We start from the raw sequence: 55,468 nt of genomic DNA on the forward strand, positions 1-55,468 counted from the left end.
GGGATCTACCGCCTGTTGCGGCTGGTGTTCGGCTGGCAGCGCTGGCGGCTGGTGGGCACCACGGTCAGCAACGCCGCCGCGGCGCCGATCCGCCGCGTGGCCGGGCCGGAGATCCCGGTGCGGGTGGTCTCCAACGGCCTCGACCTGTCGGGCTGGGCGCCGCCTCCCGGCACGCCCGACCGGCGCGCCGAGGTGCACATCGTGGCCGTGGGCCGGCTGGCCCCGCGCAAGCAGCCGCTGCGGCTGTTGAAGCTGCTCCAGGCGGTCCGCGCCCGCGTGCCCGCCGAGATCCCCGTCCGGGCCACGATCGTCGGCGACGGGCCGGCTCGGGGGCAGATGGCGCGGTTCCTGGCCCGGCACGGCATGGCCGGCTGGGTCTCGCTGCCCGGCCGCTACACCCGCGAGCAGATCGCCAAGGTGCTGGAGTCGGCCGACGTGTTCGTGGCGCCCGCGCCGCGCGAGTCGTTCGGCATCGCGGCGCTCGAAGCGCGGGCCGCGGGCCTGCCGGTGGTGGCCAGGACGCAGAGCGGGGTCGCCGACTTCGTCAAGGACGGCACCGAGGGCCTGCTCGGCCGCACGCTCGGCGACCTGGCGCGGGCGGTGGCGCGGTTGTGCGTGGAGACGGAGCTGCGCGAGTCGATCGCCGCGCACAACAGGAGCACACCGCCGGGCGCGGGCTCGTGGCCCACGGTGCTGGACGGGTTCGACCGGGCGTACGCGCAGGCCCGCGAGGGTCAGCCGCGGCGCAGCACCACATAGCCGTCGCGCTCGAACACCGTCACATATCCCCGCAGCCGCAGCTCCGCCACCTTGGCGAGCTGATCGGCGGGGGAGCCGAACGGGAACTCCACGCGCGCGACGTCCGCCACCACCCACGGCGAGCCGTGTGACTGACCGGTCCACAGCAGGACGGTGGCCTTGCCGGTGAGCGCGGGCCCGAGGGAGTTGGCGGCCTCGACGGTCACCCCGGCGGGCACCTTCGCGACCGCCTCGGCCGCGGCGGCGGCCTTGGGCTCCCGGTAGAAGGCCGGATGGTAGAGCTGGTCGAGCGCGAACCTCGGCATCAGCGTGATCGCGATCGCGAGCGCCGCCGCCGACCAGGCCAGCTTGAGCGAGGCGTCGTCCGGCCGCCTGATCCGGCGCAGCAGCCGGGCCAGCCCGTCCACGCCCGCGCAGAAGAGGATGATCACCGTGAAGGCGCTGTACTGGAAGTCGGACTGCCACCACTGGGCGCGGTCGGACAACATGCGCTCCAGCACGTGCGGCAGCGCCATCAGCGACAGCGGCGAGAGCAGGCACAGCAGCAGCGTCGGCCACACCAGCAGGAACAGCGTGTCGACCTTGGCCTCCTCGCCGAACGGCAGCAGCACGGCGGCGACCGGGTCGCGCAGCATCGCCAGGATCGCCCCCGGCACGTCGGGACCGAGGTGGCCGTAGGCCCAGAAGTCCTTCGGATCGCCGCCGAAGGCGGAGACCAGCAGCCCGCGCACGAGCAGGACGGTGCCGAGTCCGAACGTCACGGTGATCAGGCCGCGCAGGCGGTCGCCGATGACGATCAGGCACAACCCGGCCCCGATCACCATCAGCCCCATGTCCTCCTTGACCAGCAGGAGCACCAGCATCGCGAGGAACGCCGCCCGGACGCGGCCCGCGTGGTAGCGCTCGATCATGATCGCGGTGAGCAGGGGGACGAACATGACCTCGTGCGCGTCGAACGCGGCCGCCTGCGCGATCGGCCACGACAGCGCGTACGCCACGGAGACGAGATAGGCGGGCACGACCCCCAGCACGCGCCGGGTGAACCGCCACAGGAACGGGATCGCGGCGGCGAACAACACCGCCTGCGCGACGATCAGCGAGGCGGGCCCGTCGTGGATCCAGTAGAGCGGGGCCAGCAGCGCGTAGACGGGGGAGAAGTGGTCGGCGAGCTGAAGGTAGTCCATGCCGCGCCCGTGGAACATGCCCAGCACGGGGACGTGCGGCGGGCGGAGGCTCGCGTAGTTGCGCACGGCCTGGTCGAGGATCACCAGGTCGAAGGAGGTGGCCCGGAAGGTGCCCAGCCTGACCAGGCCCAGCACGGCGTAGGCCACCGCGGCGAGGAGCGCGATCGCTCCCACGCGTACGCGGTGGCCGGAGAGGATCCGCCATGGAGAGGCGCCGGCGCCCACCCCCGCGCGCGCCACAATCGTCTCACCCGTCACGGGCAGCAAGACTAGAACGACTCCGCCCGGACGTGACGCGGCCGCCGCCCCAGCCTGCCCCCCACAGGTGGCGACGGCGACCGCGGGCTCACTAGGAGCAGGCGGAAGTGATCTTGCTGGTGAAGCCGTTCACCTTGCCGCTGAACTCGCTCACGCTGCTGAGGTCCCCACCCTCCATGGACGCGAAGCCGTCGGCGAGGTCGTTCAGCGCGGCGGCGACTTCGCCGTCGTACTTGCCCGCGAGCTCCTTCGTCTTGTCGGCCGCCGTCTTCGACGCCGTCTGCACGGCCTTGGTGTCGCCGGCGTCCTTGGTGACCGCGGTGCTCCAATCGGTCGCGATCTTGCTCGCCTCGGTTGCGGCGGTGTTGCAGTCAACGGCCTGGCCGATCGCACCACAGGCGGTGGTGAGGACGGCAAGAGTCAGCGTCGCGGCCGCGACGGCCAGGCGACGACGAGGGGGTGTCATGTTCCGTGCCCTTCGTAGGTTTAGCGAACGAAGGGAACATTATGGGCCTCAACTTGACCGTCGCTTGCACCCCAGTAACACCACGGGTATCAAGCCGGCGTAAAGCCGTGCAGCAGGACCTGCACAATCTCTTCCGGTTCCGGCAGCGGAAGATCCAGGAGCCCCCGGTAGGCAACGAAACCGGCGAACATATCCGTGAGTAGCCATAGGTCTGCATTAGGGGGCAATTCGCCGCGCTCGATCGCGCGCTCGTAGACGACCCACGACCGTTCCATCCGGGTGCGCATGCTGGTGCGGATGATCTCGGCGACCGCGGGGTCCCGGCCGGCCTCGGCGTACACCTGTTTGGCCATGCGGGACACCCCCGGGACGTGCCAGAGGGCGAGCGTGTCGGCGACCACCACGCGCAGGTCGCCCTCCAGCGAGCCGGTGTCGGGGATGGCGACGTGCGTGTTCATGATGCCACCGAGGGTTTCCAGCAGCATGTCGCGTTTGCTGCCGTATCGGCGGAACACGCTCGCCCGGCCCACGCCCGCGGCTGCGGCGACGTCGTCCATGGTGAAGTCGAGGCCGTGGGACAGCACCAGCCCGGCCGCGGCCTGCCTGATGCGGTGGTCCACCGTGGGGTCGGGCTTGCGGCCGCGCGCAGACATTGTGATACTCCTAGTATCTGATATCCCGAGTCTCAATATCAGGGGTCGTAATGAGAGTAATCGTCGTCGGCGCGGGCGTCGCGGGGCTCGCCCTGGCGCGCGGCCTGCTCAACGCGGGCCACGAGGCCGAGGTGTACGAGGAGGCACCCGAGCTGCGTACGGCCGGTGGCTCCGTCACGCTCTGGCCCGGCAGCACGGGCATCCTGGAGGACCTCAAGGCCGACTACACCGGCGTCGGGCGCCGGCTGGAGACCCTGGAGTCGTGGGCCGCCGACGGGCGGCGGCTGCTCACCCTGGACCTGACCGTGGCCGAGCGCCGCTACGGCCACCCGGTCGTGCACGTGGCCCGGCACGAGCTGGTCGAGCTGCTCGCCGACGGCGTGCCGGTGACGTACGGGGCGCGGGTCGAGCACGTGGTGCCCGAGCGGGCCGAGGTGCGCCTGGCCGACGGCCGTACGGTGCGGGGCGACGTGCTCGTGGGCGCCGACGGCCGCCGCTCCGTGGTGCGCGCGGCCCTGTGGGGCGACGACCGGGCCCGGCTGAGCCCGTTCGTCACCTGGCAGGGGTTCACGACCATGCCCACCGCGCTGACCGAGGAGCGCAGGGCCGTGATGATCGCCGGCGGGAAGGGCCTGTGCGGGCTGATCCCGGCGGGCCGGGGGCGGCTGCTGTGGTGGTTCGACGTCAGGTCGGCGCCCGGCCGGCCGTTCTGGGCCGACGACCCGGACGTGGTCGACCGGCTGCGCGAGCGGTTCGGCGGCTGGGCGGAGCCGGTGCGCGGCATCCTGGACACGCTCACGGACGTCGACTTCTTCCCGCACCACCGGCAGCCGATCCCCGCCGTCTGGGGCAAGGGCCCGACCACGCTGGCCGGCGACTCCGCGCACACCATGCCGCCCACCATGGCCCAGGGCGCCAACCAGGCGCTGGAGGATGCCTGGCTGCTCTGCCGGTCGATCGGCGACCTGCGGGTTTACGAGCGCGCCCGGTCGAAGGTGGCCCGCCGGCCGTCCCGGCTGGCCGGGACCGAGCTCACCGACATGCAGCGGCCGATCGCGGGGCTGCTGCCCGACGGGCCCATGAGCAAGATGTACGCGGCCATGCTCCGCCGGTACAGCAACTACCTCTTGACAGCCCCCTGAGGCCGTCTGACGATGTCGCATATAGAGCAACTCGGTGCGTAATACGCAACAAGGGGTGTCGGTTGACCACCACGTCGAGCTTGATCTCCACCCTTCCCGGCCGCTCCTACACCGACCCGGAGATCTTCGCCGAGGAACAGGCCAAGATCTTCGAAACTCTCTGGTTCTGCGCGGTCAGGGCCGGGGACGTGCCGAAGCCGGGCGCGTTCAGGACGGTCCAGATCGGCAGGGAGAGCGTGATCGTCGTGCGCGGGCGCGACGGCCGCCTGCGGGCCTTCCTCAACGTCTGCCGGCACCGTGGCGCCCGGTTGTGCCTGGAGGAGGCGGGCGAGGTCAGGAGGACGATCAGGTGCGCGTACCACGCCTGGTCCTACGACCTCGACGGCCGGCTGGCCGCCGCGCCCAACCTTGCCAAGATGCCGGACGTCGACCGCGTGGAGCACGGGCTGGTCCCCGTGCACCTGCGCGAGTGGCTCGGCTACGCCTGGGTGTGCCTGGCCGCGGAGCCGCCCTCGTTCGAGGAGAGCGTGACGTACGCGGCCACCGAGCGCCTCGGCGACCCCGCCGCCATCGAGCACTACCACGTGGACGAGCTGGCCCTCGGCCGCCGCATCGTCTACGACGTCAAGGCCAACTGGAAGCTGCTCGTCGAGAACTTCATGGAGTGCTACCACTGCGCGACCATCCACCCGGAGCTGACCGCCGTGCTGCCGGAGTTCGCGGGCGGGTACGCGGCGCAGTACTACGTCGGCCACGGCGCCGAGTTCGCCGAGCGGGCCGAGGGGTTCACGGTGGACGGCAGCCCCGGGTTCGGCAGGCTGCCCGGCGTGTCCCAGGACCAGGACCGCCGCTATTACGCGATCACCGTCAAGCCCCAGGTGTTCGTCAACCTGGTGCCCGACCACGTGATCCTGCACCGGATGTTCCCCATGGCCGTGGACCGGACCGTGGTGGAGTGCGACTGGCTCTACCACCCCGACGTGGTCGCCTCGGGGGCCGACGTGTCGCTGTCGGTCGAGCTGTTCCACCGGGTCAACGAGCAGGACTTCGACGCCTGCGAGCGGACCCAGCCGGGCATGTCGTCACGGGCCTACCGGGAGGGCGGGGTGCTCGTGCCCAGCGAGCACCACATCTCCCTGTTCCATCAGTGGGTGAACCAGCGCTTGCGCGGGTAGCGCACGGTGAGCCCGCCGTATTTCGCCCGCCCGCTGATCACCACGTTGACGGCGCCGGGCCGCGGCCTGCTCGGCACGTCCGAGGTGGTGGTGCTGCCCCAGTCGCTCTGGAACGCGTCCACGTTCGCCACCGCGCCCTCGGGCAGGATGATCTTGGCGGAGCCGTAGGTGAGGTCGAGCTCGATGTCGACGACCGGATGGGAGACGACGGCCTCGGACAGGTCGAGCTCGACGCTGCCGTATTTCGAGCTCACCCGCAGCTTCCTGGGCACGGCCCAGTCGCCCGAGCGTTTGAGGTTGCCGTTCTTGGACTCCAGCTCGACCACGTCGTTGACCTGGGCCTGATCAACAGGCAGGTCGTCGATGAGGCCCAGCAGGTCGCCGTAGGTCTTCGCGGTCAGGGCGATCTCGAGCCGGTCCTCGAGCTCCAGCTGGTTGAGGCGGCCCTCGGCGAACGCGCGCTGCAGCTGCTGCGCGGTGCGCTCCCGGTCCTCCTCGGAGACCCGCATCTGCAATTCCGACATGTCCTGAGCATAGGTTCGTGGCGCTCAGAACGGGAGGCGGCGGCCGGAAGGCGTGCGGAGATCGAGCGGGATCTGACGGGGTCCGGGGCGGGGGCGGCGGATGACCTGGACTCTCTTCACAACATATTAGGTACCCAGAGGATTGCCTTGAAGTCATCGTCCTTGGGTAGCGTGAGGGCTGATGCTGGCAGAACCGTTCGTTCACCCGGCGCTCTTCTATCGGGGCGACCGGGAATACGTGGCTGCCACCACGGCATTCATCCGCGCGGGGCTGGCCGCGGGCGAGCCCGTCGCGGTCGCCGTCCCCGGCGCGAATCTGGCGCTGATCGCGGCCGCGCTCGGCCGGGCGGCCGGTGACGTGCTCCTGCTCGACATGACGGAGGCCGGGCGCAACCCCGGGCGGATCATCCCCGGCGTGCTGCGCGCCTTCGCCGACCGGCATCCCGACCACCACGTGCGGATCATCGGCGAGCCGATCTGGCCCGGCCGCACCGCGACCGAATATCCCGCCTGCGCCCAGCACGAGGCGCTGATCAACCTGTCGTTCACCGGCCGGAGGGTGACGATCCTGTGCCCGTACGACGCCGTGAACCTGACCGCGGAGGTCATCGGCGAGGCGGCGCGGACCCATCCCGTGCTACGCGACGTCTCGGGGGAGTGGGCGAGCGCCGACTACGCGCCCGAGCTGGTGGTCGACGGGCACAACCGGCCGCTCGACGAGCCGGAGAAGAGCGTCTCGCTGCGCTTCGACCACACCAACCTGTCGGCGGTGCGGATCCTGGCGGCCCAGGAGGCCGCCGTGATGGGGTTCGACGGTGACCGCCTCGACGACATCCGGCTGGCGGTGGCCGAGCTCGGCGCCAACAGCCTCGATCACGGCGGCGGGTCGGGCCTGCTCCGGGTGTGGGCCGAGGGCAGCCGGCTGGTCTGCGAGATCAGCGACTCCGGCCACATCACCGACCCGCTGGTGGGCCGCAGGCCGGTCGATCCGCGCGACGCGGGCTCGCGCGGCCTGCTGATCGTCAACCTCCTCAGCGATCTCGTACGCATCCACACCCGGGCCGGCACGACCTCGATCCGCGTCTACTTCGACGCCCACCGGCACGAGCGGTGAGCGGTCAGAGCTCGACCTCTCCCATGCTGGGGTAGCGGGGCCCGCGCACGGCGTCCGCGGGCACGGCGGTCACCAGCGCGTCGAGCTGTTCCGGCGTCAGTGTCACGTCGGCCGCGGCGGCGTTCTCCTCCAGATATTTCAGCCGCTTCGTGCCCGGGATCGGCACGATGTCCTCGCCCTGGGCCAGCAGCCAGGCCAGGGAGATCTGGGCCGCCGTGAGGCCGGCGTCGTCGGCGACCTTCTTCACCTCGGCCGCCAGCGCCCTGTTGTGCTCGGCGTTCTCGCCCGTGTTGCGCGGCATGTGGCGCCGGAAGTCGTCGGCGGGCAGCTCCTCGGCGCTCGGCATCGTGGCCGAGAGCAGGCCGCGGCTGATCGGCGAGTACGCGACCAGCCCGATCCCCAGCTCCCTGGCCGTCGGGAGGATCTCCGCCTCCAGGCCCCTGGTGAACAGCGAGTACTCGCTCTGCAGGGCCGCGATCGGGTGCACGGAGGAGGCCCTGCGCAGGGTGTCCGCGCTCACCTCCGACAGGCCGAGGTGGCCCACCTTGCCGGCGCGGACCAGCTCCGCCATGGCCCCGACCGACTCCTCGACGGGCACGTCGGGGTTGCGGCGGTGCATGTAGTAGAGGTCGATGTGGTCCACGCCGAGGCGCCGGAGGGAGGCGTCGCAGGCGGCCCTGATGTACTCAGGGTTGTTCTCGACCGTACGGGTGCCGCCCTCGCGCTTGATGCCGAACTTGGTGGCCAGCACCACCTCGCCGCGGCGGTCCTTGGTGGCCCGGCCGACCAGCTCCTCGTTGGCCCCCTTGCCGTACATGTCAGCGGTGTCCAGAAAATTCATGCCAAGGTCGAGGGCGCGGTGAATGACGGCGATAGATTCCTTCTCGTCGCCCTGGCCGTAGAACTCGGACATGCCCATGCAGCCGAGACCGAGAGCCGAGACCTGGAGCCCGTCCTTGCCCAGCGTGCGCCTGTTCATGAAAGCCCCCTGTACGAGTCGATCTTCGTGTCCAGCACCTTCAGGTCCTGGGTGAGCTCGGCGATCCTGGACCGGACGCGCTCCCGGTGCAGCTCCAGCATCTCCCGGCGCTCGTCCGAGGTCTCCTCGCCCTTGCGCCGCAGCTCCGCGTAGCGGCACATGTCGGCGATCGGCATGCCGGTCGTGCGCAGCTTGGTGAGGAAGTCCAGCCACCGGAGGTCGCTCTCGGCGTAGTCGCGGTGCCCGCTGCTGTTGCGGCCGACGGAGTGGATGAGCCCGATACGCTCGTAGTAGCGCAGCGTGTGAGCGCTCAGGCCCGACCGCTGCGCGGCCTCCTGGATCGTCATGCGTCCAGGTTCACCCTTCGAGTGCGCTCTAAGTCAAATCCGGGGCGGCCCACCACCCCCACCCTGAGGGGGCAGACCCTACCCAGGGTCACGAACGCGCAGGTGGGCGGCCCATCTCAGGGAAGTCCCAGACCAAGGTATTAGGGGTTCCTTCAGGGCCGGTTCGGGCCGATCTCCGATGTTCGCAAAGCTCGCGTTCCACGAGCTTTGAGGCATGAAGGAATTGCTCGTCAGTGGGTTCGCGGCCATCGGCGCCGGCACCGGCGCCATGCTCACTTTGCACGCCGGATCGGACCTGGACCCGTTGCACAGTGTGATCAGCGAGTACGTCTGGCAGTCGGCCGGCTGGCTGCTGCCCGCCTCGCTGACGTTGTTCGCCGTGGGCTCCGCGCTGATCGCCGAGGCGCTGCGCCGGGCCGGCATGAGCCGCTGGATCGTCGCGCTGCTGCTGGCGTGGGGGGTGAGCATGTTCCTGATCGGGGCCTTCCCCACCGACCGTCCCGGGGTGCCGCTGTCGATGTCGGGCGGCATCCACCGCTACGCCGCCTTCGCCGCCTTCCTGGTGATGCCGGTGGCGGGGCTGCTGCTGGCCAGGGCCCGGATCCGGTACGCGAAGGCGGTGCGGATCCTCAGCGGGCTGGCCCTGGGCGCGCTGCTGCTGGTCGTGATCCCGTACGTGGTGCGCATGTTCGGCATCCCGCTGACCAACGACGACATCCCGGCGGGCCTGACCCAGCGGGCCGTGGTCGTCACCGAGCTGGGCGTGCTGGCGCTGGCCGGGCTGTCGATGCTCAGGCCGTCGGCCCGGCGGGGCGTGGCGCCGGCCCTGGCCTGACGCGTCGCCAGGCGTGAAACCCGCTGCTCAGGAAAGAGGTAGGTCCCCTACCCCTACCTCTTGGGAGTGGCTGAGATGACGATTCTGATCGCGTACGACGGTTCCGACGACGCCAAGGCCGCGATCGCCTTCGCGGGCCGGATGTTCCGCGGCAGGCCCGCGGTCGTGCTGACGGTGTGGGAGCGGGTGGCGATGACCTCGACCAGGGCCTCGGCCGGGCTCATGGTGGCCATCGACCAGTCGGGAGTCGAGGACGAGGCGATCGGGCAGGCGATGCGGGAGCTGGCCCAGCACGGCGCGGAGCTGGCCCGGCAGGAGGGCCTGGACGCGACGCCCCGCTGCGACGTGGACTCCGTGGCCGTCTGGTCGACGATCGTGGACGTGGCCGACGAGCTGGCGGCCGAGCTCATCGTGACCGGCACCAGAGGGCTGGGCGGGGTGCGCTCGCTGCTGCTCGGCAGCACGTCGGACCGGGTGCTGCACCACGCCCACCGGCCGGTCCTGGTGGTCCCCGCCCCGGAGAAGCGCGCCGAGTAGCTCCACCCGAGCGTTCACCTGGCCGTTGGTGCGGACTGTCGGCCGCGTGCGGCAGAGTGGGTGCCTCCTGGGTGTGCGAGAGGGGGCGGAAGCGTTGCCGGAGGAGCTGGCGCGGCGGCTGGGGACCACCGACGCGGTGGTCGTGGGGCTGAGCGCGATGATCGGCGCGGGGGTGTTCGCCGCCTTCGCCCCCGCCGCCGCGGCCGCGGGCCACTGGCTGCTGCTGTCGCTCGCCCTCGCCGCGGTCGTGGCCTACTGCAACGCCACCTCCTCGGCCCGCCTGGCCGCCCTCTATCCCGAGTCGGGCGGCACATACGTCTACGGCCGGCGGCGGCTCGGCCCGCTGTGGGGCTACCTGGCGGGCTGGGGCTTCACGGTCGGCAAGACCGCCTCCTGCGCGGCCATGGCCCTCACGTTCGGCGCCTACGTCCTGCCCGGGCTGGAGCGGCCGCTGGCCGTCGCCGCGGTGGCCGCGCTGACGCTGCTCAACCTGTTCGGGGTGCAGCGCTCGGCGGGCCTGGCCCGGGTGATCGTGGCCTTCGTGCTGGCCGTGCTGGCCGTGGTGATCGTGGCCGGGTTGTTCGGCGATGACAGGGTGTCGTTCGTCACGTACGTGGCGGCCCCCGCGCAGTCGTACGACATGTGGGGGGTGTTGCAGGGAGCCGGGCTGCTGTTCTTCGCCTTCGCCGGATATGCCAGGATCGCCACCCTCGGCGAGGAGGTGCGCGACCCCGCCCGCACCATTCCCCGGGCCGTCAGCATCGCGCTCGGCATCACGCTCGTCGTCTACACGCTGGTCGCCCTGGCCGCGCTGCGCGCGCTCAAGCCCGAGCTGCTCGCCACGGCCAAGGCGCCGCTGGCCGACGTGGTCGGCGAGGCCGGGTTCGGCTGGCTGGCGCCCGTGGTGGGGGCCGGGGCCGCGGTGGCGGCGCTGGGCGCGCTGCTGGCGCTGCTGCTCGGCGTCTCCCGCACGGTGCTGGCCATGTCGCGCGAGCGGGACCTGCCCGGCGTGCTGGCCGTCGTGGACCCGGTGCGGCAGGTGCCCAGGAGGGCCGAGCTCGCGGTCGGCGGCGCCGTGATCGTCCTGCTGCTCGTGGCCGACCTGCGGGAGGCGATCGGGTTCTCCTCGTTCGGCGTGCTGGTCTACTACGCCATCGCCAATGCCAGCGCCTTCACGCTGCGCCGCGACGAGGGCGCGCCGCACCGCGCCGTCCCGGTGGTCGGGCTGGCGCTGTGCCTGCTGCTGGCGGCCACGCTGCCGGTGGCGTCGGTGGTGGCGGGGCTGGCGGTGTTCGCGGCCGGAGTGGTGATCTATCTGGTCCGGAGGCGTACGATGGGCGCATGACGACGTGCCTGGCGATGATGGCCCCCTAGGGGGTTTCACTCGGCACGTCCACGTTGAGGCCCTGCTAGCCGGGGCCTCTCGTCGTGTCCGGGGCCCCTCGGGAGGCATCCGATGTACATCACGACGACCATCCCCTACGTCAACGCCCGGCCCCATCTCGGGTTCGCGCTGGAGCTCGTCCAGGCCGACGTGCTGGCCAGGCACCACCGGCGGCGCGGCGAGCCCGTACGGTTCCAGACCGGCACCGACGACAACTCGCTGAAGAACGTGCTGGCCGCCGAGGCCGAGGGCGTGCCGGTGCGGGAGCTGGTGGACCGGAACGCGGCCGAGTTCGAGGCGCTGCGGGGGACGCTGGACCTGTCCTTCGACTCCTTCGTCAGGACCAGCGCCCATCCCGGCCACCGCGCCGGGGTCGAGCGGATCTGGCGGGAGACCGCGCACGACCTCTACCAGCGCCACTACGAGGGGCTCTACTGCGTGGGCTGCGAGCAGTTCTACCCGGAGGGCCCCTGCCCGGACGGGCACGAGGCGCCGCTGCAGCGGGTGTCGGAGGAGAACTGGTTCTTCCGGCTCTCCCGCTACCAGGAGGAGCTGCTCGACCTCATCGGGAGCGGGCGGCTGACGATCGAGCCCGCCGCGCGGCGCAACGAGGTGCTGGCCTTCGTCGGGGCGGGGCTGGACGACATCAGCGTCTCCCGGTCGGCCACGAGGGCCAGGGGGTGGGGGATCCCGGTGCCCGGCGACCCCGACCAGGTGGTCTACGTGTGGTGGGACGCGCTGGCGAACTACATCACCGCGCTCGACGGCGGCGGCTACGAGCGCTGGTGGGTCCGCGAGCCGGCCAAGGTGCACCTCATGGGCAAGGGGGTGATCCGGTTCCACGCGGTGTACTGGCCGGCGATGCTGCTGTCCGCCGGGCGGCCGCTGCCCACGTCGATCTTCGTGCACGACTACCTCACCGCCGGCGGGCGCAAGATCAGCAAGTCGTCGGGGAACAGCGCCGACCCGGCGGCGCTCGTGGCTGCGTACGGGGTCGACGCCGTGCGGTGGTGGCTGCTGCGCGAGGTGCCGCGCGTGGGCGACGCCGACTTCACCGAGGCGCGGCTGGTCGCCCGGTACGACGAGGACCTCGCCAACGGCCTGGGGAACCTGGTCAACCGGGTCGCCACCATGGTCTGCCGCTTCCTGGACGGCCACGTGCCGCCCGCCGGTGAGCCGCTGGTGGAGGTTCGGGTGGACGAGGCGCTGGCGGCCTTCGACTTCCGGCGGGCGGCGCTGGCCGTGTGGGAGATCGTCGAGGCGGCCAACAAGCACATCGAGCGGACCCGGCCGTGGCAGCAGCCGCGACGGGAGCAGGAGGCGTCGCTGGGCAGGCTGGTGCACGCCTGCCGGGCGCTGGCCGTACAGCTGGAGCCCTTCCTGCCGACAGCGGCGGCGCGCGTGGCGGCGGCGGTGGGCGGGGAGCGGTTGTCGCGGCCCGCGCCGCTGTTTCCCCGGCTCCTCCCACGGCGCGCCGGTTGACGGGGGTTCGTGCGGGCGCCTAGGTTGGCCCGACAGACCGACCGGTATGGAGGCGTGGATGCCCACCGTCGAGACCCTTCGCGGCCCCGTGGACGTCGACGAGCTCGGGCAGACGCTGATGCACGAGCACGTCTTCGTGGTGGCCACCGAGCACCTGGAGAACTACGGCAAGGGTGCCTGGTGGGACGAGGAACACCGGGTGGCGGACGCGGTCACCAAGCTCGACGCGGTGACCGCGAAGGGCGTGCGGACGATCGTCGACCCGACGGTGTGGGGGCTGGGCCGGCACATCCCGCGCGTCCAGCGGGTCGCCGAGCAGGTGCCCGGCCTCAACATCATCGTCGCCACCGGCATCTACGCCTACCTGGAGATGCCCCACACCTACAACTTCCGCGGGCCCGGGCTGATCATCGACGGCCCGGACCCGATGATCGACGACTTCGTCCGCGACCTGACCGAGGGCATCGCCGACACCGGGGTGAAGGCGGCCTTCCTCAAGTGCGCGGTCGAGACGAAGGCGCTCACGCCCGGCGTCGAGCGCATCTGCCGGTCGGTCGCGCGGGCGCACGTACGGACGGGCGCGCCGATCACCGTCCACACGAACGCCCTGGAGAACAGCGGGATCGTCGCGCTCGACCTGTTCGCCAAGGAGGGGGTCGACCTCACGAAGGTGGTCGTCGGGCACGCGGGCGACAGCAACGACCTCGACTACCTCATGCGCCTGGCCGACACCGGCGCCATCCTCGGGATGGACCGTTTCGGTCTGGACGTCTACAACCCGACCGCGCAGCGCGTGGCCACGATCGCGGCGCTCTGCCAGCGGGGATACGCCGATCGCATGGTGCTGAGCCACGACACGGCCTGCTTCATGGACTATTTCGGCGGTGCCTGGGACGAGACCCGAAGCACGCTGGCGCCGAACTGGCGCTACGATCACATTCACGACGATGTCTTGGCCGCACTGCTGGACTCGGGTGTGACCGATGACCAGATTGAGCAGATGCTGGTGTTCAACCCGAAGCGCTACTTCTCGTAAAGTAGTTGGATCGGGTGAGCAACGCGGGTAGGTGGAGCTGGGTGACTTCGGAGCAGGCCTTGTCGATAAGCCTCGGGCTCCAGGGACCCTGCGTCATCGCGCGGCTGACGGGGGACTTCGACTTCGGCTCCGCCGCGGAGGTCCGCGACCGCGTCACCAAGGCGCTCGACCTCACCCAGCCGCCGATGCTCGTCATCGACATGCAGGCGGTCAGCGTCTGCGACTCCTCCGGCCTGTCGGTGCTGGTCTACCTGCACAAGGCGGTCACCGCCTCCGGCGGGCGGCTGCTGCTGTCCGGGCTCAACGGCCGGTGCAAGCACCTGTTCGCGATCACGGCGCTGGACAAGTTCTTCGATATCCGCACCACGGCCGAGCTGGCCATCGCAGAACTCAACGAACCGGGGAATTCGCCGCCGTTTACCGGGTAGTCCCCGTGCATGTCGGCCGATGAGCCCGATCTGCTCGGTACGTACCTCGAACAGATCGGAAAGACCCCCTTGCTCTCCGCCGCGGACGAAGTGGATCTCGCCCGGCGGATCGAGGCAGGCCTGTACGCGGGCCATCTGATCGAGCGTGGTGAGGGCACGCCAGAACTCGAACGCGTCGCACTCGACGGGCGGCGCGCCAAGGACCTGCTGATCAGGTCCAACCTCCGGCTGGTGGTGGCCGCCGCCAGGCGCTACTCCTACCGGGGGCTGCCGCTGCTCGACATCATCCAGGAGGGGAATCTCGGACTGATCAGGGCGGTCGAGAAGTTCGACTACACGCGGGGATACAAGTTCTCCACGTACGGGATGTGGTGGATCCGGCAGGCCATCGAGCGCGGCATCCACGACAAGAGCCGTACCGTGCGGTTGCCGATCCACGTCGCGGAGGAGCTGTCCCGGCTCATCCGGGTCGAGCGGCAGCTCGCCGCCGAGCTGGGCCGCGAGCCGACGGACGCCGAGCTGGGCGAGGCGGCCGAGCGGTCGCCTCAGCAGGTCTCGGCGTTACGCCGGCTCGGCCAGGAGATGGTCAGCCTGGACATCCCGGTGGGGGAGCACGGCGAGGGCCGGATGGGCGACCTGATCGCCGACGAGGACGGGCTGCAGGTGCAGGAGCTCACGGAGCTCCGCGCCCTCAGCGCCGAGCTGAACCAGGTGGTCACGACGCTGCCGCCGCGGGAGGCGTTCGTGATCAGGCTCCGGTACGGCCTGGCCGGTCACCGGGCGCAGAGCTACACCGAGATCGCGGAGCAGCTCGGTCTCACCAGGGAGCGGATCCGGCAGCTGGAGAAGCAGGCGTTGAGACGGCTCAGGCAAGGGGGGCCGCTGCTGGCGTGGGCTTCGTGAACGGAAACGGCGCCGAAACAGGGGACGGGATTGGATCTCCCCGAACGGCCGGTGGCGGGAGACGCGCGACACGGGACCTGGGAGGTCCTGCCAGAGGGCCGCTACCGGCCGTTCACCATGCAGGCATTACCGGTGAGATGCGGGCAGGGGCCGTGCCGTGGCTCGGCCCCTGACGCTCACGCGGTGACGAGGAGCGCTACCCCGATCAGCACCACGACCGGGACGACCCACATCACGGCCTCGACAGCGAACTCCTTGTACATCGCGCAGGTCTCCTTCAGGTGAGGGGCACGGGAAACGTCACTGCGCAGCATAGCCGTCCCCGCGACCTGTCCGATCCAGGGCCTCAGGCCGTGACCGCGCCGTCGGCGGCGGAGCCGACCGTGGCCACGTACTTGGTCAGCACCCCCCGCTCCACCGCCCGGTCCGGGCGGCGCCACGCGGCCCGCCGGCGGGCCAGCTCCTCCTCCGGCACCAGCAGGTCGAGGGTTCCGGCCGCGCTGTCGATCACCACCGTGTCGCCGTCGTGCACCAGCGCGATCGGCCCGCCGTGGTACGCCTCCGGCGCCACGTGCCCGATCACCAGCCCGTGGGAGACCCCGCTGAAGCGGCCGTCGGTGACCAGTGCCACCGAGGAGCCGAGCCCCCGGCCGACGAGGGGGCCGGTGATCGAGAGCATCTCGCGCATGCCGGGGCCGCCCGCCGGGCCCTCGTACCGGACCACGATGACGTCGCCGGCCACGATCCGGCCCTCCTGGATGGCGACGTAGCAGTCGTTCTCCGAGTCGAACACCCTGGCTGGCCCCTCGTGGCGGAAGTCGTCCTTGCCGCCCAGTTTGAGCACGCAGCCGTCGGGCGCGAGCGAGCCGCGCAGGATGGCCAGCGCGCCGCGCCGCTTGAACGGCTCCTCCGCGCTCGCCACCACCTGCTGGCCGGGCGTCTCCCGCGCGTCCGCCGCCACGCCGGCGAGGGTGCGGCCGTCCACCAGCGTGACGTTCTCGCGCAGCAGCCCCGCTTCCAGCAGGCGGCGCACCACCAGCGAGGTGCCGCCGGCCCGCCACAGGTCGAGCGCCGTGTGGTCGCCGCCGCTGGGCTTGAGCCCGGTGATGATCGGGACCTCGCGGCAGACCTCGCCGATCCGGTCGATCTCCAGGGGCAGCCCCGCCTCGCGGGCGATGGCCAGCAGGTGCAGGACGGCGTTCGTGGAGCCGCCCATGGCCGCCACCGACACGATCGCGTTGTGCAGGGCGTCCTCGGTGAGCACGCGCGAGGGGCGGGCGTCGCGGGCCAGCGCCTCCATGGCGATCTCGCCCACGCGTCGGGCCGCGGCGTTCTTCTCCTCCGCCACCGCGGGGATGTCGCCCACGCCGAACGGCGCCAGGCCGAGGAAGTCGGCGACCGCGCCCATGGTGTTGGCGGTGTACTGGGCGGCGCAGGTGCCGGCGCCCGGGCAGGCGTGCCTGGCCAGGTCGTCCAGGTCGGCCTGGTCCATCCGGCCGACCTCGCGCTCGCCGAGCGCCTCCCACATGTCCTGGATGGTGACGTCGCGCCCGCGCCAGCGGCCGGGCATCATGCTGCCGCTGTAGAGGACCACCGACGGCACGTCCAGCCGGGCCAGCGCCATGATCGCGGCGGGCACGGTCTTGTCGCAGCCGACGATCGCCACCAGCGCGTCGAACCCGTGCGCGCGGCCCATGAGCTCGATCGAGTCGGCGATGACCTCACGGCTGATCAGTGACGTGCGCATGCCGGGCGTGTGCATGGTGAGGTTGTCGGACACCGCGATGGTGTTGAACTCCATCGGCAGGCCGCCCGCCGCCCGCACCCCCTCGGCCACGTGGGCGGCCAACTCGCGGTGGGTCAGGTTGCACGGCATGGTGCCGGTCCAGGTGGAGGCGATGCCGACCACAGGGCGGCGCATCTCCTCCTCCGACATGCCCATGGCGTACAGATGGGAGCGGGCCGGTGCGCGGTCGGGATCGTCGGCGATGCTCAAAGGGATTCCTCCGATGTACGGTTCTCGGCACCTCAATGATCCAGTGCCCGGTTTCACCGGTGGTCCCCGGCCCCCCTCACTGCTCGCGCATGCCCCACGGTGAGCCGTACTCGACCAGGAGGTCCAGGAACGGCCGCGGCTCGAACGCCTCCGGCCCCAGCACGCCCGCGCCCGTCCAGGCCCCGCTCGCCAGCAGCTCCAGGGCGATCACCGGGTTGACCGCGGTCTGCCAGACCACGGCCTGGGAGCCGTACTCGCGCATCGACCACTGGTTGTCCACCACGTGGTAGAGGTACACCTCGCGCGCCTGCCCGTCCTTGACGCCCTTCACCCAGGTGCCGGCGCAGGTCTTGCCGTGCATGCGGTCGCCGAGCTCGGCCGGGTCGGGCAGCACGGCGGCGACCACGTCACGCGGGGACACCCGGGCGGTGCCCTGGTCGGTCCTGACCGCGACCGGCTCGGTGCGGTCGACGCCCAGCGCGTGCAGGGTCTTCAGGGTGCCGATGAACTCCTCGCCGAGGCCGTACTTGAACGTCACCCGCTGCGCCGGGATCCAGCGGGGCACGAGCACGACTTCCTCGTGCTCGACGTTCACGCACTCCACGGGGCCGATCCCGTCGGGGAAGTCGAAGATCTCGGGCTCGCTGAACGGCTCCGTGGTGTACCAGCCGCGGGCCTTCTCGTAGATGAGCGGCGGGTTGAGGCACTCCTCGATGGTGGTCCAGATGGAGAAGGAGGGGGCGAAGTCGTAGCCGTCGACGGTGAGGTTCGCGCCGTCCCTGATGCCGATCTCCTCGATCTCGTCGAACAGCTCGTCGGCGGCGTAGCGGGCGAAGACGTCGGCCAGGCCGGGCTCCACGCCCATGCCGACCAGCGCCAGCCTGCCCTTCGTGGCCCACTCGGGCGCGCGGGCGAACTGCTCGTCGCCCAGCATGACGCCCACCTCCTCGTACGGGCGGTCGGGGTGCGGCTTGGACATGGACATGGCCATGTCGAGGTAGTCGGCCCCCGCCGTGAGCGCCGCGTCGAACAGCGGCAGCACGAAACGCGGGTCGGTGGCGTTGAGCAGGACGTCGCAGCGGTGCTCGGTCAGCAACTCGGCGACGGCCCCGGCGTCGGCGGCGTCGATCTTGACCGGGGTGAACCGGCCGGCGGACTCGCCCAGCGCGGCGACGGCCGCCTTGGCGCGGGGAAGGTCGTAGTCGGCGACCACCATGTGCTCGAAGAACGGGCGGCGGGCGGCGATCCGGGTGATGGCGGTTCCCACGCCGCCGGCTCCCACAAGAAGGATACGCATGACGATAAATCCCCTTTTGACAGCTTTTGGGGGGTTGTTGTCGTTCATCAAACGCCCGTAGGCTCATCAACGTCAATGGCGTTGGCATAAGGAGCGAGCTGCATGGCCAAGCGGGTGGTGGCGGAGGCGGCACGCCGGCGGCGGCGTCCCACCAAACAGGGGCAGGTCCTGACGCACCGGCTCATCGTGGAGACCGCGCTGCGGATGTTGCGCGAGCACGGGGCCGCCGGGCTGACCGCCCGCCGCCTCGGCCTCGCGCTCGGCGCCGACGCGAGCACGATCTACCGGTACTTCCGGGGCATGGACGACCTCATCCTGGCGATCGCGGACGAGCTGTTCCGGCACGCGATGGCGGACTGGCGGCCCAGCGGGGACTGGCGGGGCGACCTGCGGGATCTCGGCCTGCGCATCCACCACGCGTACCTGGCCCACCCGCAGGCCGCCGTGCTCACCGCCAGCCGGGTCACGGGGCGGCCGAACGAGGTGGCCGGCGACGAGACGATCCTCGGGATCGTGCGCGGGGCGGGGTTCGCCGACGCCGACGCCGTACGGATCTACCACGCCTTCATCGACCAGAGCCTGGCCTTCGCCATCCTCGACGCGGCCACGCTGGCCCTGCCGAAGGCGGCGCGGGAGGCCGACGAGGAGGTGTGGCGCGACACGTACGCGCGGCTGCCGGCCAGCACGCACCCCAACATCGCGGCCACGGCTCCGCTGCTGGTCGCCCGGATGAACGACAGCGCGTACCCGACGGCGCTCGACATGCTGCTGTCCAGCGTGTCGGCGCAGCTCGCCCGGGCGATCTAGGCGTCGTCGGCCGGGAGGTTCCGGGCCAGCCGCTTGCCGAGCCCGGCCAGCGAGTCGTCGGCCATGAGCGCGGGCAGGCGGGGCGCGTCCTCGTCGATCTGGCGCAGCACCGCCGGCTGGTCGCCCCGGTAGCGGCTCCAGGCCCGGACCACCTCGGGCATCGCGGCGATCGCCTCCTCCGACAGGATCGCCTCGCGGGGCAGCCACGACGTCAGGAACTGCCGCACCCTTCCCGGGCTCCACCACAGCGGCCGGTTCCCGACGAACTCGGCCAGCTTCCCGAACGCCTCCCGCGCCCCCGGCAGGTCCGGCACGTCCTCGAACTCGGTCAGCGTCTCGTCGGGGGCGCCGCGTACGAGGCCGGGGACGGTCCGGGCGCGGGCGACGGCCAGCGGGCGGATCGCGGGCAGCGTCTCCGCCACGGCCGCTCCCATGACCGTCTCGCCCAGCTCGAACGCGTCCAGGATCCGGCCCCCGACCACCCCCGGCTCCGCCTCCCGCAGGCCCAGGTCGTCGAGGAACTTCAGCTCCTCCACCAGGCCGTCGACGGCGAGGCCGCCCTGGGGCTGGTCGATGCCGATGACGAGGATGTGGGGCTCCTTGCCGTTCTCGTAACGGAAGGCCAGAACCGCCAGGACCTGCTCACCGTAGGGGTCGGCCTTGCCGTACCAGGCCCCCTCGCACACCACCCGGCCCATCCGCCGCATCCACCCGAGCACCTCCCCGGCCCCTGGGGTCGGTGGTCCAGAGTCCGGGGCCGGTGCGCCGGACTCCGGGGCCAGTTCTTCGGGCTCCCGGGCCGCTGCGTCTCGTGCGTCCAGTGCGCCGACCGCCGCCAGGGCGGTGAGGGCGAGGCGCGCTTCCTGACGCCCGTCTTCCTCCGCCCGCCGCAGGAACGCCTCCGTCTCCCCGGCCGCCTCCAGCTCCGCCGCCAGCCGGGCGGCCCAGAGCTCCGTCCGCAGCGGGGAACGCCACCTGAGCAGGTCTCGGGCCTGAGTGATCGCCGTGTCGAACGCAGTCGTACTCACCCTTAGACCGTATCGCCAGGAGGGATCAGCGCAGTGGGAGGCGCTGCATGGCGTCGGCCCTCCAGACGTGGGGCGTGGCGTGGGGCTTCGGGTCGCGCCGAGCGCTGCACGCCCGGCGTATGACGAGGGCCCGCCCGTGGCCGTCGGCGCGGCACACGTACGGGCCCGGAGCCCATGGGGGCGAGTTCTCGGCGCGCGGGGCTTCCCTGACGGAGCACCCGCCTGCCCGCCGGGCCCAGCTGGGTGGCCGTCGCGCCCGCTGCGCGCTTGTCATCTTCCTGGCGGCCCCGGCTGCGTCGCGGTCGGGGCTCGGCGCGCCGATGCACGGGCTGTTGAGGGCGGGACATGACGGCTCGGCCCGTGGATCTGGTGCACCGGCTGTTGAGGGTGGGACGTGACGGGCTCAGCCCGTGGGCTGGAGCGCCGGTTGCGGTGGGTCAGGTCCGGTGGCTCAGTCCGTGGGCTGGGGCGCTGGCTGTGGTGGGTCGGATCCGGTGGCTCGATCCGCGAGCTGGGGCGCCGGTTGCGGTGGGTCAGGTCCGGTGGGTCGGTCCCTGGGCTGGTGCGCCGCCTCCTTGGCGAGACTCGCGGGCTGGCGCGCATGGAGCGGCCCGGTCGACCGACTGGAGCGGCCCGGTCCGGCGGATGGGGCGGACCGGGCCGCGCTTTCGGTGCTATCGGTTGTCGCCGCCCAGGCCCGCCTTCCTGAGGGCCTCGGCCATCGCGCCCGTCGGAGCGGGGCGGTCCTGGCGGCGCTGGCCGCCGCGCTGCCCGTCGCCGCGGCCACGCTGGGCGGCGTCCCCGCCGCGCTGGCCGTCACCCCGGCCGCGGCCGCCGTTACCGCGGCCGCCGTCGCCCCGAGCCCCGTCGCCCCGAGCCCCGTCGCCCCGAGCCCCGTCGCCGCGCTGGCCGTCACCACGCTGGCCTTCGCCCCGGCCGCCGCCGGTGCGGCCGCCTTCGCCGCGGGCGCCCTGGCCGCGGGGCTGCTGGCCGTCGCCCCGAGGGCTGTCCCCGCGGTTGCCTGCCTGGCGGCCGGGGCCGCGGCGGGGGGACTCGCCGCCGGGCTGGGCGGTCGTCTCGTCCTCCAGGCGCAGGGTCAGGGAGATGCGCTTGCGCGGGATGTCGACGTCGAGGACCTTCACGCGGACGATGTCACCCGGCTTGACCACGTCACGCGGATCCTTGACGTAGTTGCGCGACATGGCCGAAACGTGCACCAGGCCGTCCTGGTGCACGCCGACGTCCACGAACGCGCCGAACGCGGCCACGTTCGTGACCACGCCCTCCAGGATCATGCCGGGCGTCAGGTCGGAGATCTTCTCCACGCCCTCCTTGAAGGTGGCGGTCTTGAAGGCGGGACGCGGGTCGCGGCCCGGCTTCTCCAGCTCGCGCAGGATGTCGGTGACCGTAGGCAGGCCGAACGTCTCGTCGGTGAAGTCCTGCGGCTTGAGGGAGCGCAGCGCCGCGGTGTTGCCGATCAGCGACTTGAGGTCCGTCTTGGCCGAGGTCAGGATGCGCCGGACCACCGGGTAGGACTCCGGGTGCACGCTCGACACGTCGAGCGGGTCGTCGCCGCCCGGGATGCGCAGGAAGCCCGCGCACTGCTCGAACGCCTTGGGGCCGAGCCGGGGCACGCTCTTCAGCGCGGAACGCGTGCGGAAGGGGCCGTTGGAGTCGCGGTGGCGGACGATGCTCTCCGCCAGCGTGGCGCCGATGCCCGACACGCGGGTGAGCAGGGGTGCCGAAGCCGTGTTGACGTCGACCCCCACCGCGTTGACGCAGTCTTCGACGACCGCGTCGAGCGAGCGGGAGAGCTTGGACTCGGCCAGGTCGTGCTGGTATTGGCCGACGCCGATCGACTTGGGGTCGATCTTGACCAGCTCGGCCAGCGGGTCCTGCAGCCGCCGGGCGATGGAGACCGCCCCGCGCAGCGACACGTCGAGCTCGGGCAACTCCTGGGAGGCGTAGGGAGAGGCCGAGTAGACCGAGGCGCCGGCCTCGGAAACGACGATCTTGGTGATCGACGGCATGTGCTCGACCAGCTCGCCGGCCAGCTTGTCGGTCTCGCGGGAGGCCGTGCCGTTGCCGATGGCGATCAGCTCGACGCCGTGCCGCTGCGCGAGCGCGCCCAGCACGGCCAGCGACTGGGCCCACTGCCGCTTGGGCTCGTGGGGGTAGATGGTCGCGGTCTCCACGACCTTGCCCGTGGCGTCCACCACGGCGACCTTCACACCGGTGCGCAGGCCCGGGTCGAGGCCCATCGTGGGCCGGGTGCCGGCCGGGGCGGCGAGCAGCAGGTCGCGCAGGTTGGCCGCGAACACCCGCACCGCCTCCTCCTCGGCCGCCTGCCACAGCCGCATCCGCAGGTCGATGCCGAGGTGCACGAGGATGCGGGTGCGCCAGGCCCAGCGCACGGTCTCGCCCAGCCACTTGTCGGCCGGGCGGCCCTGGTCGGAGACGCCGAACCGGGAGGCGATGCGGAACTCGTAGTCGGGGCTGTCGTCGGGCTCCAGGGTGACGGAGAGGATCTCCTCCTTCTCGCCCCTGAACATGGCCAGGATCCGATGCGAGGGCAGCTTCGTGAACGGCTCGCCGAACTCGAAGTAGTCGGAGAACTTGGCCCCCGCCTCCTCCTTGCCCTCCCGGACCTTCGACACCAGCCGCCCGCGGCTCCAGAGCTGCTCGCGCAGCCCGCCGATGAGGTCGGCGTCCTCGGCGAAGCGCTCGATCAGGATGGCCCTGGCCCCTTCGAGGGCCGCGCCCGTGTCGGCGACGCCCTCCGTGACGAAGCCCTCGGCCGTCGCCGTGGGGTCGAGCGTGGGGTCGGCGAGGAGCTGGTCGGCCAGCGGCTCCAGGCCCAGCTCGCGGGCGATCTGCGCCTTGGTGCGCCGCTTGGGCTTGTAGGGCAGGTAGATGTCCTCGAGCCTGGCCTTGGTCTCGGCCGCCATGATCTGCTCGCGCAGCTCGTCGGTGAGCTTGCCCTGGGACTCGATGGACTCCAGGATCGCCGTCCTGCGCTCCTCCAGCTCCCGCAGGTAGCGCAGCCGCTCCTCCAGCGTGCGCAGTTGCGCGTCGTCGAGGGCGCCGGTGGCCTCTTTGCGGTATCGGGCGATGAACGGCACGGTGGCGCCGCCGTCGAGCAGATCGACGGCTGCCTGCACCTGCCCGTCGCGTACGTCGAGCTCTGCCGCGATCCGCTGGTGAATAGAGAGCACTTGCCTGCCTTTCGATGGTCCCGCCGGTCAATTGTGCAGGACGACGCCGTCCTTCATGACCAGAGTGCGCGCAGGGTGAACGACCACCGCCTCCGCCGGCCCACCGGCGGGGACCACGACCAGGTCGGCCCGGTTGCCCGGGGCCAGGCCGTAGCCCTCCAGCCCCAGCGCCCGCGCCCCGCCGTGGGTGGCCGCCTCCAGCGCCAGCTCGATGTCCTCGTCCCTGCGGAAGGTGCTGCGGTAGGCGACGTGCATCGCCCGCTCCAGCATGTCGCCGCTGCCGTACGGGCCCCAGAGGTCGCGGATGCCGTCGTGCCCGCAGGCGACGGTGACCCCCGCGGCCCGCATCCGCTTGATCGGAGGCACGGGGAAGCTGTAGACGGCGGCGGTCACCACCGCCACGCCCGCCTCGGCGAAGCCCTGGATCAGCCGGTCCTGGTAGGCCTCGTCGAGCTGGCCCAGCGCGTAGGCGTGGCTGACCGCCACCCGGCCGCCCAGCCCGAGCGCCCTGGTGCGCTCGATGATCAGCTCCAGCTCCCACCCGCCCAGCGAGCCGCCGTCGTGCAGGTGGAGATCGAGATGCGTGCCGTAGCTCCCGGCCAGGCCGAAGATCAGGTCGAGATGGCGCACCGGGTCGCGGTCGATGCCCGCCGGGTCGAGGCCGCCCACCGCCTCGACCCCGCTCTTCAGCGCTGCCTCCAGCAGCTCGGCCGTGCCCGGGTTGGTGAGCACGCCGTGCTGGGGGAAGGCGACCTGGCGCACGTCGACGGGGGAGCCGGCCGCGGCCTCGCGCACGGCCTCCACCCCCCGCAGCCCGACGGCCGGGTCGATGTCGGTGTGGGTGCGGACGTGGGTCGTGCCCGCCGCGCTCATCTGCTCCAGCAGCGCGCCGATCCGCGCCACGCTCGGCACCCCCAGCTCCGCCCGGCGGCCCATGTCGTTGCCGATGCGGCCGGCGAGCGTGTCGTCGGCGGAGTGGGGCACCCACGGCCCGCCGTGGAGGGTCTTGTCGAGATGGCAGTGCGCCTCTACGAGGCCGGGCAGGACGAGCTGCCCCGCCACGTCGATGACCAGGGCGTCGGGCGGTGCCTCGATGCCCGGCGCGATCCGGTCGATGCGCCCGTCGCGGACCAGGATGTCGGCGGGCGCGCCCGGCTCCGGGGTCGCGGGCGGCCGCCGCTGCTGGGCGGCGGGTGCCGCCGGGCCCTGGGCGGCGGGTGGTCCGGGTCTCCAGGGCAGTCCGCCGCGGAGCAGCACGTCGGTCATGCCCAGCACCCTAAAGGGCGCGACCGACGATTTCCTCGCCTCCGCTGTGACGGTTCTGGAACAACAGCCGCGAGGCGGTCAAATGTCACTGAGGTGGGTGACGTTCGCGACGTCCGCGTCATCCGTGCTCGGCCGGCCCGCCAGCCAGGCGTCCAGGATCTCGTCCAGCACCACGTCCGACGTGAGGCGGAGGCTGAGGGCCAGCACGTTGGCGTCGTTCCACTTGCGGGCCCCGTCGGCGGTGTACGCGTCCACGCACAGGGCCGCGCGCACCCCGGGCACCTTGTTCGCCGCGATCGACGCGCCCGTCCCGGTCCAGCAGCAGACGACCGCCTGCTCCGCGCGCCCCTCGCTCACGTCCCTGGCGGCCAGCTCCGAGGCCCACGCCCAGTCGTCCCGCTCGTCGTCGTTGAGCGCGCCGTGGGTCACGACCTCGTGCCCCCGCCTGCGCAGCTCCGACACGACCCGCTCGGCCACCCCGTCCCTGCTGTCGGCGGCCACCGAAATCCGCATGTGCCCTCCCGGTCGATCTCCCTCACATCTACCACCTGGCCCGGCCGATCGGCCTCCCTCAAGCTTTCTCCGCGGTCGCGGTGGGGGTGGGAGGGAGGCTGGGACTGGCGTGAGGGGCTGGTATGTGCTTGGTTGTGGCGCCATATGAGTATTGACGTAAATGACATTTCGGCCCTCGCCCGGGGGTGTGCCGTTCTGGGCACCGGTGGCGGGGGCGACGTGCGTACGGGATCGCTGGCCGCCGTGCGGGCGATTCGCGAGCACGGCCCGGTGCCGCTGGTGGAGCTGGGCGATCTGCCCGGTGACGCGCTGGTCGTGCCGCTGTCCGGCATCGGGGCGCCCACCGTCAGCCACGAGATGATCCACGGCGAGGACGAGCCCGAACGCATCGCCGAGGAGGTCGAGCGGATCTTCGGCCGGCCGCCGAGCGCGATCATGTCCTCCGAGATCGGGGGCGCCAACGGGGTCGCGCCCGTCGCCTGGGCCGCCCAGCTGGGGCTGCCGCTGCTCGACGCCGACGGCATGGGACGGGCCTTCCCCGAGGTCCAGATGGTCTCGATGTACGTGGCGGGGCTCCCCGCCGACCTCGTGGTCATGTCCGACGTCGCGGGCAACGTGGTGACCATCCGCCCGATCGACGGGCTCTGGTCGGAGCGCCTGGCCCGCGCCGTCTGCGTGGCGGCCGGGTCGCACGCGCTGATGGCCGACTACGTGCTCACCGCCGAACGGGCCAGGGGCGCGGTCATCGAGGGTACGGTCACCCGCGCCCTGGAGATCGGCCGCGCCACCGAGGGCACGGCGGACCCGCTCGGCGCTCTCCAGGACCGGCTCGGCGCCGCCAGGCTGATCACCGGCAAGCTGACCGACGTGGAGCGGCGCACCACGGGCGGGTTCGTACGGGGAACGGCCACGATCGAGGGCACCGGCGCGGACCGGGGCCGCCGCCTCACGCTGGAGCTGCAGAACGAGAACCTGGTCGCCGTCGAGGAGGACCGGGTCCGCGCCATGGTCCCCGACCTCATCACCGTCGTGGACACCGAGACCGCCGCCGCGATCCAGACCGAGGCCCTCAGGTACGGCCAGCGCGTCACGGTGCTCGCCTGGCCCTGCGACGCGCTCTGGCGCACCCCCAAGGGCCTGGAGACGGCCGGGCCGAGGGCGTTCGGATACGACCTGGACTACGTACCCGTCGAGGAGCTGATGGCGCGTGGCTGACCTGCGAATCGGGATCGACGTCGGCGGCACGAACACCGACGCGGTGGTGCTCGACGCCGGCGGCCGGGTGATCGCCAAGGCCAAGCGGCCGACCACCTCCGACGTGACCGGTGGCCTGCGGGCCGCCCTGGACGCCGTACTCGCCCAGGTGGGGGACAGGACCGGCGTCGGCCGCGTCATGCTGGGCACCACGCACGCCACGAACGCGATCCTCGAGCGGCGCGGGCTCGGCCGGGTCGCCGTGCTGCGGCTGGGCGCGCCCGCCACCACCGCCGTGCCGCCGCTCTCCGACTGGCCCGCCGAGCTGCGCAAGGCCGTCTCGGCGGGCGAGGCGATCGTGCCCGGCGGCCACTACGTGGACGGCCGCGAGATCAGCCCGCTGGACCTGGGCGCCGTGCGCCGGTTCCTGGACGGCGTGCAGGCCGACGCGGTGGCCGTCACCAGCGTGTTCAGCCCGGCCGGCGGCGAGCACGAGCAGGCGGTCGAGGAGCTGGTCAGGGCCGAGTACGGCCTGCCGGTGTCGATGAGCCACGAGATCGGCTCCCTCGGCCTGCTCGAACGCGAGAACGCGACCGTGCTGAACGCCGCCCTGTACGGCGTGGCCGCCCACGTCACCGGTGCCCTGGTCACGGCGCTGGCCGAGCGGGGGCTCGGCGCGCGGCCGTACCTGGCGCAGAACGACGGCACGCTCATGACCCTGGAGCACGCCGCGCGCCTGCCGGTCTCCACGATCGGGTCCGGGCCGGCGAACTCCCTGCGCGGCGCCGCGTACCTGTCCGGCGTGGCGGACGCGGTCGTGGTGGACGTGGGCGGCACCTCCACCGATCTGGGGGTGCTGGCCGGGGGTTTCCCGAGGGAGTCGGCGGCGGCGGTCGAGATCGGCGGGGTGCTGACCAACTTCCGCATGCCCGACATCCTGGCCATCGCGCTCGGCGGCGGGACCGTGGTGCGGGGCGGCGGCGTCGGGCCCGACTCGGTCGGCTACCGGATCGCTCAGGAGGCGCTGGTCTTCGGCGGGGCGACGGCGACGATGACGGACGCGGCCGTGGCGGCCGGCCGGATCCCGCCCGGGGCCGAGGGCTGGCGCGAGAGCCTGCGGGCGGCCATCCTGGCGCTCGGGACCGGCGGGCAGGACCCCCGTGAGCACACGCCCGGGGAGGTGGGTGACATGTCGGAAAGAATCGGCGACATTCTGGAAAGCGCGGTCACCCTGGCGGACGAGATGGTCATCGACGCCGTGGACCGGATGACGCTCGGCCGGGCCGACCGTCCCCTGGTGGCGGTGGGTGGCGGGGCGTTCCTGCTGCCTGATCACATCCCCGGCGTGAGCAGGGTGATCCGGCCGGAGCACGCCGAGGTGGCCAACGCCGTGGGCGCCGCCATCGCACTCGCGAGCGGCAGAGTCGATACGATCTTGCCTGCAGGAGAAAGCCGGTCACAAGCGATCGAAAGCGCCAAGGAGGAGGCGCGGGCGCGAGCCGTGGCGGCGGGGGCGGATCCCTCCGGCGTCGAGATCGTGGACCTCCTCGAGGTGCCGCTGAGCTACCTCTCCGAGCCCGCCGTGCGGGTACACGTCAAAGCAGCCGGACCCCTCGCCCGGTGACACATCGAAAGGACCCCCCACCATGCGCTGGCACAAGCGTCTGCTCGTCGCCGGTGTCGCCGGCGCGCTGGCCCTGACCGCATCCGCGTGCGCGGGCGGACAGGTGCGCGGCGCCGGTGGCACCCCGCAGCCCCAGGCGAGCGGCGGCAGCCCGGCGAACCAGGCCACCGGGCAGGTGAACGACAGCACGTTCGTCTACGCGCCGAACCTCGACGTCGTCACCGACTGGGACCCGGCGACCTCCTACTCCAACGAGATCGTCGCCCTGTCGAACATCTACGAGGGCCTCACCAGGTACGACTCCGAGGCCAAGAAGGCCATGCCGCGCCTGGCCACCGAATGGACGTCGGCGGCGGACGGCAAGGAGTGGACGTTCAAGCTCCGGCAGGGCGTGAAGTTCCACTCGGGGGCCACGATGGACGCCGAGGCGGCCAAGAAGGCCATCGAGCGGACGATCGAGAAGAAGGGCGGCGCGGCCTACATCTGGGACCCGGTGAACTCGATCGAGGCCGTGGACGCGAGCACGCTGAAGTTCACGCTCAAGTATGCCGCCCCGCTCGACCTGGTCGCCTCCTCCGGCTACGCCGCCTGGATCTACGACGTGGACGCGGTGGACGCCGACGGCAAGAAGACCGCCGGCACCGGCCCGTACACGATCGACTCCTGGCAGAAGGGCAAGGAGACCGAGCTCACGCTGAAGGCGTACGAGGACTACTGGGGCGGCTGGAAGCCGGAGCAGTACAAGAAGGTCGCCTTCCGCGTCACACCCGAGATCACCACCGCCTGGCAGCTCCTGCAGAAGGGTGAGGTGAACTTCGTCGAGCGCCTGAACCCGCAGCTGTTCGCCCAGGCCGGGACGACGGGGACCGTGCAGACCACGCAGTCGCCGTCGTTCCAGAACCTGCTGGTGCTGTTCAACACGGCCGCGGGCCCGACCAAGGACGTCAAGGTGCGGCAGGCGCTGCAGCTCGCGATCGACTACGACGGCCTGGCGGCGGCGCTGGAGGGCTCGGGACAGAAGGCCAGCGGCCTGGTGCCGCAGGGCCTGCTCGGCCACGCCTCCGGCATGGAGCCCAAGCAGGACCTGGCCCGGGCGCAGGAGCTGCTGGCCGAGGCCGGGTACGGCCCCGACAACCCCGAGCTCAAGCTGACCCTGACCTACGGCCAGGGCGACGAGGACCAGAAGCTGCTGGTCACGCTGCTCAGCTCGGCACTGAACAAGCTCAACGTGACGTTGCAGGCCAAGCCCATGACCTGGAGCGCGCAGTGGGACCTGGGCAAGAAGCAGGGCCAGGACATCTTCGTCATGTACTGGTACCCGGACTATCCGGACGCCTACTCCTGGTTCCTCAACGTGTTCAAGAGCGCCGACAAGCCGCAGTTCAACCTGTCCTACCTCAAGAACCCCGGCGTCGACGCGGCCATCGACAAGCTGCCCGAGCTGACGGCCACGGACCAGCTCGCGGCCGACCAGCAGTACAAGGAGCTGCAGCAGAAGATCATCCAGGAGGAGGCGGCGGTGGCGGTGCCGTACGTGCAGAAGTATCAGCGCGCCCTCTCCTCGGACGTCCAGGGCTACGCGGACAACCCCGCCTATCCCAACGTGGTCTTCTTCTACGACCTCAAGCGCGCAAGCTAGCCAATGGCGCGCTATCTGGCCCGCCGGCTCGGCCAGGCCCTCCTGGTCGTGGCCGGCGTGGTCGTGCTCACGTTCGTGGTCATGCGGCTGGTGCCCGGCGATCCGGCGGTCGCGTTCGCCGGGCCGAAGGCCACGCCCGAGCAGCTCGCCGCGGCCCGCGCGCGGTTCGGGCTGGACGATCCGCTGCCGGTGCAGCTGCTCAACTACGTGCGCGACCTGGTCACCGGTGACTGGGGAGTCAGCCTGCGCACCCGGCAGCCCGTGCGCGACGACCTCTACCTCGCCTTCCCGGCCTCGCTGGAGCTGGTCGGGGCGGCGCTGGTGATCGCGGTCGTCGTGGGCATCCCGCTCGGCGTGCTCGCCGCCCGCTACAAGACGAGATTTCCGGACTTCGGGGTACGGTTCGGCAGCATGCTGGCCGTCTCCGTACCGGTCTTCTGGCTGGCCCTGGCCCTGCAGACGGTCTTCGCCAGCAACCTCGGCTGGTTCCCGATCGCCGGTGAGTACGACTCCGCCCTCGACACCACCAGCCCCCTCACCCTCTGGACGAACATCACCGTCGTCGACGCCCTCATCACCGGCAACTGGCCCATCTTCACCAGCACCCTCGAACACCTCGTCCTGCCGGCCCTCGTCGTGGCCGCCTACCCCGCCGGCGTCATCGCCCAGATGGCCAGGGCGGCGCTCATCGAGGAGTCCGGCCAGGACCACGCCCGGCTGGAGCGCGCGCTCGGCTTCGGCGAGACGGCCATCCTGACCAGGTTCGCCCTGAGGCCGGCGCTGAACCCGGTCCTGTCGCTGATCGCGCTGGTCTTCGCGTACGCGATCGTCAACGGCTTCCTCGTCGAGGCCGTCTTCAACTGGCCGGGCCTGGGCCGCTACGCCGCCGAGTCGATCCGCTCGCTGGACACCCCCGCCATCGCGGGCGTCACGCTGCTGGTCGCCCTGGTGTACGTGCTGGCGAATCTGGTCGTGGACATCCTCCAGGGTTTCGTCGACCCCCGGGCGAGGGCCCGATGACCGACGTGCGACCCGCGCCGCTGCGCCGGACCCTGCCGCGGATCCCCGACCGCTTCGCCGCCCTGGGCGCGGTGCTCATCGTGCTCATCGTGCTGGCGGCGATCCTGGCACCGTGGCTGGCGCCGTACCCGATGGACGACCCCAGGCCGCTGGAGCGGCTGCTGCCGCCGAGCGGCGCGCACTGGTTCGGCACCGACCAGGTCGGGCGGGACGTGCTCACCAGGATCCTGTACGGCGGGCGCACCTCGCTGTTCATCGCGGTGGCCGTGCTGGCCGTCTCGGCCGTGGTCGGGGTCACGCTCGGCGTGGTCGCCGGGTACGCGGGCGGCTGGGTCAGGGACGTGATCATGCGGGTGACGGACGTGTTCCTGGCCTTCCCCGCGCTGCTGCTGTCGCTGGCGCTGGCCGTCGTGCTGCAGCCCAGCGTGAACACCGTGATCCTGGCCATCGCGGTGACCTGGTGGCCCTGGTACACGCGGCTGGCCGCGTCCGTGGCCGCCTCGATCTCCACCCGCAGCTACGTGGACGCCGCCCGGTGCCTCGGCGTGCCGGCGCCGCTGATCATTCTGCGGCACGTGCTGCCCAACTCGCTCACTCCGGTCCTGGTCCAGCTCTCGCTGGACGCGGGCGGGGTGATCCTGACCTCGGCGGCGCTGTCGTACCTGGGGCTGGGCGCGCAGGAGCCGACGGCGGAATGGGGGCTGATGGTGCAGCAGGGGCAGTCGCTGTTCACCACGAACTGGTGGGTGGTGACCTTCCCCGGGCTGGCGATCCTGGTGACGGCGTTCGCGTTCAACGTGCTGGGTGAGGGGCTGCGCAGCGCGCTGGATCCCCGGAGCGAAGGAGCTCGGCGGAAGTGAGCGACGAAGGAGCCGGCGAGCGCCGAAGCGGTCGCGACCATGAGCACGAGGGCGGTCAATTGATCGAGGTACGCGATCTGCGGGTGAGCTACGGCGGGCGGCTGGTCGCGGACGTGCCGGAGCTGGACGTGGGCCCGGGGGAGTGCGTGGCGATCGTGGGGGAGAGCGGGTCGGGCAAGTCCACGACGCTGCTCTCGCTCCTGGGCCTGACCCAGGATGCCGAAATTTCGGGACACATCAGGGTGTGCGGGGTGGAGGTGCTCACGGCCTCGCCGCGCGCGCTCCGCGAGATCCGGGGCGCCAGGGTGGCGCTGGTGATGCAGTCGCCGCAGGCCGCGCTCAGCCCCGCCACCCGCCTGGGCGTCCTGATGCGCCGGGCGCTCAAGCTGCACGGCAGGCCCGGCGTGGAGCGGGCCATGGCGGAGGCCGTGGAGGCGGTCATGCTCGACCGCGAGATCCTGCGCCGCTATCCCCACGAGATCTCCGGCGGCCAGGCCCAGCGCTTCGCCATCGCGCTGGCCATCGCCCTGGGCGCCGAGGTGATCCTGGCCGACGAGCCCACCAGCGCGCTCGACGTGACCGTACAGGCCGAGGTGGTCGGCGTGCTGCGCAGGCTGCGGGAGGAGCGGGGCCTGGCGCTCCTGCTGGTCTCCCACGACCTGGCCCTGGTCTCGACGATCGCCGACCGGGTGCTCGTCATGAAGGACGGCGCGGTGGTGGAGTCGGGTCCCGCCGCCGCCGTACTGGCCGAGCCCGCCCATCCCTACACCCGTGAGCTCCTGGAGGCACTGCCGTGACCCAGCCGGAGGCGCTGCTGAGGGCCGAGCGGGTGACACTCGGGTACGCCCGCCGCCCGGTCGTCCACGACGTCAGCCTGGACATCACCGAGGGCGGCGTGGGCCTGATCGGGGAGAGCGGCTCGGGCAAGACGACGCTGGCGCGCGCGTTCCTGGGCCTCCTCACCCCCATGTCCGGAAATATCTGGTACGGCGACCAAACCCTCAAAAAGACGGACATGCGGAAGTTCCGCAAGGACGTCCAGCCCGTCTTCCAGGCCGAGGCCCTCGACCCCAGGATGCGCGTCGGCACCTCCATAGCCGAGGCCCTCCCGCGCGCCGCCCGCCCCCGCGTCAAGGAGCTGCTCGAACAGGTCGGCCTCGACCCCGACCTGGCCACCCGCCGCCCCCACCAGCTCTCGGGCGGCCAGCGCCAGCGCGTGGTGATCGCCCGCGCCCTGGCCGTGGACCCCCGCCTGCTCATCCTGGACGAGCCCACGAGCGCGCTCGACGTCACCGTCCAGGCCAGGATCCTCGACCTGCTGGCCTCGCTGGACACCGAGCGCCTGCTCATCACCCACAACCTGGCCGTCGTGGAGCGGCTCTGCCGCACCTCGCACGTGCTCTTCGCCGGCCGCGTCGTCGAGTCGGGCCCCACGTCCGGCCTCCTGGACAACCCCGCACACCCCTACACCCGGGCCCTGCGCGACGCCGTGCCGAAGCTGGGCGGCGCCCCGCCCGAGGCCAGGGGCCGGACGGAGGCCGTGCCCGCGGCGACCGGCTGCGCGTACCGGCTGCGCTGCCCGCTGGCCGTGCCGGAGTGCGAGCGGCCGCCCGCGCTGCGGGACGTGGGAGACCGTCAGGTGGCCTGCCACCGCGCGGAGGACGTCCTGCGCACGTGACGACCCCGCCCACGTGACGACGCCGCCCCCGTGACGATCCCGCTCACTTGATGACCCCGCTCACTTGATGACGAGGCGGGCCCTCATGTGCTCGCACAGGTCGTCCGAGAGCTTGCCCATCAGCCGCGACAGCTCCGCCCGGTCCGCCGCGGACCAGTCGGCCAGGGCGCCCTCGAACCACTCGGTGGTGACCCGGCGGCACCGGCTCGCCACCTCGGCCCCCTCCTCGGTGAGCACGATCTGCCAGGCCCGGCCGTCGTCGGGGTCGCGTACGCGCTCGAGCAGGCCACGCTGCTCCAGCGCGGCCACGTGCCGCGTCACGTGCGGGCTCTCCACCTGCAGGTTCTCGGCGATCACGCCGATCCTGCGCGGCTCACCGGCGTCCAGCAGGTGGACGAGGATCTGGACGTCCGGGCGGTCCAGCCGGACGCCCGCGGCCTCGGTCAGCCGCTCGTGCGTCTTGCCGCGGTTGATCGTGGTCACGAGCCTGCGAAAGGCGGCCACCGTCGAGTTGAGATCTTCGTCCATCCGTTTGCTTACCTAACTTACGTATGTATTATCGTGCCCTGTTACTTACCTAAGTTATCCAAAGGAGCCGACATGGCGACAGTCGTCGCGCCCGCGTCGCGCGAGACGTCGAGCAAGAACCCCTGGCCCGCGGTGGTCTCCCTGGCCTTCGCCGCCTCCATCGCCGCCTTGCAGAACACCGCGGTGGTCCCGTTGCTTCCGGTGCTGCAACGGGAGCTGAACACCTCCTTGACCGCCGTGTCGTGGACCCTCACGCTGAGCCTCCTGGTCGGCGCGGTGTCCACGCCGTTGTTGTCGCGTTTCGGCGACATGTACGGCAGGCGCCCCATGATCCTCGGCGCCCTGGCCCTCCTGGTGATCGGCTCCGTCATGGCCGCCCTGGCGACCTCGCTGACCTGGTTGATCGTGGCACGCGTGCTGCAGGGCTTCGTGGCCGCGCTCGTTCCCCTGTCGATCGGGGTGGTGCGCGACACTCTGCCCAGGAACCAGCTCGCCACCGGCATCGGCGTGCTGAGCGCCACGATGGGCTTCGGCAGCGGCGGCGGCATGATCCTGGCCGGGCTCGCCTCCGGCGACTTCCACCTGGTGTTCTGGATCACCGGCGGCGTCTCGCTGGTGGCCGCGATCGTCGTGGCCTTCCTCGTCCATGACGCCGCCCCGCCGGTCAAGGGCCGCCCCGACCTTCTCGGGGCCGCATTGCTGACCGCGTGGCTGGTCGCCCTCCTGCTGGCCATCAGCGAGGGCGGCTCCTGGGGCTGGGCCTCGCCGGGCGTGCTCGGGCTGCTCGGTGCGGCGGTCGTGCTGGCGGTGATCTGGGTGCTGGTCGAGCGCCGGGTGGCCGAGCCGCTGGTGGAGATGGCGATGCTGGTGCACCGGGGCACGGTCGGGGCGACGGTGTCCTCGATGCTGCTCGGTTTCACCTTCTTCACCCTGCTGACCGGCATGTCCAGCTTTGCCCAGGCGCCGGTGGGCTTCTCCGCCACCACCCTGGAGGTCGGGTTCTACCTGCTGCCGAGCACGCTGTTCATGCTGGTGATCTCGCTCTTCGCGGGCCGGATCATGCGCCGCTTCCCGGCCTCGTCCGCCGTGGCGGCGGGTTCGCTCATCACGGGTCTGGCCGCGGCGTGGCTGGTGATCGAGAACGACGCCCCCGCGCACCTGTACGTGGCGTCCTCGCTCATGGGCATCGGCCTCGGCGTCAGCTACGCGGCGCTGGGCACCATGGCCGTCGAGCACGTGGCCCCGGACAAGACGGCCCTGGCCGCGGGGGTGAACGCGCTCGTGCGCATCGTGGGCGGCAGCACGGCCGGCGCCGCGATCGCGGCCATCCTGGCGGCCGCGCCCGGCGCCGGCGGCTACCAGTGGGTCTTCGGGACAGCCGCCGGGGCGGGCGTCATCGCCGCGCTGTTCGCGGCCGTGTTCGGATATCTCAATCGCCGGGTCGTCACAGCGCCTTCAGCCCGCTGATCACTTCCAGCAGCACCTTGGCGTCCGGGGCGGGCGGCGGCAGCTCCACCTGTACGAGTTGCTGGGCGTGCAGGTCGCCGACCAGCACCCGGACCACGCCGATCGGCAGGTTCAGCTCGGCCGCGACGTCCACGAGCCGGGTGGGCTGGGTGCACTTCTGCAGGATGATCAGATGCTCGGGGTCGAGGCCGCGCGGCGGCGTCAGGCCACCGGCCGTGATGATCACCGCGATGAGGTCGATGGCCTCGCTCGCGGGCACCGTACGGCCCCTGGTCAGCAGGTAGGCGGGGACGATCGGACCGGCGTCCTCGTCCAGCCAGCGCTCTTCACTCACTTCGCACCACCCGCATGGGGCGATCGGGCTCCTTCGGAGCCGGGCTCTGAGCCTCGGCCTCGGGTGCGGCCACGTGCTCTTCCGGGATCAACACGATCGCGGTGGTCCCTCCATATGGTGAACCGCGCAACGTCACGCGGATGTCATGCCTGGCGGCCAGGCGGGAGACGACGAAAAGGCCGAGCCGGTCGCTGTCGGCCAGGTCGAACTCCGGCGGGCTGGCCAGCCGCTCGTTGTAGTCGGCCAGCTCCTCTGCGCTCATCCCGAACCCGCGGTCCTCGACCTCGAAGGCGAAGCCGCGGGCCGCCGCCTCGCCGCGCACGATGACCGAGGTGTGCGCGGGGGAGTAGACGGTGGCGTTCTCGATCAGTTCGGCGATGAGGTGGATCACGTCACCGACCACGGTCCCGGCCAGGCGCTGGCCGGACATGGGCTCGACGACGACCCGCTGGTAGTCCTCCACCTCGGCCGCGGCGCCGCGGGCCACGTCCAGCAGCGGCACCGGCCGGCTCCAGCCGCGTCCCGGCGTCGCGCCCGACAGGATGATCAGGCCCTCGGCGTGGCGGCGCATGCGGGTGGTGAGGTGGTCGAGCTTGAACAGGTCGTCCAGCGCCTCGGGGTCGGTGGCCCGGTGCTGCATGTCGGCCAGCTGGATGCGCTGGCGGTGCAGCAGGGTCTGGCTGCGCCTGGCCAGGTTGCGGAAGACGTGTCCGACGCCCTCGCTGAGCTGCGCCTGGCCGACCGCGGCCTCCACCGCCGTCTGCTGCACGGTGGAGAACGCCTGGCCCACGTCGTCGATCTCGACCGTGGTGCTGGCCACCGACAGCTCCGGCAGGTCGACCGTCTCGCCCTTGCGCAGCTTGGCGACCACGTGCGGCAGCCGTTCCTGCGCCACCTCCAGGGCGGTCAGCCGGAGCGCGCCGAGCTCCTTCGACAGCCGGCCGCCCATCCGCAGCGAGAACGCGATCGACACGATCACCAGCCCCAGGGCCGTGCCCGCCAGCAGGAACGCCCTGGACAGCACCTCGTCGGCCACCGGGTCGGCGCGCTCGTTCAGTATCGTGCTGGCCCGCATCTGGGCCTCGTTGAACGACTTGGCCAGCGCCTCGGTGGTGGTGAGCCAGCCCTGCGGCATGCCGCCGGCGATGATCTGGTCCTCCAACATCCGCATCCGCTGGTAGGCGGGGGAGGTGATGAGGGCGACCTGGGGGTCGCGCAGGACCGGGTCGAGCTCGGCCAGGCCCTGGTCGAGGAGGAAGCGCCGGTTCCCGGCCAGCCGGGTGAACAGCCTGCGCTCGGCGGCGGTCAGCGCGCCGAGCCCGATGGCCTGCTCCCTGGTCAGCAACTCCTTGGCGTAGCCCATGTCGATGACCACGCGGGACTGCTCGTAGATCGGGATGTCGTCGATCAGCGCGACCCGCCGGTGCAGGCCGAACAGGGTGTCGATGATCGAGCTGTAGGTCTCGACGGAGTGCAGACGGTCGGACAGGCCCGCGTCGATCTCACCTCGGACCGCGTCGAGCCTGTCGATTGCTGTGTACACCGCGTCCACCTGTGTGCGGATCTCTTCCGATCTGTCCTTGGAGTTGCTGGAGAGCTGCCTGAACGCGTCACTTGCGGCATCGGTGCGGGTGCGCTGCGTGGCCACCGCGGTCTTGTCCGCCGTGTTACGCAGGAGTCTGGCCGAGATTAGACGTTCACGCTGGATCTCGCTGATCAGTTTGTACGCGGGAAGACGGAGGTTCGTCCAGTCCGTCTTGTATTGACGGAGCTCCAAGCTCTCGCTTGCGGTGACGGCGGTGATGACCCCCCACAACACCACCATGGAGGCCAGCGGCACCAGTAGTAGTCCGATGATCTTCATGCGGATCGTTCGGCTACGACCCATGGCACCTCACTCCGGTCGGTCCCCTGCTGGCAACCCCGGACGGGACAAGCCCCGAGGATAGCAATTCGATCACCAAAATGCCCAATTTTTCGGGACTTTTGGACACCTGGGCGCTCCTCGGCTTGATCTTGGAGTAGGTTTCCCGGATACATCGGCGACAGAGGGAGACGCGTTGCGCCGTCGACTCGCAGCGGCCGCCGCGCTGGTACTCCTCGCGGCCTGCTCGGCGCCTGCGGAGGTACAGCAGGCTCCCTCGGGGGAGTCGCCGTTCGTCTACGTCAAGAACACCGACGTCGTCACCGAGTGGGACCCCAGCCGCTCCTACTCCAACGAGATCATCGCCTTCCAGAACGTGTACGAGACCCTCACGCTCTGGAACCCGGTCACCAAGAAGTCCGTGCCCCGGCTGGCCACGTCGTGGCGGTCGTCGGCCGACGGCCGGACCTGGACGTTCAGCCTGCGTCCCGGAGTGACGTTCCACACCGGCCGGCCGCTGGACGGCGAGGCGGTCAAGGCGTCGATCGAGCGCACCATGCAGGCCAGGACCGGCGCCTCCTACATCTGGGACGCCGTCTCCTCCATCAGGGTCGAGGGGCCGCGCACGGTGACGTTCGCGCTGAAGTACCCGGTCCCGCTGGACCTGGTGGCCTCCGCCGGGTACGCGGCCTACATCTACGACACCAAGGCGGCCCCTGACCTGGGGAAGTGGTTCCAGGAGGGCAGGGACGCGGGGTCGGGGCCGTACACGGTGGTGAAGTGGGACAAGGGCAAGGAGGACGAGCTCACGCTCAAGGCGTACGACCGGTACTGGGGTGGCTGGCGGCGGCCGCACTACAACACGATCAAGTACCGGGCCGTGCCCGACCGGGAGCGGGCGTACCGGATGTTGCAGCGCGGCGAGGCGAGCTTCGTGAACCGGCTCGACCCGAAGCTGTTCGCGCTGGCCTCGGCCGCGCCCGGCCTGCGCACGTCCGACCGGCCGTCGTTCACGACGGCGATGATGCTCTTCAACACGGCCGCCGGGCCGATGAAGGACGTACGGGTGCGCAAGGCGGTGCAGCGGGCCGTCGACTACCGGGGCCTGGTCAAGGCGCTCAAGGGCTCCGTCATGCCGGCCAGCGGCGTCATCCCGGAGGGGCTGCTCGGCCACGTGCCCGACGACGTGCCGAAGCAGGACCTGGCGGTGGCCTCCCGGCTGCTGCGGCTGGCGGGCTACGGGCCCGGCGGCCGGCCGCTGCGCCTTCGCCTGACCTACGCCGAGGGCGAGGCCGACCAGGAGGTGCTCGTCAGGCGGCTACGGGCGACGCTGCGCACGCTCAACGTCACCCTGGAGGCCAGGGCGATGCCCTGGAACGCGCAGTGGGAGCTGGGCAAGAAGCGCGGCCAGGACATCTTCGTCATGTACTGGTGGCCCGACTACGCCGACGGCTACTCCTACTTCGGCCAGGTCTTCCGCAGCGCGGACCCGCCCGTGTTCAACCTGTCGTACCTGAAGGACCAGGGCCTCGACGCGCTGCTCGACCCGGTGCCGGAGCTGACCGTGACCGACAAGCCCACGGCGCAGCAGGCCTACGAGCGGGCCACGACCCGGGTGATCGACCAGCGGGCGGCCGCCGCGCTGCCGTGGGTGGCCAAGTCGCAGCGGGCCTATCTCGGCGGCATCCAGGGCTACGACGACAACCCCGCCTACCCCGACGTGGTGTTCGTCTACGACCTGCGGCCCTCGGCGTGATCGTCCTGCTGCTCGCCGACGCGTTCGCGCAGCCGCGACCTGATCTCCTCCGGGGTGTAGGCGCGGCGGCGCCGCTCGGCGCGCGCGATCACCACCCCTGTGGCCGCCACTCCCATGATTCCCGCCAGACCGAGCATCTTCCACCAGCGCATGTTGCCTAGGCTAGCCCTGTGCTGACTCTCGACGAGGCCGTGAAGGTGACGAGGACCGGCGACCTGTGGGTCTTCCGCGGGCGTTCCGTGCCCGACCGCGCCATCCAGACGATGACCAACAGCCCGGTCAACCACGTGGGCATGGCCATCGTGATCGAGGACCTGCCACCCATGATGTGGCACGCCGAGCTGGGCAAGTCGCTGCCCGACCTGTGGGCGGGCACGCACCACCGCGGGGTGCAGCTGCACGACCTGCGCGCGGCAGTGACGACGTGGGCCGACCGCTACGACCAGCGCCCCTGGCTGCGCCAACTGGAGCCGGAGGCCACGCAGGAGATGGAGGACGCCGCCCTGCGCACGGTGGCCAGGCTCGACGGCACCCCGTTCCCCTCCACCGCCCGCCTGGCGGCCCGCTGGGCCAAGGGGCGCGTCCCGCGCAGGAACCGCAAGGAGCAGACGCTGGAGAGCGCCTACTGCGCAGAGGTCGTGGCCGTCACCTACGAGGAGATGGGGCTGCTCCCCGCCGGGCGCCGCCCCAACTGGTACGACCCGGGCAGGTTCTGGAGCGGCGACGACCTGGAGCTCCTCTTGGGTCGCCGGCTCGGCAACGAGATCACCGTGGGGGTCGAGCGCACGCGCCGGGTCTGATCCGGGGTCTAATTCGGGCATGACTTCTGTGAACGTCGCCGTGGTCGGTGTCGGCAACTGCGCGTCCTCCCTGGTGCAGGGCGTCGAGTACTACCGTGACGGCGACGCCCCCGGGCTGAGCCACCCGGTCTGCGCCGGCTACGCGATCTCCCAGGTGCGCTTCACCGCCGCCTTCGACGTCGGCGCGGGCAAGCTCGGCCGGGACCTGTCGGAGGCCATCTGGACCGCGCCCAACAACGCGCGCAGGTTCGCCGGCGTACCTCACCTGGGGGTGCCCGTCGCGGACGGCATCCTGGCCGACGGCGTGGGCCCCGGCTCGGCCGGGGCGATCGACCCGCGGGGCGATTCGACGCCCGCCGAGGTCGCCGCCCACCTGAGGGCCACGGAGAGCCACGTCGTGCTGAACTTCCTGCCGGCCGGCGCCCAGCGGGCCACCGAGCTGTACGCCGAGGCCGCCATCGAGGCCGGCTGCGCCTTCGTGAACTGCATGCCCGCCGTGCTCGCCCGCTCCCCCGAATGGCGGCGCCGCTTCGCCGAGGCCGGGCTACCGCTGGTGGGCGACGACCTGAAGAGCTCGTTCGGGGCGACGCTGGTGCAGCGTGCGCTGGTCGAGGCGCTGACCGGGAGCGGCGTCCGGCTCGCCGACGGCTACCAGCTGCTCGGCGGCGGCAACATGGACTTCGTCAACCTGGAGGACGCCGACCGGATGAAGAGCAAGAAGGCCACGAAGGCGATGGGTGGCGGGATGTCCACGCACGTCGGCGCCCAGCACATGCCCTTCATGGAGGACCGCAAGATCGCCTACATCCGGCTGGCGGGGGAGGGGTTCGGCGGCTCCCCGCTGGAGCTGGAGCTGCGCATGGTCGTGGAGGACTCGCCCAGCGCCGCCGGCAACGCCCTGGACGCCGCCCGGCAGGCCAAGGCGGCCATGGACCGGGGCGTCGGCGGGCTGCTGGAGGAGGTGTCCGGCGCGCTGATGAAGGCGGTTTGACGCCTCATGCATGCGCGGCCGCGATGGACATCCGCGCACCCGGCCCGGTCGAGGTGCGCGACGGGCGGCGCCGCGTGGACCCGGTCGCTGACCGCGCTTCCTTGCGGGATGCTGACCGCGCTTCCTCGGGATGCTGGGCGGATTTCTTGCGGGATGCTGGGCGGATGCGAAATCCGGTGAACGCGTTGACCGCCCGGTGGGCGGCGGCCTGCTCGGGCGAATCGGTCGTCATGTCGGGGGCGGGGGTGTGGCCGCTGCTGGCCTACCTCGCCTCCGCCGCCGACGGGCCCGGGCGGGCGGAGTTGCAGGAAGCCATCGGCATCGACGCCGGCCGTGCCGCCCAGGCGGCGGCGGGCGTACTGCGGAGCCTGACCGGGCCGGCCGTCAGCTCGGCCGTCGGGCTGTGGTTCGCCCGCTCGTTACGGCTGAACCCGTCCTGGCTGTCCGCCCTGCCCGACGGGCTGCGCGGCGAGCTGTCCGGTGACCCGGCCGTGGACCAGCTCCGGCTCGACGCCTGGGCGGCGGAGCGGACCGGCGGGCTCGTCCCCGCCATGCCGGTCGAGGTCACCGAGGACACGGAGCTGGTGCTGGCCGGCGCGCTCACCGTCAGGACGGCGTGGCTTCGGCCGTTCCAGGCCGGGGTCGGGACGTTCTGGAGCGGGCCCTGGGCGGGGACGGAGGTGGCGATGCTGTACCGCAGCACGTCGGTGGTCGACCGGCTGAGGGTCGTCGCCACGCCGTCGGGGCCGCTCACGATGCTGCGCGTGATGGGCACGGGCGGCATCGACATGCACCTCGTGCTCGGGGAGCGGGACGCGCCCGGCGAGGTGCTCGCCGGCGGCATCGGCGTCCTGGACGGCGGCCGGCCCGTTGTCATGCCTCCGGAGGAGGGCCCCGGGGTGACCGTCGTCCGCGAGCCTGCCTCCGAGCCCGGCGACCGGCTGAAGGTCACCGTGCCCCGCTTCACCATCTCCGCCAGGCACGACCTGCTGAGCCTGCCCGAGGTCTTCGGTCTGGCCACGGTCACCGACACGAACCGCGGCCACTTCCCGGGCATCAGCCCCGAGCCGCTGGCGATCGAAGACGCCGCGCAGGTCACCGTGGCCGACTTCAGCGCCACCGGGTTCGAGTCGGCCACCATCACGGCCTTCGGCGCCGTGGGCGGGGGGATACCGCGCCTGCCGTACCGGGCCAGGCACGTGCACGTCGTGTTCGACCGGCCGTTCGGCTTCCTCGCGGCCGAGCGGCGTACCGGCCTGATCCTGACCGCGGGCTGGGTCGCGGACCCTCAACCGGCGGAGCCGGTGGCAGGCTAGGGGAATGCGCCTGGCAACCTGGAACGTGAACTCGGTCAAGGCCCGCCTGCCCCGCCTGCTCGAATGGCTGGCCGAGATCGAGCCCGACATCGTCTGCCTGCAGGAGACGAAGTGTCCCGCGGAGGCGTTCCCCGTCGCGGAGGTGGGCGCGCTGGGCTACATGGTCGCGGCCCACGGCGACGGCCGCTGGAACGGCGTCGCGCTGCTGTCCAAGGCCGGGCTGTCGGACGTGACGCCGAGCTTCCCCGGCGAGCCCGGCTTCGGGGAGCTCGACGGGATCGGCGCGGCCCGTCCCGAGGCCCGCGCGCTCGGCGCGACCTGCGGCGGGATGCGGGTGTGGTCCCTGTACGCGCCCAACGGCCGCACGGTCGACTCGCCCCACTACGCCTACAAGCTCGACTGGTTCGCCGCGCTCCGTGACGCCCTCGCCGCCGAGCTGGCCGCCGGGCCGGTGGCGGCGTGCGGGGACTACAACGTGGCGCCCACCGACGCCGACGTCTGGGATCCCACCCTGTTCGTCGGCGCCACCCACGTCACGCCCGCCGAGCGGCAGGCGCTGGCCGACCTGCGCGCTCTCGGGCTGGTGGACGTGGTGCCGACGCCGATGAAGGGGCCGCATCCGTTCACGTACTGGGACTATCGGGCCGGGATGTTCCACCAGAACAAGGGCATGCGGATCGACCTGGTGTACGCGAGCGCGGACGTGGCGGGGCGGGTGCGGTCGGCGTACGTCGATCGCGAGGCCCGCAAAGGGAAAGGCCCGTCCGATCACGCGCCGATCGTGGTGGACCTGGAGCCATAATTACCGTCACAAACCGCTGTCGTGCGCGTATTCTGTGTTCTCAGCCATTCGGGGGGCATTGGGTAGCTTCGAGGACCACAGGGGGGATTCCCGTGGAACCTGCCGACGGCCGCGTCATCCTGTTCATCATCATCGGGCTCGCCGTGTTCGCCCTGGGGCGGCGCTTCCAGACCATGATCCTCATGCGTCAGGTGTGGAAGCAGAGCGCCAGGCAGGTCACGGCCAGGAAAGAAGTCGCCCACAACGCCGCGAAGTCGATGATCGGGATCACCCTGGTCGCGGTGTTCGTGGTCTGGCTCGTGCTCAACCTGAACCGGGTCATGTGAGGCCGGGGCGGTGAGGACGACCTTGCGAGGGAGTCCTCACTCGCGCCGCGTACGGTGACGGGGCGGCCCGCGTCAGCCGGGGGTCGGCCCATGAGCCCGAGTCAGCCGGCCGCCGCGCTCCCACGGCCTACTGCCGTCCCTTGCGACGGATCATCGGGAAGCCGCCGCCGTACCACGGAGAGCCCGGAGCGCCCAGGCGGTCGCGACGGCCGCGCCGGCCGCGGCCAGGCTCACCGCGCGGGTCAGGCGGACGGCACGTCGGATGTCCTTGACGTCCGGCCTGGGCCCGTCGCCCATCGTGGGCCGCTCCTCGGTCCGTCCGCCATAGACGTTCCGCCCACCCAGCGTCACCCCGAGCGCGCCGGCGAACGCGGACTCGCACCGGCCGGCGTTCGGGCTCGGGTGCCGGTGCCCGTCCCTGCGCAGCACGGCCCGCGCCCGCTCCGGATCCGGCCCGGTCAGGACAGTGAGCATGCCGGTCACCCGCGCCGGTACGTAGTTCGCCACGTCGTCGAGTCGCGCGGCCGCCCAGCCGAAACGCTCGTAGCGGGGGGAGCGGTGCCCGATCATCGCGTCCAGCGTGTTGATCGCCCGGTACGCCAGCAACCCCGGCACCCCCGCCACCGCACCCCAGAACAGCGGCGCCACGACGGCGTCCGAGGTGTTCTCGGCCAGCGACTCCACCGTGGCCCGTGCCAGCTCGGGCGCCTCCAGATGGCGGGGATCCCGGCCGCAGAGGTGGGGGAGGCGCGCCCTGGCGCGTTCCAGGTCGTCGTGTTCGAGGGCGTCGGCCATGTGGTCGCCCTCGCGGGCGAGCGTGGTGCCGCCGAGCACGGCCCAGGTGGCCACGGCCGTCATCGCCGTACGGGCGACGGGGTTGCCGGCCTTCCGCACGGCCAGCACGCCGAGCGCGGCCACACCGCCGACGCACACGGCCACGTGCAGCACGCCAGATGGCCTGCCGTCGGCGTACAGGGACTTCTCCAGCCTGCCCGCGGCGCGCCCGAACAGCGCGACGGGGTGGGCGGAGCTCTGCGGGTCGGCGAGGAGCCGGTCGAGGGCCACGCCGAGGGCGAGCCCCAGGGGGTCATACCAGATGGGCATGAAGCTCATCTTCGTGCACGTCCAGCCAGGCGCCGGCACGGCGGATGCGTTCGCCGGCGCCGCCCGCCCACATCTTCGCCCAGTTGCCGCCGGCCGTGGCGCGGGTGCGCATGACGGTGTAGGAGCGGTGGAAGCGCAGCCTGGCCAGCTCGAGGAGGCGGCGGCGCTCGCGGGGCGGCACCCCGTACACGTCGCAGAACAGGCGCAGACGGGCGCCCACGTCGACGGTACGGAGGAGCGGGGCGCGGTCGACGGGGTCGGAGATGGGGGCCCAGTGGCGGAGGGTGGTGACGATGTCGAAGAGCCGGGTCGTCGGACGGGCCAGATCAAAGTCGATCATCGCGTACGGGGTGGGGGAGTGGCGCCCCTGGACCCGAAAGATCACGTTTTCCGGCGTTAAATCACAATGCCCGATCACTTCCGGCGCTCGGTCGTCATTCGACCCGCCTTCCCACCCCTCCCGCGTCAGCGGGAACCCGGCCGTCGCATCGTGATACCGGCGCAGCAACCCGGCCAGCCCGGCCAGCGCCTCATCGGTCACCGTCTCGAGCCGGAGCCCGGTCGTACCCGGGAGGAAGGTGAGGATCTCGCGACCGAGCTCGTCCGTGCCGATCACCCTGGGAGCACCGTCGAACCCGGCCGCTTCCAGGTGTCTGAGCAGGGCGTGCACGGCGGGTGTCGACGTACTGGCCGGTCTGCGCACGGTGTCTCCGACGCGCACCACCCCGTCTGTCACGTCCCCGCCCTGCAGGGGAATCTCATGCAGGAGCGTCGCGAACATGCCAAGACAGCTTAGACCTGTTTGCCCCACCCCCGCCCCGCCTTTTTCCAACCAGAGAACCGCGCCTCCGGCCCGCCGGCCTGGCGATTCATGCCGATCTGCTGTCGCCGGCGGCGTTCCTCATGACGCCGCTCGGCGGGCGCTGGTCACCGACCGCGTCGGCACGCGCCGCCACCTCGCCCTGGGGTACGCGGCCGGCATGACGCTGCGCGTGGTCGCCTTGGGGCCCCTCCCCGAAGCCCTCGCCCTGACTCTCTCTCGCCCTCGCCCTGGCTCTCGGCCCGGCCTTGCCCTGCCCCTCGCCTCACCCTGGGTGCACGGCGTACCTCCTGCCCATGCTCATGGTCGCACTGGCGTTCCTGGGCATTCACATCGTGGGCGCTCGATGGGCATGCACGCCGCCCACCGCCACTCCCGAGCCGGCGTCGGCCTCACCACCGGCTCGGCCCTGATCGTCCACAGCCTCCTGAACGGAACCGTCATCGGCGCCGCCTACCAGACGGACGCGCCGCTGGCCGCTGCGGTGGCGATCGGAGTAATCGCTCACGATTTCACGGACGGCTACAACACGTACACGATCACGTCCCTGTACGGCAACGCCCGCCGCCGCGCCCTCACCCTCCTGACCCTGCACCCCCTCGCCCCCGGTCACGGGAGCCACCCTCACCGCCCTCCCCACCATCCCTGACGGAGTCCTGGGGGCGTACCTCGGGCTTTTCTCCGGTTTCCTCCTCTACTTGGCCACGTCCGATATCCTCCCTGAGACCCACACGCCGAGACACGCCACGGGCTGGACGCGGTCAGCTACCGTGCTGGGGACGCTGTTCATGTGGGGTGTGACCGGGTTGACAGGCTGACACGGGGAAAACGTGTGCGTGACATGTCGCCGGATCATGCACAATAAGGCGGGAGCGCCCTTAGCTCAGCTGGATAGAGCACCGGACTTCTAATCCGACGGTCGCAGGTTCGAATCCTGCAGGGCGCGCTTTGATCATGTTCTGACCTGCGGCTATGCGGGATCGGACGCGTTCTAGAATTTTCTTCTAGCGGTTGCGTGCTCCCTGCGTGCTCGTGCGCACCAACCCCGCACACACCATGATCCATTCGGTATCGCCGACTGCTGCCGAAGAGCAGCGGCCCCGCCTCGCCGCGAGCAGGCGGCAAACGCGGGGCCGGATGCTTAATCCGACTGTTCAGCTCCTCAGCGGGATGAGTTTGCCCGGTTCGGCCTGGTCTTGCTCACCGAAGAGCAGGGCGGCGGTCTTCTCGGCCGCGGCCATGGCCACCTGTGGGTAGACGGAGGTGTAGGTGTCGGCGGTGAAGGCGCTGGAGGTGTGTCCCAGGGTTTCCTGGACCACCTTCATCTCCACTCCGGCCGCGAGCATCAGGGAGGCCGCGCCATGGCGGAGGTCGTGAAGGCGGATGGGTGGCAGGCCGGCGAGGTAGGCCAGCCAGAGGAACTGGTCGGAGATGTGCTGGGGATGGAGCCGGTTGCCGTCGGGCTGGGTGAAGACGAACCCGGTGTCGGTCCACGCCTCGCCTATGGCCAGGCGTTCCTGGAGTTGCTGCTGCCGGTGGGCGCGCAGCACCCGGGCAGTGTCGGTGTCCAGGGCGATGGTCCGGACCGAGGCGTCGGTTTTCGGGGTGCCCTCATGCACCTCCCAGGCCAGCTGCACGAGCTGCCAGTTGATGGTCAAGGTCTGGCCGTCGAGATCGACTTCCTTCCAGCGCAGCCCGCACGCTTCGCCTCGGCGCAGCCCGCGCAGTGCGATCAGCTGGTAGAGGGCGAACAGGCGGTGGCGCTTGGCTTCTTCGAGGAACAGGCGGGTTTGCGCTGGTGTCCAGACCATCACCGGAGAGGGACGGGGCACGCTGGTGTAGGCGTCGATGGGATCGACCCGCCGCCCGCCCCGGCGCTGCTTCTCCCTCTCCCGGTAGCTGCGGTAGTCGGCTTGCCAGGCGCGGACTCGATCGTCGGTCCACACCAGCGGCCTGGGCCGGGTGTAGGCGGCCATCTCCAAGACAGCGGCAGGGTTGAAGTCGATGAGCCGGTCTTGCCGCATGGCCATGTTGAGCGCATGCCGCAGGGTGGCGCGGATGCGGTGCATGGTGGCGATGCTGATCGGCCGCCGGTACTTCACCGTGGCCCGGACCTGCGGATTGGGGTGGGCGCGGCGTTCGGCGATGGTGTCGTTGAACTCCTCGATCTGCTCGAACATCAACGCGATGTCACTCACCTTCAGCTGCTCCAACCGCAGCCGCCCCAGATACGGGGTGAGGTAGAGGCGGATGTGGCCTTCGTAGGAGCGGCGGGTGGTCTCCTCGATCTTCCGCTTGCGGTTGAGGAACTCGGCCAGCCACTGCTCGACGGTGATCTCCTGAGTCAGATGCTGCCCGGTCTTGACCTTTCGCCGGACCGTTTCCATGTCCGGGAGGGTGTCGGTCTCGGCCAGCGCCCGCTTGATCAGATCGGCGATCTGGATGCGAGTGGCGGGCTCGCGCGGGTCGGCCAGCGCGAGCAAGTCACGCACGCGGCTGAGTTCGCCCTTGGCCGCGTCCTGGGTGGCGAAGCCGCCGCGCCGCAGCGGCCCCCGTCGCTTACCGTCAGGTCCTGGCGGGAGTTCGATCTGGTAGTTCCAGATGCCGTGCCGGTAGCTCCATCCGCCGTCGGAGCGGCGCAGCTTGGGGCATTTCTGCCCGAGTGCCTTGCCGTCGGCGTCGCGGCAGGAGCAGCGTTTGAAGGTGCGTCCCTCGGCCATGGTGGTGCCTGTCCTCTTTCTCTTAGTGCTGTTGGTCGGGGCCGGTACGGTGGTGAGCAGGGGCGGGGTGGCGCTCAGCCCTGGAAGCGGCCGGTGAAGGGACTGATCACCCGCCCTGTTGGAAGGGCGTGCCTTCGGTAGTCCTGTCCCAGACACGCATCCCGCGCTATCCCGTTCAGCCATGGCCCGGTGCTGACTGGCTACGGGTGCACGGCGGTCCTGTCGCCCGTGCCGCCGTCTGTACGGTGTGGAGCGCCGGGGTCGTCGTGTGCCCGTCCGGCGCGGCCGATGCGGTGGCGTGACCGGGCGAGCACGCCCGTGGTCGTCACCCCGGCGCACCGATGGCCATGCCGGACAGGGCGTATCGACGCCCACCTGGATGGCGTTGGTCAAGGCCGAATCCGATGGCCGACGCCGGGGCCAGGGGCGGCGGCGGTCTCCGTACGGCGACGCCGCCGGCTCAGCGCTCTTCGCTTCGAGTCGCCACAGAGCAAGGACGGCTCTCATCACAGGAACGCACCCATGCGTGCGAGCAAGATGAGAAGCCGTTTCGGGGCGCCGGCCTGGAATGACCGTGCAGTCGCTGCCGGTCCGATGGGGCGCTTCGATCGGCAGATGAGCGCCGTCGGTCGTGCTGAACGTTATGGTCCGCGGTTCGCGTAGTGCGGCGGATGATGTGGTTCGGCGGTGTTGCGGTGTCGTGCGGTGAAGTCATGTCGGTGTGGCCCTATCACCTGGACCATCTGATCCCTGTCACCTCTATAAATACCTGCGATCAGGCCCGGATTCGGACCGCGGGCGAAGCAAAGGTTCGACCACGAGTACCGGGCAGAGCATCCGTATCCGGCGCACACTCCCCGCCCTCGACCGGCGGTAGGTGGCCTCAACCCGGCGAGGAAACGACCACGGTGGCCTGCAGGATGCGAGCGACCATGCCGGAGGAGTTAGCGCACCTGCGGATTAAAAGACGGCAGCCACAATGCCGCTCACTATCGTTCTATGTTTGAATGTACCACTGTAGCCACCAATGTCATCCCTGGAAATGTCCAAGAATGACTAACAGTGGTGCGCCGTATCGCGTGCCGACGAGCAATCATCGAGCAACCGCAGGGCGGATAACATTCCTTTGACTATTCTCATTTTGCGATTCCTTCACGCGATCTCCGCCCGAGCGGCTGGAGTCCAGGCACGATGCTTGCCAGCCGTACCCGCATGGTCCCGGTCGTTCAGGACGGCCGCGGTGCGTGGGTCTCTCAGCAGTGACCGGCACGTGGACAGCGGGACGTCGACCGCTTATATGCCCGTATCCGCGCCATAGGCGAGCGCGCCGTCGCGACCTTGAAGGCATGGAAGGTGCTCGCCAAGCTGCGCTGCTGCCCGCATCGCGCGACCGCGCTCGTCCAGGCCCTCCTTGTCCTCCAGTTCGTCGAAGACGGCCGTTACTCAGGATGAAAAGCGCTCCATGGATTGCGCACCGCGGTGTCGCATTCGCATTGGGAAACGGCGGCACGAGAGCTTGAAGGAAATGCAAGGGCTTCGAACGACAATGAGGCAGGTAGCGGGTGCAATGGGGAGCCTCCGTTTTGGTATTCGTGGCTGTAGTCGCGAGCCCCCTTGCACTATTGCCCGTCTTGAAGTTGGCTCCAACCAAGCTCCCTAGCTACGAGCCTACGCACCTTCTCTGGAGAGGCATAGAAATCCACAAGTACTAGTATTACGGCTCGCGTACCGTCGATGCGGTCAACGGGACTAGCTGGATCACCAGAGCGGAACCCTGTGTCAATTATCCCGCGCAGTCCTCGATTGATTTGCTTGGCCAGAGCATCAGCATGACGCTTGGCGTATTTGCCAATGAGCGCTGGAGCGTCTACATCGAGATCTTCTCGCAACTTCACAGCAGCCTTTATCGCTTGCGGAGAGGCTCGTATCCGAATTTTCGTCTCATAGACGCTCCACTCTTGCCGTAGAGCAGATTTCTCAAGGAGAAGGGATTTGAAGCGCTTATTTGCTGAATTGGATCGCTTGTAAGATTCGAGGTCGGCGAATGCATCTTCGAGAACTTCCATTTTGCCGAGAGCTGCTTCTAGCTCACTCTGAGCCTTATAGCACTCGTCGGCATGCGCCTTCATCTTGTCCAAAAAGGGGGCTAGCTGTTCGGCGAGTTCGCTAAATTCTGGATAGCCCAACTCGAAAGCTTTAACCACCGCTTCTGCTCGCGCTTTTCTTCTATCGCTTGCGCGAGCTGCCATTAGTGTGATCGCCGTTGTAATGAGGGCCGTGACGCCGCCCGAAGTTACTATGGTTATCCATAAAGACGAATTAGCCATTGCCATGGTTCATGCCTAACCGTCCTGTGCGACCCCCAAACCTGATACACCAAAGATGGTTGAGTGACGGATACATCCCACACCCGGGTGCCAGCGTGGTCCGCTGCGATCGGGACCGGCCGCTGGGCTCTCCACTCGTCTGGCTGGGTCGCGAAAGCCTCCACCCGCCGAGGCCGATCGGACTTGGCAGCTCCCAGTCGATATTGAGAACGAAGTCTGGCCATGGGGTTTCGGGCGGCCCAGCCAGGTACGCGGCGAGCTGCCCTGCTAGAGCCTCGGCGTTGAACTCGTGATTGGACCTGAGCAGCGCGGCGACCCCGAGCCGAAATGGCGCATCGCCATGCAACGCTCGGCCCGCCTGTCGATCGCCACGATCTCTGTCCAGATACCTGTTGGCCCGAGCGGCGGCGTTCGCCGCCCGGCGTACGCTGTCACTTGCCGGGGACTAGGCGATTGCGTCGGCGGTTTCCCCGGTCGGTCAGATCGGCATGTTCCCCGGCTCGTAGTCGTGCATCGGCGATGAGGTCGGTCAGCGCCGCCACTAGCTCCAGATGTTCGGGGGCCATAGCGACGACGCTAGCCCTACTCGGCACGCCGCAAACAGCGAAGCCCTACACCACCGGGTCGTCGTCTATGGCGCCGTCCGCTCTCAGGTGCCCTGCGGCGCTCATCGCAGGCCTCACCAACAGCGTGGTTGATCGTGATACCTCTGAGTTGGGAACCCGTTGTCACGCAATCTGGTTGCGTACGGTGGCGTCCTGATGTCATCTAGTGATATGCGTCGGTGGGCGAAGCTGAACGAGCGCCAGATGGCGACCCTGCGCCGCATCGCGGAGGGCGAATCGGTCACCGCCAAGAACAGTGATCTAGCTCGTACCGTGTATGCACTCCGGGACAGGAGACTGGTTTCGACCCCACGGAGAGACGGGGTCTGGATCGCCGAGGTAACCGAGGCAGGACGCTTCTACCTCGAGCATGCTTACTACCAGGGCGATGCGGCTCTGACATCTCCCACCGTGACTTCCAAGAGCGGAAGACGACCTGCCGACCCGAGGCCGCCATCACCTCACGTTTTGGCGGCTGAACTGATCAAGCGCTTGCAGGACGAAGGGGGGACGCTGCATGTCCGTGACCCGGATGAGGCCACCAGGGCGCTTCATCGACGGGCCTTGGACGCGGCCAAGCGCCAGGGATTGATCCCTGAAGGCTTCCGCCTCCTGCATACCGGTCGCGACCGCGGGGATCTCATCCTTCGGCTGGAGGATGCTACACATCCCGACGAGGCGGAGTGGAACCGCATCCGATTGAGCGCCCGCGACCTGATCACCGATCCTCACGAGCTTGCGGGACTGGCTTTGGGAAGATCGTCGTTCGATCGACGTCACCGACGCGACGATCGGCCGCGCGTTGGAAGTGGTACGCGCCTTAGCAGAGGACCTGTTGAAGCGGGGCCATTGCATCGGCATATCCAGGCGGGGCAAACCACGCGGCCTCCACGCGCACGCGCGTGGGCACCAGTACGCGCTGAACATTAAGGAGGAACTCGACCGCGTTCCTCACGTGTACACCGAAGAGGAACTCCGGAGCCGAAAGCTCTACACCTGGCAACGGGTCACGCCCGAGTACGACGAGGTCCCTTCGGGTCGGCTCAGGCTCGAGCTGGGGGAGGGGAGCGGTCTGCAGTGCTGGGCGGATGACAAGCGTTCACGTCTGGAGGACAAGATACGCGCGGCCGTCAAGGAGATTGAGCGGCGTGCTGAGGCTGACCGGCAGGTGCGCCTGGAGCGAGAGAAGGCTGAGCGGGAGCGCGCTGAGAAGTGGCGACGCCAGGAGGAGGAACAGCGGCGGCGGGAGGCGGAGCGGCAAGCAGCGCGCGATAAGGAACGTGCGCAGGCCGCCGAACAAGCAAGGGAGGAGCATCGGCGGCGAGTCTTCGGCCAGGCGCTTGAGGGATGGGCCTGCGTCGCGGCGATCCGCGAATTCTGTCTGGGGCTGGAAGCACTTGCGGCGACTCTGCCTGCACAGGAGGCAACCATTACGCGGTGGGTGACGTGGGCGCGAGCACAAGCAGATCCCATGGATCCCCTGCGCACGCCGAGCGTGCTGACCGAGGCGCACTTCGACATTGAACCGACGCCGGAGGCCCTGCACCGGCACCTACGGGAGGAAAGTCGAGGCGAACGCGAGAATCACGACCGGAAGAACCCGCCAGCGTCAGGTACGACGATCTCCATCCATCAGCATGGCGATGGGGACGCCCAGGTCGCTTTCAATGGTGGCGGCGGTAGCCGTAGCCCCACGCTTGCGCAGTGCCTCGACCGCCCGGTCCAGGAGCTTGCCAAGCCGTACAACCTCGTTGCGCAAGGCGATCAGCTCATCGAACCGCTCAACGGCTTCCTGCCCGCACCACTGCCGCACCAAGGCGTGCACAGGTTCGCGCTCGCGCAGTCGTACTTTGCGTTCCTCGCGGGCGTCCTTCCAGGATGGGCGGTAAGGGTAGCCGTAGAGGTTCTCCGAACGCAGTTCTGCTTCTTCCCGGTGGATCGCTTCTATGATCCCTTCGGAGAAGGTCGTAGCGATCGTCGGCATCAGCCGCCGTGCTGCTCGCCAAGGGCTGATCAGCGCCCCATGGCGATCATGGAAGGCGAGAGGGTCGTCGGCTAGTTCTTCGACGGTGAGTCCCAGACGATCAGCTACCCCCGCAGGCTTGTCGATCCGCAGGACCCCCGTCTCGGTCTTGCTTCGTCCGAGGATCACCCGTCGGCCAAGCCCGCAGGCCTTCACGACGAGCAACGCGGCTTCGTACTCCACCGTGTCGCCGGCGGCAGACGATGCTTCTCTGACGGCCAAAAGGCGCCGCTCGTCGTTGAGTCGCGGTTCGATGTCGGTCCAGCGGTCGAGCAGAGAGGTGTAGGAGACCCATTCCTGTAGTCCGGCGTCGTCGCCGTCCAGCCGGCGGATCCTGATTGAGTCGTCGCTATCGCGAATCTTCACGATCGTGACGCGTGCACGGGATCGGCCAGCGCCCTCGGCCGCTCGCGATAGGCCCACTCTTCCCCAATCTCCATGACTGACATTAACCCGGTATGTGTGTCCGTGTGGATACTTCACGTGACATTCGCCGGATAGGCGCTGAGCTGCAATCCTCCGCGCCTGCCTGTTCATGGTCTGGGATCAACCGTGCGTAGCAGGCTGAGTAGTCCTTCGATGGTCCCGTACTGATCATGAGAGAGCGGATCTGGGGTGAAGTGCATCAGGTCGTTGCGGATCTCTCGGACTTCGTCCAGGTGCGCGAGGAAGAGTTGGTGATCGAGCTGCCACTGCAGAAGAGACCAACGTTGTGGGTCCTTGAGAAGGAAGATGTAGTCACCGAAGGTGAGGTCGGCGGCTCGGTGCACCTTTGATTTGCGGTGTGGTTGTACGGCGTCTCTGAGGTCGTCCACGGTGAAGACCTCGTCGGTGACGCGCCGGAGCCTGTTCTCGGCTTCTTCGATGAGGACGAAGGGACGGGCGAGGCTCCCGAACTGGCCGGTGAGGTCGGCGGCGGTGAGGATACCTGTAACGTGCAGGCGATCGGCGTCGCGCACGAAGATGAAGCCGTCGGCGTAGATGGCCTCGATCTGATCGAGCAGAAGCGCGTCATGGTCCACGACCCGGGCCGACGCAATAGCGGCTTGGAGGGAAGGCTGGTTCGCGGCGATGTGAGCGCGGCCGATGGACTCCCAGCTGATCGCTCCGTGGTAGGTGCCGTCGGGGTCGATCACAGCGATCTGGGAGAACCGGCGTTGCACCATCAGAGTTTTGGCGTAGGTCAGGGTGGCCGTGCTGGGTACGGAGACTAGCGGCGTGGGCAGGCTGCCCAGGCGCAGGCTCATATGCTCGGGTTCTGAGACGTCCTCGGTGTTGGTGGTGTCGTCGACGGTGGTGGTGCCGGAGCCGGGTTCGGTGCCGAGGGGGATGAGGGCGATCTCGTCGCTGACCGAGCCTTCGGTGAAGGGCGGGCGGGTGGTCAGCCCTTTGTTGGCCAGATCGGCTTTGATGGTGGCGATGACGGGGCCGGTACGTCGCCGTTGCCCCCAGTGCTCCAGCAGACTGCGGATGGTCATCTGGCGTGGACTGGCGGGGTCGCGAGAGGCCGCGTCTTCGAGGAGTTCGTCTGCGCTGGTGACTTCTTCCTCGCCTGCCAAGCCGGGATCGACGCCGGTGTCGGCGATGTCGGCGATCCGGCTGGCGGCGTTGTTGCGCGTCAGTCCACAGACGGTGAGCAACGAGCTCAGGCTTGCGCGCAGGTCGGGTCGGATGGCTGTTAAGGGCACGTCCCAGCGGAGCCAGTCGACCGTGCGCACTTGTTGGAAGTCTTCCGGCTCGTGCGCTCGGTACTCATAGGGGCCGGTGACTTTGCCGATGGCGATGTGGCCGGCGGGCGATTTCAGGGGCATGACCACCAGGTCTCCGGCACGGATCTCGGTGGTGAATCGCCAGAGCTGCCCAGTCCAGTTGGAGATAACGTTCGCAGCCGCCGTGGGGAATGCCAGACGTAGAGCCTCGGCCAGCTGTTCTCGATTCGGGTAGCCGCTGAGGTCGCCGGCCTCATGCCAACCCACGATGACCAGCCCCTCGTGCAGCGCCCGCGCTTCGCGTTGCCCTTCCCTGCCACCGCGAATCATCCACGCTCGTGGCTCGGCAACCGGCCGGACGTCTTCGTACATACATCGTCCTTTCTCGACCTGAACATGTGGAACCTGCCAGACGTATGACGATGAAACAAGGGGAAAGGCAGATTGTCCTGAATTGTTAGCTTCAGTTCGCTCAACGGACGAGCAGACGCTTGGGGGTTGATGCGGGAACGTAGGTCGAGCCCAGCAGTATCCGCAGTAACACCCTAAAAGCCGATTTGCCATCAAAGTTGGCCTCATATCGGAGCTCTCATCGCCACGCTTATCGCAGCCGCTTCCCGGCACCTACCATGA

51 protein-coding genes, 1 tRNA gene and 1 pseudogene (1 of these 53 only partly in view) are annotated in these 55,468 nt (G+C 70.4%); 29 read left to right on the forward strand and 24 right to left on the reverse strand.

Features of this window, described 5'->3' with window-relative positions; all coding sequences use genetic code 11:
* Nucleotides 1-759 carry the 3' portion of a glycosyltransferase gene (locus ACTWPW_RS04110; RefSeq protein ID WP_443167982.1) on the forward strand. It extends 345 nt beyond the left edge of the window, so only the last 759 of its 1,104 coding nucleotides appear in the window; its start codon lies off the left edge, out of view; its stop codon occupies nt 757-759.
* Here the strand turns inward: ACTWPW_RS04110 and ACTWPW_RS04115 are convergent.
* The 3 genes from ACTWPW_RS04115 to ACTWPW_RS04125 all read right to left on the reverse strand — a co-directional run bounded on the left by ACTWPW_RS04115 (nt 735) and on the right by ACTWPW_RS04125 (nt 3,320).
* A complete protein-coding gene (locus ACTWPW_RS04115) occupies nt 735-2,201 on the reverse strand; it encodes a DUF2079 domain-containing protein (protein ID WP_443167983.1) in 1,467 nt (488 codons plus the stop codon). The genes ACTWPW_RS04110 and ACTWPW_RS04115 overlap by 25 nt on opposite strands.
* A gap of 91 nt (nt 2,202-2,292) precedes the next feature.
* On the reverse strand, nt 2,293-2,667 hold the full coding sequence (locus ACTWPW_RS04120) for a hypothetical protein (RefSeq protein ID WP_375111162.1): 375 nt from the start codon (nt 2,665-2,667) through the stop codon (nt 2,293-2,295).
* Nucleotides 2,668-2,756: 89 nt separating this feature from the next.
* Nucleotides 2,757-3,320, reverse strand: coding sequence for a TetR-like C-terminal domain-containing protein (locus tag ACTWPW_RS04125; protein ID WP_375111161.1), 564 nt, complete (start codon nt 3,318-3,320; stop codon nt 2,757-2,759).
* A 50-nt stretch (nt 3,321-3,370) separates the two neighbouring features.
* On the opposite strand from ACTWPW_RS04125, the gene ACTWPW_RS04130 reads away from it, so the two are divergent.
* Nucleotides 3,371-4,462, forward strand: coding sequence for an FAD-dependent oxidoreductase (locus ACTWPW_RS04130; protein WP_443167984.1), 1,092 nt, complete (start codon nt 3,371-3,373; stop codon nt 4,460-4,462).
* A gap of 62 nt (nt 4,463-4,524) precedes the next feature.
* Entirely contained in the window at nt 4,525-5,637 is a 1,113-nt protein-coding gene (locus ACTWPW_RS04135; RefSeq protein WP_443167985.1) for an aromatic ring-hydroxylating oxygenase subunit alpha, read from the forward strand.
* Here the strand turns inward: ACTWPW_RS04135 and ACTWPW_RS04140 are convergent.
* Nucleotides 5,607-6,161: a DUF1707 SHOCT-like domain-containing protein gene (locus ACTWPW_RS04140; protein ID WP_375111158.1), complete on the reverse strand. Its 555-nt coding sequence runs from the start codon at nt 6,159-6,161 to the stop codon at nt 5,607-5,609. The two genes, ACTWPW_RS04135 and ACTWPW_RS04140, sit on opposite strands and share 31 nt — an antisense overlap.
* A 181-nt stretch (nt 6,162-6,342) precedes the next feature.
* Here ACTWPW_RS04140 and ACTWPW_RS04145 point away from each other — a divergent pair, with 181 nt between their 5' ends.
* A complete protein-coding gene (locus ACTWPW_RS04145; protein ID WP_375111157.1) occupies nt 6,343-7,275 on the forward strand; it encodes an anti-sigma factor RsbA family regulatory protein in 933 nt (310 codons plus the stop codon).
* A 4-nt stretch (nt 7,276-7,279) separates the two neighbouring features.
* Here ACTWPW_RS04145 and ACTWPW_RS04150 read toward each other — a convergent pair whose 3' ends face one another.
* On the reverse strand, nt 7,280-8,254 hold the full coding sequence (locus ACTWPW_RS04150; RefSeq protein WP_443167986.1) for an aldo/keto reductase: 975 nt from the start codon (nt 8,252-8,254) through the stop codon (nt 7,280-7,282).
* Nucleotides 8,251-8,601 (reverse strand): MerR family transcriptional regulator, encoded by a 351-nt coding sequence (locus tag ACTWPW_RS04155; RefSeq protein ID WP_375111155.1) that lies wholly within the window; start codon nt 8,599-8,601, stop codon nt 8,251-8,253. Before ACTWPW_RS04155 ends, ACTWPW_RS04150 begins: the two co-directional genes overlap by 4 nt.
* Nucleotides 8,602-8,815: 214 nt before the next feature.
* Here ACTWPW_RS04155 and ACTWPW_RS04160 point away from each other — a divergent pair, with 214 nt between their 5' ends.
* The 7 genes from ACTWPW_RS04160 to ACTWPW_RS04190 all read left to right on the forward strand — a co-directional run bounded on the left by ACTWPW_RS04160 (nt 8,816) and on the right by ACTWPW_RS04190 (nt 15,206).
* Nucleotides 8,816-9,436 (forward strand): DUF998 domain-containing protein, encoded by a 621-nt coding sequence (locus ACTWPW_RS04160; protein WP_364115659.1) that lies wholly within the window; start codon nt 8,816-8,818, stop codon nt 9,434-9,436.
* Between the two features lie 75 nt (nt 9,437-9,511).
* Complete coding sequence (locus ACTWPW_RS04165) at nt 9,512-9,973, forward strand: universal stress protein (RefSeq protein ID WP_375111154.1); 462 nt, start codon at nt 9,512-9,514, stop codon at nt 9,971-9,973.
* A gap of 67 nt (nt 9,974-10,040) precedes the next feature.
* On the forward strand, nt 10,041-11,318 hold the full coding sequence (locus tag ACTWPW_RS04170) for an APC family permease (protein ID WP_443168026.1): 1,278 nt from the start codon (nt 10,041-10,043) through the stop codon (nt 11,316-11,318).
* A 111-nt stretch (nt 11,319-11,429) separates the two neighbouring features.
* A complete protein-coding gene (gene metG / locus ACTWPW_RS04175) occupies nt 11,430-12,839 on the forward strand; it encodes a methionine--tRNA ligase (protein WP_443167987.1) in 1,410 nt (469 codons plus the stop codon).
* A gap of 58 nt (nt 12,840-12,897) precedes the next feature.
* Nucleotides 12,898-13,875: a phosphotriesterase family protein gene (locus ACTWPW_RS04180; RefSeq protein ID WP_375111152.1), complete on the forward strand. Its 978-nt coding sequence runs from the start codon at nt 12,898-12,900 to the stop codon at nt 13,873-13,875.
* A 41-nt stretch (nt 13,876-13,916) separates the two neighbouring features.
* A complete protein-coding gene (locus ACTWPW_RS04185; RefSeq protein WP_364115673.1) occupies nt 13,917-14,303 on the forward strand; it encodes an STAS domain-containing protein in 387 nt (128 codons plus the stop codon).
* A 9-nt stretch (nt 14,304-14,312) separates the two neighbouring features.
* Nucleotides 14,313-15,206, forward strand: coding sequence for a sigma-70 family RNA polymerase sigma factor (locus ACTWPW_RS04190; protein WP_375111151.1), 894 nt, complete (start codon nt 14,313-14,315; stop codon nt 15,204-15,206).
* A 176-nt stretch (nt 15,207-15,382) separates the two neighbouring features.
* Here the strand turns inward: ACTWPW_RS04190 and ACTWPW_RS04195 are convergent, their stop codons facing one another.
* The 3 genes from ACTWPW_RS04195 to ACTWPW_RS04205 all read right to left on the reverse strand — a co-directional run bounded on the left by ACTWPW_RS04195 (nt 15,383) and on the right by ACTWPW_RS04205 (nt 18,499).
* Nucleotides 15,383-15,520 (reverse strand): hypothetical protein, encoded by a 138-nt coding sequence (locus tag ACTWPW_RS04195; RefSeq protein WP_375111150.1) that lies wholly within the window; start codon nt 15,518-15,520, stop codon nt 15,383-15,385.
* A 32-nt stretch (nt 15,521-15,552) separates the two neighbouring features.
* Nucleotides 15,553-17,202: a dihydroxy-acid dehydratase gene (ilvD, locus tag ACTWPW_RS04200; protein WP_443167988.1), complete on the reverse strand. Its 1,650-nt coding sequence runs from the start codon at nt 17,200-17,202 to the stop codon at nt 15,553-15,555.
* Nucleotides 17,203-17,278: 76 nt separating this feature from the next.
* Entirely contained in the window at nt 17,279-18,499 is a 1,221-nt protein-coding gene (locus ACTWPW_RS04205) for a saccharopine dehydrogenase family protein (protein ID WP_443167989.1), read from the reverse strand.
* A gap of 102 nt (nt 18,500-18,601) precedes the next feature.
* Between ACTWPW_RS04205 and ACTWPW_RS04210 the strand changes: the two genes are divergently transcribed.
* The gene (locus ACTWPW_RS04210; RefSeq protein WP_375111147.1) at nt 18,602-19,306 is read left to right on the forward strand and encodes a TetR/AcrR family transcriptional regulator; all 705 of its coding nucleotides are present in this window, start codon (nt 18,602-18,604) and stop codon (nt 19,304-19,306) included.
* On the opposite strand, the gene ACTWPW_RS04215 is transcribed toward ACTWPW_RS04210, so the two are convergent.
* The 4 genes from ACTWPW_RS04215 to ACTWPW_RS04230 form a co-directional block, all read right to left on the reverse strand.
* Entirely contained in the window at nt 19,303-20,334 is a 1,032-nt protein-coding gene (locus tag ACTWPW_RS04215; protein ID WP_443167990.1) for a hypothetical protein, read from the reverse strand. The genes ACTWPW_RS04210 and ACTWPW_RS04215 overlap by 4 nt on opposite strands.
* 674 nt (nt 20,335-21,008) lie before the next feature.
* Nucleotides 21,009-23,549, reverse strand: a complete 2,541-nt coding sequence (locus ACTWPW_RS04220) for a Tex family protein (protein WP_443167991.1) — start codon at nt 23,547-23,549, stop codon at nt 21,009-21,011.
* A gap of 27 nt (nt 23,550-23,576) precedes the next feature.
* Complete coding sequence (locus ACTWPW_RS04225; RefSeq protein ID WP_443167992.1) at nt 23,577-24,815, reverse strand: amidohydrolase; 1,239 nt, start codon at nt 24,813-24,815, stop codon at nt 23,577-23,579.
* 78 nt (nt 24,816-24,893) lie between these two features.
* A complete protein-coding gene (locus tag ACTWPW_RS04230) occupies nt 24,894-25,328 on the reverse strand; it encodes an RpiB/LacA/LacB family sugar-phosphate isomerase (RefSeq protein ID WP_375111143.1) in 435 nt (144 codons plus the stop codon).
* A gap of 144 nt (nt 25,329-25,472) precedes the next feature.
* Between ACTWPW_RS04230 and ACTWPW_RS04235 the strand changes: the two genes are divergently transcribed.
* From ACTWPW_RS04235 to ACTWPW_RS04265, 7 genes are read left to right on the forward strand one after another with little or no spacing between them, the layout of a single operon-like run.
* The gene (locus tag ACTWPW_RS04235) at nt 25,473-26,543 is read left to right on the forward strand and encodes a DUF917 domain-containing protein (RefSeq protein ID WP_443167993.1); all 1,071 of its coding nucleotides are present in this window, start codon (nt 25,473-25,475) and stop codon (nt 26,541-26,543) included.
* A complete protein-coding gene (locus ACTWPW_RS04240) occupies nt 26,536-28,146 on the forward strand; it encodes a hydantoinase/oxoprolinase N-terminal domain-containing protein (protein WP_375111141.1) in 1,611 nt (536 codons plus the stop codon). Before ACTWPW_RS04235 ends, ACTWPW_RS04240 begins: the two co-directional genes overlap by 8 nt.
* Before the next feature lie 22 nt (nt 28,147-28,168).
* Nucleotides 28,169-29,785: an ABC transporter substrate-binding protein gene (locus ACTWPW_RS04245; protein ID WP_375111140.1), complete on the forward strand. Its 1,617-nt coding sequence runs from the start codon at nt 28,169-28,171 to the stop codon at nt 29,783-29,785.
* Between the two features lie 3 nt (nt 29,786-29,788).
* Nucleotides 29,789-30,805: an ABC transporter permease gene (locus ACTWPW_RS04250; RefSeq protein ID WP_375111139.1), complete on the forward strand. Its 1,017-nt coding sequence runs from the start codon at nt 29,789-29,791 to the stop codon at nt 30,803-30,805.
* The gene (locus ACTWPW_RS04255; RefSeq protein ID WP_375111138.1) at nt 30,802-31,665 is read left to right on the forward strand and encodes an ABC transporter permease; all 864 of its coding nucleotides are present in this window, start codon (nt 30,802-30,804) and stop codon (nt 31,663-31,665) included. Before ACTWPW_RS04250 ends, ACTWPW_RS04255 begins: the two co-directional genes overlap by 4 nt.
* On the forward strand, nt 31,662-32,462 hold the full coding sequence (locus tag ACTWPW_RS04260; RefSeq protein WP_443167994.1) for an ATP-binding cassette domain-containing protein: 801 nt from the start codon (nt 31,662-31,664) through the stop codon (nt 32,460-32,462). Before ACTWPW_RS04255 ends, ACTWPW_RS04260 begins: the two co-directional genes overlap by 4 nt.
* The gene (locus ACTWPW_RS04265) at nt 32,459-33,343 is read left to right on the forward strand and encodes an ABC transporter ATP-binding protein (RefSeq protein ID WP_375111136.1); all 885 of its coding nucleotides are present in this window, start codon (nt 32,459-32,461) and stop codon (nt 33,341-33,343) included. The genes ACTWPW_RS04260 and ACTWPW_RS04265 overlap by 4 nt, the downstream gene beginning before the upstream one ends.
* A 60-nt stretch (nt 33,344-33,403) precedes the next feature.
* Here the strand turns inward: ACTWPW_RS04265 and ACTWPW_RS04270 are convergent, their stop codons facing one another.
* Nucleotides 33,404-33,871, reverse strand: coding sequence for a MarR family winged helix-turn-helix transcriptional regulator (locus ACTWPW_RS04270; protein WP_375111135.1), 468 nt, complete (start codon nt 33,869-33,871; stop codon nt 33,404-33,406).
* Nucleotides 33,872-33,943: 72 nt separating this feature from the next.
* Here ACTWPW_RS04270 and ACTWPW_RS04275 point away from each other — a divergent pair, with 72 nt between their 5' ends.
* On the forward strand, nt 33,944-35,338 hold the full coding sequence (locus ACTWPW_RS04275) for an MFS transporter (RefSeq protein ID WP_375111134.1): 1,395 nt from the start codon (nt 33,944-33,946) through the stop codon (nt 35,336-35,338).
* On the opposite strand, the gene ACTWPW_RS04280 is transcribed toward ACTWPW_RS04275, so the two are convergent.
* Nucleotides 35,316-35,672: a DUF742 domain-containing protein gene (locus tag ACTWPW_RS04280; RefSeq protein ID WP_375111133.1), complete on the reverse strand. Its 357-nt coding sequence runs from the start codon at nt 35,670-35,672 to the stop codon at nt 35,316-35,318. The genes ACTWPW_RS04275 and ACTWPW_RS04280 overlap by 23 nt on opposite strands.
* A complete protein-coding gene (locus tag ACTWPW_RS04285; RefSeq protein ID WP_443167995.1) occupies nt 35,665-37,560 on the reverse strand; it encodes a sensor histidine kinase in 1,896 nt (631 codons plus the stop codon). Before ACTWPW_RS04285 ends, ACTWPW_RS04280 begins: the two co-directional genes overlap by 8 nt.
* Nucleotides 37,561-37,732: 172 nt before the next feature.
* Here ACTWPW_RS04285 and ACTWPW_RS04290 point away from each other — a divergent pair, with 172 nt between their 5' ends.
* The gene (locus ACTWPW_RS04290) at nt 37,733-39,292 is read left to right on the forward strand and encodes an ABC transporter substrate-binding protein (RefSeq protein WP_443167996.1); all 1,560 of its coding nucleotides are present in this window, start codon (nt 37,733-37,735) and stop codon (nt 39,290-39,292) included.
* On the opposite strand, the gene ACTWPW_RS04295 is transcribed toward ACTWPW_RS04290, so the two are convergent.
* Entirely contained in the window at nt 39,268-39,444 is a 177-nt protein-coding gene (locus ACTWPW_RS04295; RefSeq protein WP_364129233.1) for a hypothetical protein, read from the reverse strand. The genes ACTWPW_RS04290 and ACTWPW_RS04295 overlap by 25 nt on opposite strands.
* 21 nt (nt 39,445-39,465) lie before the next feature.
* On the opposite strand from ACTWPW_RS04295, the gene ACTWPW_RS04300 reads away from it, so the two are divergent.
* The 5 genes from ACTWPW_RS04300 to ACTWPW_RS04320 all read left to right on the forward strand — a co-directional run bounded on the left by ACTWPW_RS04300 (nt 39,466) and on the right by ACTWPW_RS04320 (nt 43,527).
* On the forward strand, nt 39,466-40,092 hold the full coding sequence (locus tag ACTWPW_RS04300; RefSeq protein ID WP_375111517.1) for a hypothetical protein: 627 nt from the start codon (nt 39,466-39,468) through the stop codon (nt 40,090-40,092).
* A 19-nt stretch (nt 40,093-40,111) separates the two neighbouring features.
* Nucleotides 40,112-41,083 carry an inositol-3-phosphate synthase gene (locus ACTWPW_RS04305; protein WP_443167997.1) on the forward strand — a complete coding sequence of 324 codons (972 nt, stop codon included), beginning with the start codon at nt 40,112-40,114 and terminating at the stop codon, nt 41,081-41,083.
* A gap of 164 nt (nt 41,084-41,247) precedes the next feature.
* Nucleotides 41,248-42,399: a serpin family protein gene (locus ACTWPW_RS04310; protein ID WP_375111129.1), complete on the forward strand. Its 1,152-nt coding sequence runs from the start codon at nt 41,248-41,250 to the stop codon at nt 42,397-42,399.
* 4 nt (nt 42,400-42,403) lie between these two features.
* Nucleotides 42,404-43,201: an exodeoxyribonuclease III gene (locus ACTWPW_RS04315; RefSeq protein ID WP_443167998.1), complete on the forward strand. Its 798-nt coding sequence runs from the start codon at nt 42,404-42,406 to the stop codon at nt 43,199-43,201.
* A 92-nt stretch (nt 43,202-43,293) separates the two neighbouring features.
* Complete coding sequence (locus tag ACTWPW_RS04320) at nt 43,294-43,527, forward strand: hypothetical protein (protein WP_364129087.1); 234 nt, start codon at nt 43,294-43,296, stop codon at nt 43,525-43,527.
* Nucleotides 43,528-43,677: 150 nt separating this feature from the next.
* Here the strand turns inward: ACTWPW_RS04320 and ACTWPW_RS04325 are convergent, their stop codons facing one another.
* Complete coding sequence (locus ACTWPW_RS04325) at nt 43,678-44,631, reverse strand: cobalamin biosynthesis protein (RefSeq protein ID WP_443167999.1); 954 nt, start codon at nt 44,629-44,631, stop codon at nt 43,678-43,680.
* A complete protein-coding gene (locus ACTWPW_RS04330) occupies nt 44,615-45,412 on the reverse strand; it encodes an aminoglycoside phosphotransferase family protein (RefSeq protein WP_375111126.1) in 798 nt (265 codons plus the stop codon). Before ACTWPW_RS04330 ends, ACTWPW_RS04325 begins: the two co-directional genes overlap by 17 nt.
* A gap of 385 nt (nt 45,413-45,797) precedes the next feature.
* Between ACTWPW_RS04330 and ACTWPW_RS04335 the strand changes: the two genes are divergently transcribed.
* Nucleotides 45,798-46,100: a hypothetical protein gene (locus ACTWPW_RS04335; RefSeq protein WP_443168000.1), complete on the forward strand. Its 303-nt coding sequence runs from the start codon at nt 45,798-45,800 to the stop codon at nt 46,098-46,100.
* A gap of 223 nt (nt 46,101-46,323) precedes the next feature.
* Nucleotides 46,324-46,397, forward strand: a tRNA-Arg gene (locus ACTWPW_RS04340).
* 208 nt (nt 46,398-46,605) lie between these two features.
* Here ACTWPW_RS04340 and ACTWPW_RS04345 read toward each other — a convergent pair.
* Nucleotides 46,606-48,171: a tyrosine-type recombinase/integrase gene (locus ACTWPW_RS04345; RefSeq protein WP_443168001.1), complete on the reverse strand. Its 1,566-nt coding sequence runs from the start codon at nt 48,169-48,171 to the stop codon at nt 46,606-46,608.
* Between the two features lie 1,266 nt (nt 48,172-49,437).
* On the opposite strand from ACTWPW_RS04345, the pseudogene ACTWPW_RS04350 reads away from it, so the two are divergent.
* Nucleotides 49,438-49,623: pseudogene (locus ACTWPW_RS04350) on the forward strand (IS5/IS1182 family transposase); the annotation flags it as partial.
* Between the two features lie 167 nt (nt 49,624-49,790).
* Here the strand turns inward: ACTWPW_RS04350 and ACTWPW_RS04355 are convergent.
* The 4 genes from ACTWPW_RS04355 to ACTWPW_RS04370 form a co-directional block, all read right to left on the reverse strand.
* A complete protein-coding gene (locus ACTWPW_RS04355; RefSeq protein ID WP_443168002.1) occupies nt 49,791-50,504 on the reverse strand; it encodes a hypothetical protein in 714 nt (237 codons plus the stop codon).
* Nucleotides 50,505-51,559: 1,055 nt separating this feature from the next.
* Entirely contained in the window at nt 51,560-51,883 is a 324-nt protein-coding gene (locus ACTWPW_RS04360) for a hypothetical protein (RefSeq protein WP_443168003.1), read from the reverse strand.
* Between the two features lie 829 nt (nt 51,884-52,712).
* On the reverse strand, nt 52,713-53,492 hold the full coding sequence (locus ACTWPW_RS04365) for a hypothetical protein (protein ID WP_443168004.1): 780 nt from the start codon (nt 53,490-53,492) through the stop codon (nt 52,713-52,715).
* Between the two features lie 167 nt (nt 53,493-53,659).
* Complete coding sequence (locus ACTWPW_RS04370; protein WP_443168005.1) at nt 53,660-55,207, reverse strand: CBS domain-containing protein; 1,548 nt, start codon at nt 55,205-55,207, stop codon at nt 53,660-53,662.
* Nucleotides 55,208-55,468: the final 261 nt, after the last annotated feature.

It is taken from the genome of Nonomuraea sp. KM90 (assembly GCF_052246675.1).
Taxonomy (GTDB): Bacteria; Actinomycetota; Actinomycetes; order Streptosporangiales; family Streptosporangiaceae; genus Nonomuraea.

Excerpts from the sequence above, each read along its gene's own strand:
- ACTWPW_RS04120 (WP_375111162.1), bottom strand. The coding sequence starts at position 2,667 with ATGACACCCCCTCGTCGTCGCCTGGCCGTCGCGGCCGCGACGCTGACT.
- ACTWPW_RS04125 (WP_375111161.1), bottom strand. The coding sequence starts at position 3,320 with ATGTCTGCGCGCGGCCGCAAGCCCGACCCCACGGTGGACCACCGCATC.
- ACTWPW_RS04130 (WP_443167984.1), top strand. The coding sequence starts at position 3,371 with ATGAGAGTAATCGTCGTCGGCGCGGGCGTCGCGGGGCTCGCCCTGGCG.
- ACTWPW_RS04140 (WP_375111158.1), bottom strand. The coding sequence starts at position 6,161 with ATGTCGGAATTGCAGATGCGGGTCTCCGAGGAGGACCGGGAGCGCACC.
- ACTWPW_RS04145 (WP_375111157.1), top strand. The coding sequence starts at position 6,343 with ATGCTGGCAGAACCGTTCGTTCACCCGGCGCTCTTCTATCGGGGCGAC.
- ACTWPW_RS04150 (WP_443167986.1), bottom strand. The coding sequence starts at position 8,254 with ATGAACAGGCGCACGCTGGGCAAGGACGGGCTCCAGGTCTCGGCTCTC.
- ACTWPW_RS04155 (WP_375111155.1), bottom strand. The coding sequence starts at position 8,601 with ATGACGATCCAGGAGGCCGCGCAGCGGTCGGGCCTGAGCGCTCACACG.
- ACTWPW_RS04160 (WP_364115659.1), top strand. The coding sequence starts at position 8,816 with ATGAAGGAATTGCTCGTCAGTGGGTTCGCGGCCATCGGCGCCGGCACC.
- ACTWPW_RS04165 (WP_375111154.1), top strand. The coding sequence starts at position 9,512 with ATGACGATTCTGATCGCGTACGACGGTTCCGACGACGCCAAGGCCGCG.
- metG (WP_443167987.1), top strand. The coding sequence starts at position 11,430 with ATGTACATCACGACGACCATCCCCTACGTCAACGCCCGGCCCCATCTC.
- ACTWPW_RS04180 (WP_375111152.1), top strand. The coding sequence starts at position 12,898 with ATGCCCACCGTCGAGACCCTTCGCGGCCCCGTGGACGTCGACGAGCTC.
- ACTWPW_RS04190 (WP_375111151.1), top strand. The coding sequence starts at position 14,313 with ATGTCGGCCGATGAGCCCGATCTGCTCGGTACGTACCTCGAACAGATC.
- ACTWPW_RS04195 (WP_375111150.1), bottom strand. The coding sequence starts at position 15,520 with ATGCTGCGCAGTGACGTTTCCCGTGCCCCTCACCTGAAGGAGACCTGC.
- ACTWPW_RS04205 (WP_443167989.1), bottom strand. The coding sequence starts at position 18,499 with ATGCGTATCCTTCTTGTGGGAGCCGGCGGCGTGGGAACCGCCATCACC.
- ACTWPW_RS04210 (WP_375111147.1), top strand. The coding sequence starts at position 18,602 with ATGGCCAAGCGGGTGGTGGCGGAGGCGGCACGCCGGCGGCGGCGTCCC.
- ACTWPW_RS04225 (WP_443167992.1), bottom strand. The coding sequence starts at position 24,815 with ATGACCGACGTGCTGCTCCGCGGCGGACTGCCCTGGAGACCCGGACCA.
- ACTWPW_RS04230 (WP_375111143.1), bottom strand. The coding sequence starts at position 25,328 with ATGCGGATTTCGGTGGCCGCCGACAGCAGGGACGGGGTGGCCGAGCGG.
- ACTWPW_RS04235 (WP_443167993.1), top strand. The coding sequence starts at position 25,473 with ATGAGTATTGACGTAAATGACATTTCGGCCCTCGCCCGGGGGTGTGCC.
- ACTWPW_RS04245 (WP_375111140.1), top strand. The coding sequence starts at position 28,169 with ATGCGCTGGCACAAGCGTCTGCTCGTCGCCGGTGTCGCCGGCGCGCTG.
- ACTWPW_RS04250 (WP_375111139.1), top strand. The coding sequence starts at position 29,789 with ATGGCGCGCTATCTGGCCCGCCGGCTCGGCCAGGCCCTCCTGGTCGTG.
- ACTWPW_RS04255 (WP_375111138.1), top strand. The coding sequence starts at position 30,802 with ATGACCGACGTGCGACCCGCGCCGCTGCGCCGGACCCTGCCGCGGATC.
- ACTWPW_RS04270 (WP_375111135.1), bottom strand. The coding sequence starts at position 33,871 with ATGGACGAAGATCTCAACTCGACGGTGGCCGCCTTTCGCAGGCTCGTG.
- ACTWPW_RS04275 (WP_375111134.1), top strand. The coding sequence starts at position 33,944 with ATGGCGACAGTCGTCGCGCCCGCGTCGCGCGAGACGTCGAGCAAGAAC.
- ACTWPW_RS04285 (WP_443167995.1), bottom strand. The coding sequence starts at position 37,560 with ATGGGTCGTAGCCGAACGATCCGCATGAAGATCATCGGACTACTACTG.
- ACTWPW_RS04295 (WP_364129233.1), bottom strand. The coding sequence starts at position 39,444 with ATGCGCTGGTGGAAGATGCTCGGTCTGGCGGGAATCATGGGAGTGGCG.
- ACTWPW_RS04305 (WP_443167997.1), top strand. The coding sequence starts at position 40,112 with ATGACTTCTGTGAACGTCGCCGTGGTCGGTGTCGGCAACTGCGCGTCC.
- ACTWPW_RS04310 (WP_375111129.1), top strand. The coding sequence starts at position 41,248 with ATGCGAAATCCGGTGAACGCGTTGACCGCCCGGTGGGCGGCGGCCTGC.
- ACTWPW_RS04315 (WP_443167998.1), top strand. The coding sequence starts at position 42,404 with ATGCGCCTGGCAACCTGGAACGTGAACTCGGTCAAGGCCCGCCTGCCC.
- ACTWPW_RS04325 (WP_443167999.1), bottom strand. The coding sequence starts at position 44,631 with ATGCCCATCTGGTATGACCCCCTGGGGCTCGCCCTCGGCGTGGCCCTC.
- ACTWPW_RS04330 (WP_375111126.1), bottom strand. The coding sequence starts at position 45,412 with ATGTTCGCGACGCTCCTGCATGAGATTCCCCTGCAGGGCGGGGACGTG.
- ACTWPW_RS04335 (WP_443168000.1), top strand. The coding sequence starts at position 45,798 with ATGGGCATGCACGCCGCCCACCGCCACTCCCGAGCCGGCGTCGGCCTC.
- ACTWPW_RS04345 (WP_443168001.1), bottom strand. The coding sequence starts at position 48,171 with ATGGCCGAGGGACGCACCTTCAAACGCTGCTCCTGCCGCGACGCCGAC.
- ACTWPW_RS04355 (WP_443168002.1), bottom strand. The coding sequence starts at position 50,504 with ATGGCAATGGCTAATTCGTCTTTATGGATAACCATAGTAACTTCGGGC.
- ACTWPW_RS04370 (WP_443168005.1), bottom strand. The coding sequence starts at position 55,207 with ATGTACGAAGACGTCCGGCCGGTTGCCGAGCCACGAGCGTGGATGATT.